Genomic DNA, 57,671 nt, shown 5'->3' with positions numbered 1-57,671 from the left:
ACGTGGCGTATTCTGCACAGCCGCCTCGAGAAGGGCCTGCGCGTCCTGCCTTTGCAGGCCACGGTCGCCGATGGGCTGACGAGCGCGGCCTGAGCCAGTGGGCTGAAAAAGTGGCTGGGAAGCGGCGTTCGGCGTCGTACCCGATGGCTTATGCCGTACCGCCTACGCCACCGCCTTCGCAGACATGTCCGAGCGCGCGCGTCATGGCGTCGGCGCGCGCGGAGTCGTAACGCGTCAATTCCTTCCAGTTGGCAACGGCGCGCGCCACGCGCGCAGGGCAGTCGTCCGCCGCGCGCGTGGGCTGCACGCGAGCGAGTGCGCCGATAAGCTGCGCCGTCAGGCGATCGAGTTGTGGGCGCGTGGCGGTCGCGAGATCCGGTGCCGGCCCGGCGGGCGGCTGGGACGATTGCCAGGTGGCGAAGAGTGCTTGCTGCAGTTGCGTGCTCGCATCGATCTGATCGCGGAAGAACATTCGAGCGAACGCCGGATCGACGCCCGCCGCCGTGGCGCGTTTCTGCACGTCGGCGAGCAGGGCGTTTTCGCGTGGCGTGTCCGTGATCGGCTTATGGTTGAGCCATTTCCAGTGAGCGACGGGCTCGGCTAGCGAGAGGCGCTGCGAAACGAGCGCGACGAGGTTGGTGAGCGCCGTGTCGTCGCCATCGGCGCGTGCCGAGGCGGCCGGCAGGATGATGAGAAGTGCGGCGGCGCAGGACGCGAGCGCGCGGAATGCGGATTTCATTGCGAAAGGGCAGGCCGGCTGGCCGAAGAGGGAAAAGCGAAGGATAGCCGGTTATGAGGCGCTTGCCGCGTTATCGGCGATCATGCGAAGGCCGAGAGCCGCGATTAGCCTTGAAGCGGAGAAAGAAGATCGGGATTGTCGGTGCAATTGCGTACGTTGTACGCACGATATGAATCGCACAAACGCATTCCTTCGAACGCGCCTGCGTCAAGCGAGCTGAGACTCCCCGGCATGGGCGTAACAATGCGATCGCACCACCGTTCCAATGGTGCGATCGAGTGCGCGCAAAAACACCCGGCCATGCCCGCGCGGGACGACCGTTCGTTTTGCACGTCTAGCGCCAGTGCGCTGCCCCGTCACTGCTGTTCGTGTGCCTTGCGCTGCTCGTCGAGAAATGCCCGCACGTGAGCGGGCAATTCATCGCCGAGAAACTCGACGGCCACCGGTTCCGGATCCGGGCTGAATACTTGGTCCGGGGTCGGAATCCTTGGCGGTTTGGCGTCCATGATCTTTCTCCTATGTAAGGCAATTATCCGGCTGCGCCCTTCAGTCGCGCTAGTGCTCGCCAACGCAAAGGAGCTTTTCCGGTGTGCGTGTTGCTTTATTTGCACATCGGGATAACTTATTAACTGCGCGGGAATATAATTTCAAAGGTGCGCTTCATAGCGCTTTCATGTTCCCCCGCAGTTGCGCACTCGCTGGCGCGTCCTTGATTGGCGCCGCTGCTGCGGCGCAGCACCCTCATCCCCACGGTTCAGGCCTTGGCCACACAAGTGCGGCGGCTTCTTGCTGCGCGCTGCGGCAAGCATCCTCGTATGCTGTGCGCTGCTCCTGGCTGGCTGCGTATCTGGTACCCGTTTATATCGGTTGATTATCGGCCGGGCTTGAACCGAGAACGTTAAACATAATTAAAACAGTGTAAGCGTTCGTTTCTGTCGAATGGGTCTCCCGCCGTATTCCCGGCATTTTGCGGCGCTTATTGTCGGCGCTTGCATAAAAGGTTGCGGACGTGAACCGCTGCCGCCCAAGCTGGATTCATTCGTCGACTTTGGCGCGAGAGGCGGGGATCCCCCGAGGGGCACGGCGTGGTTTTCAGCATCGTCTGATTCGGCTGCCTGACAATCTTCGTTATCTTCAAAAAAGCGTCGACTCAAGCCGCGTGCGGGCATCGGGCGCCGGTTGTCGTCTGCCCGCCGCCTCAGCGTTTCACGTCCCCTCGAACTTCAATCCTCCACCGGGGCATCGCGCATATCCGTTGCCTGAACACACAATGAACCATCAAGACGACGGCACCGCGCCGGCCGCTATTGCGTCCGACGACTCGCGCACGCGAGCAGCGCTTGCGCTGGCCGACCAATATTTCGACAAAGGCCAGATGGCTGAAGCGTTGCGCGCCTATCAGGAGGTGCTGGCGGCAGAGCCTCGCCATGTGCACGCATTGCACCGCACCGCGCTCGCGCATTTTCGCGCTGGAGACGGAGAGCGCGCCGTTGCGCGCGACTATCTCGAGCGTGCCATCAACGCCGCGCCCGAACGTGCCGAGTTGTGGGAGCACCGTGGCTTGTTTGCCGCGCTGGCGGGCGAGCATCTCGTGGCCGAGGCGTTCTACCATCGGGCGGTCACGCTCGGCGGTGGCACGGCCACGCTGCATCGCAATCTGGGCGACGTGCTGAAGCTCGCCGGTCGCCGGGCCGACGCGGCCGCGCAATACGAAAAGGCGCTCGGCTTCGATCCCGGGCTTCACCACGCCGTGCGCCGTCTCGCCATGCTCAGGCTCGAAGACGGACGCCACGAAGAAGCCGTGCACTATCTGCGCCGCGCATGGGAACTTGGCGCCTCGCGCGTGGCCGACGGAGTCGAATTGATCAAGGCGTTGTCGAAGCTTGGGCGCATCGCCGAAGCCGATGCCCAGATCGCGCGCATGCGCGCGGCATTCGCAACCGAGCCCCGTGCGCTCAGCGACCTCGCATTCCATTTGAATCAGCTACATCGCTACGCCGAAGCGTACGAAGTCGCCAGCCAGGGGCTCGCGGTGGATTCCGCGGATGCCGGTCTGCATCACAGCGCCGCTTACGCGTCGAACATGCTCGGCCATCACGCGCGCATGCGGCAGCACAGCTTCGAGGCCGTGCGTCTGAAGCCCGACGATCCGCACCTGGAGTTCAACGTGGCGGTATCGCTGCTCCGCGACGGCGAGTTCGAGGAAGGTTGGCGCCATTACCGCTGGCACGAACGTCTGCCGCAGAACAACACGCTGGTGCAGCCCGGTTTCCCGGAATGGCGTGGCGAGCCCGTCGCCGGACGACGCTTCCTGCTGGTCGGCGAGCAGGGGCTGGGCGATCAGATCCAGTCGCTGCGCTACGCCGACTGGCTGCGGGGCCAGGGCGCAACCGCCGACGTTTGGATCGGCGAGGCGCTGGGCGACGTGGCGGCATGCGCGAGCGGGGTGAATCGGGTCTGGACGACGCTGCCGCCGGAGCCTTACGACTACTGGTGCCGCATGTTCCGCTTTCCCGAGCACATGAAGCTGACCATGGGTATGTTGCCGCTCGCGATGCCGTATCTCAGTGCGCCTCCCGCAGCCGTCGGCCGTTGGCGCGAGCGGCTCGCGAGCCCGCTGCACGCGAACGCGCCCAAGCGTCGCGTCGGTCTGGTGTGGGCCGGCAATCCCGATTACGAGTTCGATTGCTATCGCTCCATCGCCCTGCATGTATTGCATCCGATGCTCGCGCGGCGCGACGTGGCGTGGTTCGCGCTGCAGAAGGGCGCGGCGCAGCGCGACGTAGAGGCGTTGCCGGCCGGCATCGACATGACCCCGCTCGGGACGCAGATCGAGAGCTTCATCGATACGCTCGCGATCGTGCAGTCGCTCGATCTCGTGATTACCGTCGATACGTCGGTTGCGCATCTCGCGGGCGCCGCGGGCGTGCCGGTGTGGATCCTGCTGCCGACCTGCACCGACTGGCGCTGGATGACGGGGCGCAGCGACACGCCGTGGTATCCGTCGGCGCGGCTTTTCAGGCAACGCGAGCTGGGGCGCTGGGAGGATGTGATCGACGAGGTGGGGGAGGCGCTCGATGCTTTGCCGGGGCGCGGCTAGCTGAAGGGATTGACGTGCCGCCGCGGTGTAGAAGGCGGCGGTGCAAAACAAAAAGCCCAGTCGAAGACTGGGCTTTTTGTTTGAAACTTGGTGGTGCCGGAAAGAGGAATCGAACCCCCGACCTTCGCATTACGAATGCGCTGCTCTACCGTCTGAGCTATTCCGGCGTCACATCAGAGAAGGAAGATTATAGAAAAGATCTGCAGAGTATGCAAGTCCCTCCTTCATCTTTTTATTTTTTCGCTTCCTGATGGTAGCGGGTCACGCGCTCCACCTCGTTCTTCGAGCCGAGGAACACGGCCACGCGTTCGTGCAGGCTCGTCGGCTGGATGTCGAGGATGCGCTGTTCGCCGTTGGTCGCCATACCGCCCGCCTGCTCGACGATGAACGACATCGGGTTCGCTTCGTACATCAGGCGCAGCTTGCCCGGCTTCGACGGATCGCGCTTGTCGGCCGGATACATGAAGATGCCGCCGCGGTTCAGGATACGGTGCACGTCGGCGACCATCGACGCAATCCAGCGCATGTTGAAGTTCTCGCCGCGCGCGCCGTCCTTGCCCGCATTGAGCTCGCCGACGTATTGCTGCACCGGCTCATACCAGTGGCGCGAGTTCGAGGCATTGATCGCGTACTCGCGCGTGTCTTCCGGAATGCGCATGTTGCTCTGCGTGAGCACCCACGAGCCGAGTTCGCGGTCGAGCGTGAAGCAGTTCACGCCGTGGCCGGTCGTGAGCACGAGCACGGTCTGCGGACCGTAGACGGCGTAGCCGGCCGCGACCTGCTTCGTGCCGGGCTGCAGGAACGATTCTTCGGTGGCCTGCTGGCCGTCCGGGCAACGCAGCACCGAGAAGATCGTGCCGATCGACACGTTCACGTCGATATTCGACGAGCCGTCGAGCGGATCGAACACGAGCAGATACTCGCCCTTCGGATAATTGGCCGGGATCGGGAAGAAGGTTTCCATTTCCTCGGACGCCATGGCCGCGAGGTTGCCGCCCCATTCGTTGGCGTCGAGCAGGATTTCGTTCGAGAGGATGTCGAGGTTCTTCTGCACTTCGCCCTGAACGTTCTCGCTGCCGGCGGTGCCGAGCGCATCGCCGAGCGCGCCCTTGCTGACGTTGAAGCTGATCGCCTTGCAGGCGCGCGCGACAACTTCGATCAGCAGACGCAGATCGGCAGGCAGGTTGCGGTGCTGGCGCTGCTGCTCGATCAGGTATTTCGTGAGAGTGGTACGACGTTGCAATGCCATTGCAGTACTCCGGATGCGCTTGGGGATAGCGCAATTCTACCTGCTGGACGGGGCGCGGCCCGCGTGCGGCACTGCAAAAAAGCCGCCGGTGCGCGGCCTGGCGCGCCGGGCGGGGCGTTCAGTCAAGCGGGAAAAATCCGCGCGAGCGTGCCGGAGCGCGCGGCAAACCGAAAAATAATGCAGAAAAAATACACACAAAAATGCCGGCCACGAAGGCCGGCAGGGTGCATGACGGGGCATGAGGAGAACTGCGCGGCGCAGCAACGCTGCATCTGCACCGCGCGATGTTCGGGCTTACGTCAGCGCCTTTTCCACGATTTCGCGGACGTCGCGCGACTTCGCCTGCGCGGCGACCCGCTCGAGCGCGGCGCGCATGGCGTCGCGCAGCGCCGGCGTGAAGCGGCGCCACAGTTCGAGATTGCGTGCGAGGCGCGCGGCAACCTGCGGGTTGATGGCGTCGAGCGCGATGACCTGGTCGGCCCAGAATGCGTAGCCCGAGCCGTCCGCCGCGTGGAATTGCGCGGGGTTCACCGCGCAGAAGCTGAAAATCAGCGAGCGCGCGCGGTTCGGATTCTTCAGATTGAAGGCCGGATGGCGCATGAGCGCGCGCACGGTCTCGATCGTCGGATGCTGCGCCGTGCCGCGCTGCGTGGCCTGCAGCGAGAACCACTTGTCGATGACGAGCGGCTCTTTCTCGAAGCGTGCGTAGAAGTCTTCGAGTGCCTTCTTCGCGTGGTCGCCGCCCGCTTGTGCTGACTGCGCGTTCATCAGCGCCGAAAGCGCAGCCGCGCGGTCGGTCATGTTGTTCGCGGCGTCGTATTGCGCGGTCGCGAGCCGCACGGCATCGGCGGGGTCGTCGAGCTCGGAGAGGTACGAGAGCGCGAGATTCTTCAGGCCGCGGCGGCCTGCGGCTTCGGGCGTGGGCTCGTAGGCGCCCGGCGTGAGATTGCCCTGCCAGGCGGCGAGCCATTCGGCCTTGAGCGCGGCGGCGAGACCCTTGCGCACGAACTGGCGCGCGGCGTGCACGGCGGCGGGATCGGACTGCGCCATCTGCTCAGCGAGATAGGTTTCCGAAGGCAGCATCAGCGCGAGTTCGCGGAACGACGGCGAGAGCGAGGCGTCGGTCAGCACCTGGCCAAAGGCCTCGACGAGCGCGTTGTTGAGCGTGAGCGGCTGGCCCGCGGCGGCGCGCGCGGCAAGCGCGAGCAGTTCGCGCGTGGCGAGGCGCTGGCCCGCTTCCCAGCGGTTAAACGGATCGCTGTCGTGCGCGAGCAGGAACGCGAGTTCGTCGTTGCTGTAGTCGTACTCGACGACGACCGGCGCCGAGAAGTTGCGCAGCAGCGAGGGCAGCGGCTTGTGCGCGACGTCGACGAAGGTGAAGGTCTGCTGCGCTTCGGTGAGTTCGAGCACGCGCGTCGTGGCCGCCGCGGCATGGGCGCTCGTTTCGCCTTCGAGCTTGAGCGGCAGGTCCGCGCCGTCGGGGCCGATCAGGCCGATCGCGAACGGGATCAGCAGCGGTCCCTTCTGCGTTTCGCGCGCGGCCGGCGAGCCGTTCGCGTAGCCCTGTGCGAGCGTCACGCGATAGCGTTGCGCGGCTTCGTCATAGTCGGTGGTGACGCTCACGCGCGGCGTGCCCGCCTGGCTGTACCAGCGCTCGTACTGGGCGAGGTCGCGGCCATTGGCGTCGGCCATCGCGCGGCGGAAGTCGTCGCAGGTCACGGCCTGGCCGTCGTGGCGCTGGAAGTACAGATCCATGCCTTTTCGGAAGCCGTCGCGGCCGAACAGCGTCTGATACATCCGCACGACTTCCGCGCCTTTCTCGTAGACGGTCATCGTGTAGAAGTTGTTGATCTCGACGTAGCTCTCGGGGCGCACCGGATGCGCCATCGGGCCCGCGTCCTCGGCGAACTGCATCTGGCGCAGCACGCGCACGTCCTCGATGCGCTTGGTCGCGCGCGCGGCTTCGTTTTCGTCGCCGCCCGACATCGCCGCCGAGAACTCCTGGTCGCGGAACACCGTGAGGCCTTCCTTGAGGCTCAGCTGGAACCAGTCGCGGCAGGTCACGCGGTTGCCGGTCCAGTTGTGGAAATACTCGTGGCCCACCACGGCCTCGATGTTGGCGAAGTCGATGTCGGTGGCCGTTTCGGGGTTCGCGAGCACGTACTTCGTGTTGAAGATGTTGAGCCCCTTGTTCTCCATCGCGCCCATGTTGAAGTCGCTCACGGCGACGATCATGAAGCGGTCGAGATCGAGCTCGAGGCCGAAGCGCCGCTCGTCCCAGCGGATCGAGTGGATCAGCGAATCCATCGCGTGGCGCGTCTTGTCGAGGTCGTGCGGCTCGACCCAGACCTGCAGCAGCTTCTCCTTGCCCGAGCCGGTCTTGATCCGCTCTTCGAGCGCGACGAGCTTGCCCGCCACCAGCGCGAACAGATAGCTCGGCTTGCGGAACGGGTCTTCCCACTTCGCATAGTGGCGGCCGTCGGGTAGCTCGCCTTCCGAGATCAGATTGCCGTTCGAGAGCAGCACCGGGTACGCGGTTTTATCGGCGCGCAGCGTGACGGTGAAAGTCGACATCACGTCGGGACGGTCGAGGAACCAGGTGATGCGGCGAAAGCCTTCGGCTTCGCATTGCGTGAAGAAGTTGCCGCTCGAGACGTAGAGCCCCGAGAGCGTGGTATTGGCTTCCGGGTTGCAGGCGCCGGTGAGCGTGAGCGTGAACGCGTCGGGCACGTTTTCGACGGTCAGGCCGTGCTCGTGCGCGTGCACGTTCTCGTAAGCGTGGCCGTCGATCTGCGCGCCGATGAATTCGAGCTGCTCGCCCATCAGTTCGAGGTGCGGCGCGGGCTTCGCATCGGGGTTGCGGCGCACGCGCAGCGTGCTCTTGACGACGGTGCGCTCGGGCACGAGGTCGAATTCGAGGTCGACGGTGTCGATCAGGAAGGCGGGCGGCGCGTAGTCTTCGCGGCGGATCACGGTGGGCGTGGCGGTATCGGACATGGTCTCGTGCGGGGAAGCTTCGGGTCGGATGGCGATATAGGGAGGCCGCGCGGGGCACGGCCGACCGCCCCATTGTACAAAGGCTCGCCCGGCTTGTCCGATGTGGCCCGAAGGCATGCGTTGCGACGCGCGCCCGAACTTTCCCGGCGGCGCGTGAGTCAGTATGATCGGGGCCTGCTGTCAGGAAGACAGCGAAGACGCCCGCGAAGAAGACCGCGCTTTCACCACCACTGGCAAGACTGCAACGAGAAGACCATGATGCCCGACCGATGGACCCGCCGCGCGCTGATGATGCTGGCGGCGCTCGCCGTGACGCTCTCCGGCTGCACCACCTACGTGACGAGCCAGGTGACCGCGTTCTCCGCGTGGGATGGCGGCAGCGACGCCACGCGCACCTACGCGTTCACGCGCAATCCGGAGCAGCAGCAGAGCATCGAGCAATCGACTTACGAGAATTTCGTCGCCGACGGGCTCTCGTCGTACGCGTTCCGCCAGGTGCCCGAGCGGCAGGCGCGCTATCTCGTGGGCCTCGCCTACGGCAGCCGCATGGATACGGTGACGGTCCCGCAGCCCGTGTTCTACAACCCCTGGCCTTCGCCATACTGGGGGCCGATCAATCCGTGGGGGCCTTGGGGACCTTGGGGCCCGGCCTACGTGAACCAGACTTATCCGGTCTATTCGCATGCGCTCGGCATCCGCATCACGGACAAAGCGAGCGGGAAGGAAGTCTATAACGTCACCGCGCGCACGTCGGGCGACGATCCATCGCTCGTGCGGGTGATGCCGTATCTGGTGCGCAGCGCGCTCTCGAACTTCCCGCTGCAGAACGGCTCGGTGCAGCAGGTGAAGCTGCCCGTGGACAAGAACGGCGTGGCGCCGAACGAGGCGTCCGCAGCGGCGCCCAATGGGGCCGCGCCGGGGGCCGCCCCGGCGAAGTAGTTTCTCAAACGTTTCTCAGACGCCCACGCCCATAATCGCAAACACGCCAAGCACCACGAACAGCACGGCGGCGATGCCGTGCACGAGCTTCGTCGGCAGCTTGTGGGCGAAGCGGTCGCCCAGCAGGATCGCGGGCACGTTGGCGATCATCATGCCGAGCGTCGTGCCGGCCACCACGCCGAAGAAGTCGTGAAAGCGCGCCGCGAGCGCGACGGTCGCGATCTGCGTCTTGTCGCCCATCTCGGCGAGAAAGAAGGTGACGACGGTGGCGCCGAACACGCCCAGCCGCGTGCGGTTGACGTTGGCTTCGCCTTCGTCGAGCTTGTCGGGCACGAGTATCCAGAAACCCATGGCGACGAAGGAGGCGGCGAGCGCCCAGCGCATCACCGAGGGCGTGATGAGCGAGCCCAGCCAGGCGCCGAGCGCGCCCGCGCCCGAGTGATTGACGAGCGTGGCGACCAGCACCCCGAGGATGATCGGCATGGGCTTGCGGTAGCGCGCCGCGAGCACGAGCGAGAGCAACTGCGTCTTGTCGCCGATTTCGGCGAGCGCGACCGCGCCGGTGGAGACGAGAAAGGCTTGATTCACGTTTTGGTGATCCTCGGGCCGGGATGAATGCGAGCGACGACCCACGACCCGCCGGGCCCTGTTGCGGCGGTCATGGGTCATCGGTCTCGCCAGGCCCGAGTTGCAAAGGCTGCGTCCGCCATGGCCGCGCGGGCCAAGTCTGTTGACGGACGCCCCCGCTTCGACGTGCGCGGCGCGCGGCAAACCCGGGGGCTCGCTGGGCGGCACGGAGCGGGGCGGCTACTCCCCAATGAGGGGTGGATTATAGCATCGGGGTTATCCGACGCCTGGCTTCGCCAAGGCCGTCGGGTTTGCGGCGATCAGCGCTTCGCCTGGTCACGGTCGCGGCGGCTATGCACGCGCGCACCGGCCGCGTAGGTCTCGAACACGGCGCGGTCGTCGCCGAGCAGCGCAAACGCGAACAGCAGCTCTTCGAGCGATTCGGCGCGCGCGGTGCGGCGCGCGAGCAGCGGCGTCGCCTGCGGATCGAGCACCACGAAGTCCGCCTCGCTTTGCGGCGCGAGCGTGCCGATCGTCCCGGCGAGATCGAGCGCGGCCGCTGCGCCCGCCGTGGCGAGCCAGAACATGCGCGTGGCCGTCAGGTGATGGCCGCCCATGCGCGCGACCTTGTGCGCCTCGTTCATCGTTTGCAGCATCGAGAACGAGGTGCCGCCGCCCACGTCGGTGGCGAGCGTGACGGGCATCTGCGATTCGTTGGCCTTGTCGAAGTCGAACAGGCCGCTGCCGAGGAACAGGTTCGAGGTCGGGCAGTGCGCCGCCACCGTGCCGGTTTGCGCCATGCGGCGGCGGTCCTCGTCGTCGAGCCAGATGCAGTGGCCGTACACGGCGCGCCGGCGCAGGAGTCCGTAATGATCGTAGACGTCGAGATAGCTGCGCTGGCGCGGGAACAGCTCCTTCACCCACTTTACTTCGTCGAGATTTTCGGCGACGTGGCTCTGGATGAAGATGTCGCCGTGCGCCTTCGCGAGCGCCTCGCACGCTTCGAGCTGCGCCTCGGTCGAGGTGGGCGCGAAGCGCGGCGTGAGTGCGTACATCTGGCGGCCGTTGTTGTGCCAGCGCGAGATGAGTTCGGCGCTGTCGTCGTAGCCGCTCTGGGCCGTGTCGCGCAGGAACTCGGGGCAGTTGCGGTCCATCAGCACCTTGCCCGCAATCATGCGCATGTTCTTCGCTTCGCTCGCCGTGAACAGCGCATCGGCTGACTGCTTGTGCACCGAGCAGTAGACGAGCGCCGTGGTCGTGCCGCACGAGAGCAGTTCGTCGACGAAAAAGCGCGCGGTCTCGAACGCCACGTTTTCGTTGGCAAAGCCGCGCTCGGTCGGGAACGTATAGGTCTCGAGCCACGGCAGCAGGCCCGGCGCCGGCGAGGCGATCATGTCGGTCTGCGGGTAGTGGATGTGCGTGTCGATGAAGCCGGGCACGATCAGCTTGTCGCGCAGGTCGTGCACCGTCGCGCCGTCGGCCACGCTGGCGCGCAGCGCGGACCACGCGCCCGAGGCGGCGACGCGGCCGTCCTCGACGATCACGACGCCGTCTTCGTGGAATACGGCGGCGTCGGGCGACTGCGCGGGGTCGCCGGTGAACGTCAACAGTTTTGCGCGATAAGCCGATTGAGTCATGGGAACAACGTCTCCGAAAATTTCAGGTATTCATGAGCAGGTTTCGTGCGCGCCTTGCGGTTTCGCAAATGGCGCGCGGCGTGCGCCGCTCCTGAAAACGCGGCGCGCAAAAGCCCCGGGCCCGGCGCGCGAGCGCCGGTCCTCAACCTCATCGAGGGTGAAGCCCTGAGCTACGTCCTGCGCGGGTCAGGCCACGGCGCCGCTCCAGTACCGATCGAGCTTCGCCATCAGCGCGACGCGTTCTTCGGGTGTCACGAACGACGCTTCGAAGCCGTTGCGCAGGATCGTGTACACCTCGTCGTCGTCGAGCTTCAGCGCGACGATGATCGCGCTGTAGTTCTCGTTCACGTAGCCGCCGAAGTAGGCGGGATCGTCGGAATTGACGGTCACCGCGACGCCTTCGTCGAGCAGCTGCTTGAGTGTGTGCTGCGTCATGTCGTCGAAGACGCAGAGCTTGGTATTCGAGAGCGGGCAGACGGTGAGGGCGACGCGCGTATCGGCGAGACGCGTGACGAGCGCCTTGTCTTCGATGCTGCGCACGCCGTGATCGACGCGATCGACCTTGAGCAGATCGAGCGCTTCGTAGATGTAGGCGGGCGGGCCTTCCTCGCCCGCGTGCGCGACGAGCTTGAGCCCCTGCGCGCGCGCCTTCTCGAACACGCGCTCGAATTTCGAGGGCGGATGGCCGCGCTCGGACGAGTCGAGCCCCACGCCGATCATGCGCGGATAGCGTTCGAAAAGCGGCAGCGCGGCGTCGAAGGTGGCGAGCGCGTCTTCTTCGCTCAGATGGCGCAGGAAGCAGAGGATCAGCTTGCTCGTGAGGCCGCGCTTTTCCGCGTCGGCGAGCGCGCGGTCGATGCCTGCGACCACGGTGTCGATCGGCACGCCGCGTTCGGTGTGCGTCTGCGGATCGAAGAATATTTCGGAGTGCACGACGTTATCCGCGAGCGCGCGCTCGCAGTAGGCCATCGTCATGTCGTAGAAGTCCTGCTCTTTGAGCAGCACGCTCGCGCCTGCGTAATAGATGTCGAGGAACGACTGCAGGTCGGTGAACGCGTAGGCCGCGCGCAGCGCGTCGATCGATTCGTACGCGAGCTTGACGTGATTGCGCTGCGCGAGCGCGAAGATCAGCTCCGGTTCGAGCGAGCCTTCGATATGGATGTGCAGCTCGGCCTTCGGTGCGCGCGCGGCTTTTTCTACGAGCGGGTTGACTGGGGTCGTGATGGTCATGGTTTGGTCGATCAGGTTCGTTCAGTGAATGACATCACGCGGAATGGGTTGTGCCCGGAGCCGCAACGCCTGCATGCCCTGGCGCATGCATGGCCGCCGTTGCCGCCTCGATCGCCTGCAGCAATTGCGCGGCGGCCGAGATCGCGATCACTTCGGGCGACTTGTCGACGATGCCGTCCACGCCGAGCGGGCAGTTCATGCGCGCGATTTGCAGCGGGTCGATGCCGCGCGCGGCGAGCCGGTGCTCGAACTGCTTGCGCTTCGTGTGCGAGCCGATCATGCCGAAGAACACGAAGTCGCCGCGGCGCAGGATGCGCTCGGCGAGTTCGAGGTCGAGCGAATGATCGTGCGTCATCACGATGAAGCTCGTGCCGGGCGGGGCGGCGTCGATGGCTTCGTCGGGTGCGTCGTTGGCGTCGATCGCGACGTTGGGCGCGTTAAGCGCCGCGAACGCTTCCGGCGAGGGAAACGCGGCGTCGCGCGCGTCCACCCAGCGCACGCGGCACGGCAGCGTGCCGAGCACGCGCACGAGCGCCGCGCCCACGTGGCCCGCGCCGAACAGCACGACGGGCCAGTCGTTCGGCGCGACGGTTTCGGTGAGCAGCAGCGTGCCGTCGCCTTGACTGGCGGCGCCTGTGTCCCAGAGCAGGCAATCGGGCGTTTCCACGCCGGGCTCGGGCTCCGAGAGCATGACGGCCACCGCCGCGCCATCGGCTTCGGGCTGATTGACGCCGGTGGGTGCACCGGCGGGCGTCCCATTCCGCGAGGAGCGGAATGATACGCTACGAACGGTCGATGCGCCCGCCGCGAGCCGGCGCGCGAGCGTGGCGAGCCAGCCGAGGTCGGACACGTCGAGGCGCTCGAACGCGAGCACGACCGCGCCGCCGCAGCACTGGCCGAGGCTGGGCCCAAGCGCAAAGCGCTTGAGGCGCCGTGCATGCGGCATGCGCATGCCGTCGCGCAGCACCTGGCGCGCGGTCTCGATGGCCTTCCATTCGAGGTGGCCGCCGCCGATCGTATGACGTGCGGCCTCGCGCGTGACGATCATCTTCGTGCCGGCCTCGCGCGGCGCCGAGCCTTCGACGCGCGCGACGGTCACGAGCACGGCGGCGTCGCCATGCGCGAGCAGGTGTTGAAGATCGGTGACCCAGGCTTGCATCCGGCAGTTCTCCTACTTGACGACGACTTCTGTTGGGGCGGCGGCCGGCGCGCCTGCCGTGCGCGTGCGCAGCGTCTCGAGCGCTTCGATCGCGTCGAGGATCGCTTCGGGCGTGGCGGGCGCGAGGAGCGGCGCGGCTTCGCGGGCCTCGGGCACGGCCGCGCCGATCGCCTCGCGGATCGCGAGCAGCACCGAGAACGGCAGCAGCAAGGGCGGCTCGCCCACGGCCTTCGAGCGGAACACGGTGGGCTCGGCGTTTTCGTTGCGGTAGAGCTGCACGTGGAACGCCGCGGGCGTGTCGCTGATCGCCGGAATCTTGTAGGTGGACGGCGCGTGCGTCATCAGCTTGCCGTCGCGGTTCCACCAGAGCTCTTCGCTCGTGAGCCAGCCCATGCCCTGGATGAAGCCGCCCTCCACCTGGCCGATGTCGATGGCCGGGTTGATCGACTGGCCCGCGTCGTGCAACAGGTCGGCGCGCACGAGCTTCCATTCGCCCGTGAGCGTGTCGACGACCACCTCGGACACCGCCGCGCCATAGGCGAAGTAATAGAACGGATGGCCCGTGAGCGTCTTTGCGTCCCAATGGACCTTGGGTGTCGCGTAGAAACCGTCGGACCACAGTTGCACGCGCTTCAGATACGCGAATTCGATGAACCCGGCGAACGCGAGGGTCTTGCCGTTCACCTGCACGAGGCCGTCTTCGAACGCGACATCTTCGGGCGCGCCGCCGTGCTCCGCGGCGGCGAGCGCGGAGAGCCGCGCGCGGATCGCTAGCGCCGCGTCCTCGGCGGCCTTGCCGTTCAGATCGCTGCCGGTCGAGGCGGCGGTGGCCGATGTGTTGGCCACTTTCGACGTATCGGTCGCGCTCACGCGCACCTGCGCGAGCGGCAGCCCGAGCACGCCCGCGACCACCTGCGCGACCTTGGTGTTGAGCCCCTGGCCCATTTCGGTGCCGCCGTGATTCACGAGCACGGAGCCGTCGCGATAGACGTGCACGAGCGCGCCCGCCTGGTTCAGGTGCGGGACGTTGAACGAGATGCCGAATTTGACCGGCGTGAACGCGATACCGCGCTTGAGCACGGGGCTCATGCGGTTGAACGCGGCCAGCGCGGCGCGGCGCTCGGCGTATCGGCTCGACGCGACCAGTTGATCGGTGAGCGGCGCGAGCACGTTGTCCTCGACGCGCTGTCCATAAGGCGTGACGTCGCGCTCGCCGATGCCGTAGTAGTTCGCGCGGCGCACCGCGAGCGGATCGCGCCCGAGCGCTTTGGCGATGCCGTTGAGCATCACCTCCATCACGAGCGCGCCCTGCGGTCCGCCGAAGCCGCGGAACGCCGTGTTCGACTGCGTGTTGGTCTTGCAGCAGAGCGCAACGATTTCGACGTCAGAAAGAAAGTAGGCGTTGTCGAAATGGCAGACCGCGCGCGTGGCGACCGCGCCCGAGAGATCGGCGGAATAGCCCGCGCGCAGCGCGATTTCCACGCGCGCGCCGAGAAGGCGTCCGTCGTCGTCGTAGCCGGCTTCGTATTCGTAGAGCGCGTCGTGGCGCTTGCCGGTGATGAGGAAATCGTCGTCGCGGTCGGCGCGCAGCTTCACGGGGCGCCGCAACCTGTGTGCGGCGAGCGCCGCCACGCAGGCGAACAGCGCCGACTGCGATTCCTTGCCGCCGAAGCCGCCGCCCATGCGCCGGCATTCGCACATCACGCGATGCACGGGCCAGCCGAGCAGATGCGCGACCAGTTGCTGCATTTCGCTCGGGTGCTGCGTCGAGCTGTAGACGAGCATGCCGTCCTGTTCCTCGGGCAGCGCATAGGCGACCTGGCCTTCGAGATAGAACTGCTCCTGGCCGCCCACGGCGAAGGTTCCGGCGATGCGGTGGGGCGCCGCCGCGATGCGCTCTGCCGGCTCGCCGCGCGTGAGGCGCAGCGGGGGCAGCACGTATTGCTGGCGCGCCTTCGCGTCGGCGATGGTGAGCACCGCTTCGAGCGGCTCGTAGCGCACGACGTCGTCGCTCGCGGCGAGCGCGGCGGCGCGGCGCGCCAGTGCGTGGCTCGTCGCGATCACGGCGAATACGGGCTGGCCGAGATACTGGACTTCGTCGCGCGCGAGCACCGGGTCGTCGTGCAGGACTGGGCCGCAATTGTTCTCGCCGGGAATGTCGGCGGCGGTGAGGACCGCGACCACGCCCGGCATGGCGCGCACGCGCGCGAGATCGAGCGTCGCGATGCGTGCGTGCGCGTGGCGCGAGAGGCCGAGCGCCGCGTGGAGCGTGCCGTGCAGCTCGGGGATGTCGTCGGTGTAGCGCGCCTCGCCGCTCACGTGCAGATCGGCGGATTCGTGCGGCAGCGGCGCGCCGAGCGCGGCCTGGGCGGCCTGCTCCGCGTGTGCTGCATGGGCGGTCTGCACGACGAACGGATCGGACTGGCGGTTCATGATGCGTCTCCCGCAAGCGCTGCGTCGCAGCCTGCACCGGTTTCGTCGACGACTTCCGCCTCGGACGCAAACACGAACGCGTTCACGTCGCAGAGCGCGAGCGGCGCCTCGTCGCGCGTTTCGAGCCAGCAGCGCCAGAGCAGATTGCGCGCGACCTTCAGGCGATACGTGGCGCTCGCGCGCATGTCGGAGAGCGGCTGGTAGTCGGCGTCGAGCGCGGCCATGGCGCGCTGCGCGGCGGCTTCGTCCCAGCGCGCGCCCGCGAGCGCCGCTTCGGCGTGCGCGGCGCGCTGCGGCGTCGCGGCCATGCCGCCGTACGCGATGCGCGCGTTCGCGATCGTGCCGTCCTCGCCGATCTCGAGCGCGAATGCCGCGCACACGGCCGAGATGTCCTGGTCGTAGCGCTTCGACACCTTGTAGGTGCGAAAGCGCAATGTGGGCGCGGGGCGGGGCACGCGGATCGCCGCAACGAACTCGCCCGCTTCGAGTACGCTCTTCTGATAGCCGGTGTAGAACGCCGCGAGCGGCAGCGTGCGCACGCGCGCGGCGCGGCGCAGCACGACCGCGGCGTCGAGCGCGAGCAGCGCCGGCATCGAGTCGCCGATGGGCGAGCCGTTCGCCACATTGCCGCCCAGGGTGCCCGCGTTGCGGATCGGCAGCGAGGCGAAGCGCGCCCACAGCTCGGCGAGTTCGGGATAGTCGGCGGCGAGCGCCGCGTAGGCCTCTTCGAGCGGCACGGCGGCGCCGATCATGAGCGTCTGCGCGTCGCTGGTGATGGTCCTCAATTCGGCGACCTGGCCCGTATAGACGATGTCGCCGAGGTCTCGCAACTGCTTGGTGACCCAGAGGCCGACGTCGGTGCCGCCCGCGAGCACGCGCGCCTGCGGATGCGCGGCGCGCAGCGTCGCGAAGGCTTCGAGCGTGCGCGGCGCGTAGAACGTGGCGCTGTCGTGCGCGGCGCCGCGCGCGCCGGGGCCGCCATACTCGAAGGTGTCGCGGCGCGCGATCGAGCGCAGCATCGCTTCGAGCGGCTCGCGCGCGAGCGCGACGCGCGGATAGCTCGACGTGTCGAACATCCGCTGGGCCGCTTCGATGATCGGCCGGTAGCCGGTGCAGCGGCACAGATTGCCCGAGAGCGCCTGGTCGATTTCGTCGCGCGTGGGCAGGCCGGCGTCGGCGCCCTGGCGCTCGTAGAGCGCCCACATCGACATGACGAAGCCCGGCGTGCAGAAGCCGCATTGCGAGCCGTGGCAGTCGATCATCGCCTGCTGGACCGGGTGCAGCGCGCCGTCGGGCGCGCGCAGGTCTTCGACGGTGAAGAGCGCGCGGCCGTCGAGCGTGGGGAGAAACTGGATGCAGGCGTTCACCGCCTTGAGCGCGAGACGCCCGTTTTCGTCGAGCTCGCCGATGACGACTGTACAGGCGCCGCAGTCGCCTTCGGCGCAGCCTTCCTTGGTGCCGCAGACGTGCAAATCCTCGCGCAGGTGCTGGAGCACGGTGCGCGTAATGGGCGCGTCATGCACCTCGTGCACGGCGCCACGACGGACGAAGCGGATGGTTTGCGTTGTCATGTGAAACCTGGGAGACATTGCGGATCAGGCGCGCGTTACGCAGGGAGCCGGGGCGAGCCTTGACTGTCAGTCCGGCCTCGCGCACGTAGATCGCCATCCAGTTCCGAATTTAGCACTGACAGCGCCCGGAAAGTATTCCCCGTGGGAGATGGGGGTTATGCGAGGGCGCCCATGACAGAACGCCGCATGATCGGGCCCTTTCCCTTGCGGGTGGCGGCGAGCCGCGAGGGCGGTGGGGTGCGGGGAGAGAGGGGCGAGTGCCGTGAGAGGCGTACCGCGAGGAAATCGGGGATGTCCGGCGCCGCCACCGCCCGCGATCGCTCACGGGCAGGCGTGCGGCGCGGCGGCGTTCAGCGCCGGATGCCGGGCCACGCCACCTGGCGGCGACGGTTGCGCCACAGGCTCGCGAGCACCGCGACGAACACGACCGCGAACGCGAGCACCGACCAGAGCGGCAGCGTGAGCCCGAGGATCGGCGGATAGGTGGTTTCGCAGAGGCCCTGGACCTTGAAGACGCCGGGCAGCCAGTGCGCGGGCGGCAGGGCGTCGACGATGGGCTGCAGCGTGTCGAAGCCGCAGCTGAAGTTCGGCACCGCCTGCACCCAGGCGAGCTTGGCGGAAGCGATGATGCCGCCCGCGGCCGAAATCGCCACGAGCGCTTCGAGCGTGCGCACGGCGCGCCAACTGGCGAAACGCGCGCCGAGGAACGCAAACACCGCGATCAGGATGAAGAAGTAGCGCGTGAGGATGCACAGCGGGCAGGGGTCCTGGTGCTCGGCGTACTGGAAGTAGAGCGCGCCGCACAGCAGCGCGAGGCAGATCAGGCCGAGGAGGACCAGCAGGCGGCGCTCGCGGCGTAGCCGCGCGTTATCGTCGTTCATGTGACTCGTTTGTTCGGGTTGGATAGCGCAGCCGGCCTCGGGCAAGTCCTGATTCCTGTTGGAGGCGGTTGCAACGGCGTCCCGGGATTCTAGCGCGAAGGGTGGGCGGCGCGAGCGAGTGCCCTTGAGCGCGCGCAGGCGGGGCCTGCGCGTGCCGTCGCGCCCTTTTTGCGCGCTTGCCGTTATCGCAGCGGCGCGAGCACGGCTTCCACGCCGCGGCCGATGGCGAGGAGCGCGTCGTCGGCGTGGGGCGCGCCGGCCAGCATCAGCCCTACCGGCGCCTCGCCCGGATGGTGGATCGGCAGCGAGAGCGCGCAGGCGTCGAGGAAGTTGAAGGCGCTCGGGTTGCGCAGCACGAGCGCATTGGTGCGCGCGAACGCATCGTCGTCGGCGACGAGCGGGGCGAGCGCGGGCGGTGCGATCGGCACGGTGGGGGCGATCACGGCGTCGAAGCGCGACCAGAGCGTCGCCTGCGCCTCGTCCATCACGGCGGCGCGCGCGGCGATCAGATCGAGATAGTCGGCGGCGCTCGCGGGCTCGCCCTTGAGGATGCGCACGAGCACGCGCGGATCGTACCGGTCGCGATGCTGGGCGAGCAGCGGACGATGCCACGCGTAGGCCTCGATCGGCGAGAAGCCGAAGCGGTTGATTTCGGCGAGGCGCTCGAACGCCGAAAAGCGCACTTCGCTGACGATCGCGCCGGCTGCGTCGAGATGCTTGAGCGCCGTGTCGAGCGCTTCAGCCACGTGCGGCTCGATGCCATCCGTCACGTAGTTCGTGAGGACGCCGATGCGCACGCCCTCCAGGTGCCGCGCCGCGGGCGCGTGCGGCGCCAGCCCGGCGAGGAGGCGGTCCACGAGTGCGCAGCACGCCACCGTGTTGCCGATCGGGCCGAACGAGTCGAGCGTGGGCGAGAGCGGCACGCCGCCCGCCTTCGGGATGCGCGCGGCCGTGGGCTTGAAGCCGGTGAGGCCGCAGAACGCCGCCGGGATACGGATCGAGCCGCCCGTATCGGTACCGAGCGCGACGGCGGCCATGCCGTCGGCGACCGAGGCCGCGGCTCCGGAGGACGAGCCGCCCGCGACGCGTTCGTCGCCGGCCACGTCACGCCGGTAGGGCGAGAGCGGCGTGCCGAAGTGCGGGTTCAGACCGAGTCCCGAGAACGCGAATTCGCTCATGTTGGTGCGGCCGATGAGCACGGCGCCCGCGTGGCGCAGGCGCGCGACCGCGGGGGAGTCGGCACTCGCGGGCGCCGCGCTCGCGAGCACCGTGGAGCCCGCGCGCGTGATCTCGCCCTGCACGTCGAACAGGTCTTTCACCGAGACAGGAATGCCCGCGAGCGGCGAAAGCACCGTGCCCGACGCGCGCAGCCGGTCGTGCGCATCGGCGGCGGCGCGCACGCGCTCGGGGTCGACGTGCGTGAGCACGGTGGCGCCCTGGCCCGACGGCGCGGCGATGCGCTCGAGCGCGGCCTCGGCGAGCGCGCGGCTCGTGGTGCGGCCCGCGGCGAGGTCGGCGGCCAGCTGGGCGAGCGGCGGGAAAGGAACGGAAGACGTTGAAGGCGTGGCGGTCATGGCAGGGGGCATCGATGGCAACATGGTGGGCGAGGCTGCCGCGGGCGGATGGCGCCGTGCAATGCGGCCGTGCGCCGCGGCAAGGGACACATCATTGTAGAACGTGGATTTTTTCTCGATGAGCGATTTGGCGCGTCGCGTGCATCGGGTAACATTGTCCTTTTGATAGCATTTTGTAAGGATGTTCCGCGCATGCATCAGGGAATCGGCTTCATTCAGGATCTGGCAGTCGTGATGGTGATCGCGGGGATCGTCACGGTGCTGTTTCATCGCCTGAAGCAGCCGGTGGTGCTCGGCTATATCGCGGCCGGCGTGATCATCGGGCCGTACACGCCGCCGTTCCAGCTTATCCACGACGAGCAGACCATCCAGACGATGGGCGAGCTGGGTGTGGTGTTCCTGATGTTCTCGCTCGGCCTCGAATTCAGCCTGCGTAAGCTGTTCCAGGTGGGCGCGACCGCCATCGTCGCGGCGCTCTCCGAAATCGTGGTGATGCTGTGGATCGGCTATGAGATTGGCCGCGCGTTCGGCTGGGCCGCCATGGATTCGCTGTTTCTCGGCGCGATCCTCGCCATTTCGTCGACCACCATCATCGTCAAGGCGCTCTCCGATCTCGGCGTGAAGCGCGAGCCGTTCGCGCAGCTCGTGTTCGGCATCCTGATCGTCGAGGACATTCTCGGCATCGCCATGCTCGTGCTGCTCGGCGGCATCGCGCAGACGGGCGAGCTCTCGCCCGGCATCGCGTTCGTCACGCTCGGCAAGCTGCTGCTGTTCATGACGGTGTCGCTGCTCGCCGGCATCCTGGTCGTGCCGCGCGTGCTCGGCTACGTTGCGCGCGTGGGCAGCGACGAGATGCTGCTCGTCTCGGTGCTCGGCTTTTGCTTCGGCTTTTGCCTGCTGGTCGTGAAGCTCGATTACTCGATTGCGCTCGGCGCGTTTCTGATCGGCGCGATCATGGCCGAGTCGCGCCATCTGCAACGCATCGAGCATCTGGTCGCGCCGCTGCGCGACGCGTTCTCGGCGATCTTCTTCGTGACCATCGGCCTGATGCTCAATCCGCTCGTGCTGGTCGACTACGCGTGGCCGATCGCCGTGATCTCGCTCGCGGTGGTATTCGGCAAGCTCGTCTCGTGCGGGCTCGGCACCTTCCTCGCGGGCCGCGACGGCCGCACGGCGATGCGCGTGGGCATGACGGTCTCGCAGATCGGCGAGTTCTCGTTCATCATCGCCTCGCTCGGCCTCACGCTTAAGGTCACGAGCGGCTTTCTCTATCCGATCGCCGTGACCGTCTCGGCGATCACGACGCTCACCACGCCGTATCTGATCCGTTTCGCCGATCCGCTCTCGCAGCGGCTCGCGCACGCGATGCCGCCCGCGGTGTCGAATGTGTTCGGCCTGTACAGCCAGTGGCTGCGCTGCCTGATGCCGCGCTCGGATGGCGCGCAAGGGCCGACGCTGTTTTTGCTCACGAGGCGCATCGTCGTGCAGGTCGCCGTGAACCTCGCGCTCGTCTCGGCGATCTTCATTGGCGCCTCGTATGGCGCGCGCTACGCCTTGCCGCTGCTCGCGGGCTGGGTGCCCGACGAGCGCATCCAGCGCGTGGTGCTCTGGAGCGCCGCGCTGCTGCTGGCGATTCCGTTTCTGGTGGCCGTGTGGCGCAAGACGAAGTCGCTCGCGCTCTTGCTCGCCGAGGTGAGCGTGCAGCCCGAGAAGGCGGGGCGCTTCACGCGCGCGCTGCGCCATGCGATCGCCGAGCTCGTGCCGGCCGTCTCGATGATCGGCGTGTTCGTGCTGGTGGCCGCGCTCTCGGGGACGATCCTGCCGCCCACGGGCTTTCTGATCGGCGTGCTCGTGTGCGCGGCGGTGCTCACGATGCTGCTGTGGCGCTGGTGCGTGAAGATCCACGCGAGCATGCAGATCGCGCTGCGCGAGACCTTCGACGAGCGGCAGGACCCGTAAGGCCGACTCGCAGGTGCGTTTGCGGTCGGGCGCGGGAGATGCCCGTGCCTGACCGGCCGTACCCAACTGCAACAGAGTGTGAGCGATTGTGCATTGGGGTGGCGGCGATATGCGGTGCGACGCATAATCGGAACCCTGTTCATCGTTCGCGCGCGCGGCGCGCCCGTCCCCACGTCATGAGCGAAAACAAATCCGACCACCCTGAAGTTCCTGGCGGCGCTGACCGTCCTGCCCAAGCCGATGCGCCAGGCTCTCCCGCTTCTCCCGCTTTTGCCCCCCCACCGCCCGCCAGCACGACCGGCTCCGCGGGCGCGACGCCTGCGGGCGAGGCCGCGCAGCGCGCGTCGACCGATGCGCCCGCGAGCGCATCGGCGGTGACGCCGGGCACCGCCGGTGCGGACAGTTCGGGCAGCGGCAGCGACGAGGGGCCGGTTTCGGCGCAGGTCGGGGCCGCTTCGAGCGCGGAGGAAGCCGCCGAGGCCCGTGAAGAGGCGGCGCGCGCCGTGGCGCGTCAGCAGGCCGAAGCGACCCGGGCGGCCCAGGCCGCCGCTGCGCCGCGCATTCCGATCGAGGTGGTGGGCGATGCGGGCAAAGAGGCGCCGGCGCCCCCCGCGGCGGGCGCGAATGACGCCACGAATGACGCCGCCACGCAAGCGGGCGTGCCGCCCGCGCCGCAGCCAGCGGCCAGCCCGCGTCCGGGCGCCGCGCCCGCGGGTTTCGGGCAGGCGCCCGACTTCACCGCACAGAATCCGCCGCCGCCGGGCGCCATTCCGACCGAACCGCCGCGCTATCTGCGGCCCAGCGATTCGGCCTGGTCGGTGCTCGGGCGCATCCTCGCGGCGCGCGCCCGGCAACTGTTCGACCGCGCCGGCCAGCGCATCACCCAGCGGACGCTGCGCATTGGCGTCTCGGCCCGCATCTTTCACCCGGAACCGGGCGCACAGGGCCTGCGCGGCAAGACGCTGCAATATCTCGAAGAGTCGATCGCGCATTGGGTCATGTCGCGCGACGTGATCGTCTTCATGATTCCGACGGTCGGCCATCAGGGCATGCTCCACCCGAGCAACATCCGCCTGCGCGACTATGCGAAGCACCTCGACGGCCTCCTGCTGCAAGGCGGCGCCGACGTTTCGCCGCAAACCTACGCGGAAACCGCGCCGCGCCCCGAGTGGCCCGGCGACCGCGTGCGGGACATGTACGAGCTCGAACTGCTGCACGAGTTCATCGAGTCGGGCAAGCCGGTGCTGGGCGTGTGCCGCGGCTGTCAGCTCATCAATGTCGCGTTCGGCGGCTCGCTCTATCAGGACATCGCCATGGACGTTCCCACGGCGGGCGTGCACGTGAGCGAGCACTACGATCAGCACCGCCATGCGATCACCTTTCCGGAGGGCTCGTCGCTGGCCAGCATGTTCCCGGGCAGGCGCGAGGCCATCGTCAATTCGATCCACCATCAGGCGGTGAAAAGCCTTGGCCGCGATCTGACGGTCGAGGCCGTTTCGTCCGGCGATGGCCTGATCGAAGCGGTGCGCTACCGGCGCTCGCCGTTCGTCGTGGGCGTGCAGTGGCACCCGGAATTCCACCGCGCGGGCGGCCCCGAACTGCTCGACTGCACGCCGCTGCTCGATACGTTTTTGCGTGCGGCGCGCGAGACGCGCTTCTGACCAAAAGCGGGCGGCAGGGACAATCAGGGGGCTGACGATGGCCCCCTGATGATTTTTACCCCCAGGGCTTCAGATTCTTCTCCCATTCCTGACGGGAAGTAGGTGATTTCGGACAAGTAATAGACTGTTCTGTCGGTTATCCGAAATTATTGGGCGTTTATGAGATTTTCAGGCGGCGATAATAAGCGGTTACTCGGAATCCTGAACGGAACAGGCAGTCATGAAGCAATCAACCCCGCTGCGTCGCGCCTTGCTGAGCGCGGCGGTCTTTACGCTCTTGCAGCACGGCGCTGTCGCATGGGCCGGCGCACCCGCCAGCGACGTGGCTCCAGTAGCGGGCAACCGGCCGTCGCTCGGCAGCCTGACGCCGCAGCCCGCGAACACGCCGCCGCCCGCGGGCATGGTGGACGATCAGGCGACGGCGGGGGTTTCGCAGGGCGATGTCGCCACGCTCATGCAGCTCATCCACGACGCACAGCTTGTCGAGTTGCGCACGACGTACAACGCAAGCTACGGCGCGAGCCTGTTCTTCTATCCGCCCGAGATGACGTATTACGTGGTGCTGTTCCAGGACAAGCACTTCTGGCGCGTGATTCGCTCGCAGGACGACACGCGCGCGGAAGCCATCTATGCGAATTTCGTGCAGCAGACCCAGCGTCTTGCCGAGGTCGAGATTCGCCGTACCCAGATCGAAGCGCAGAAGGCGTTCATCGACCGCGTCATCGCGCTCAATGAGGACCGTGCCCGCCGGCTGCAGGCGGACATCGACGTGGCGCGCACGCAGCAGGCCCGTGTCGATGACTATCAACGCCAGATGCAGGGCAATACGCGCGCGCTCAATGCCGAGAAGATCCAGGCGCAGGCGCAGTTGCGCGATCTCCAGAATCAGGTGGATCAATTGCAGCGCGAAACCGAGCTGGGCTTGCCAGGGTCCCGGCGCTAGGGAGCGATTCGGTTCCTGTCGTGTCGCGCGGTGCCGTTGGATGGCGGCGGTGCGGTGCGACAGGCCAGGAACAGAGGCAGCAGCAAAAAGCCCCGCGAACGTTTTGTTCGCGGGGCTTTTTGCTGTGTGCTGGGCGTGAATCGAAGCGGTCGTAGGCCAGCGGCGTGCCCGGGAGCTTACTTCGCGAAGCTGTCAGGCACTTCGGTCACGCGGCGCTGCGAGACGTGATTCACCCATTCCGTATTGTCGACGTTCACCGTTGCGCGGCTTGCCGGACGCGGCGCCGTTTGCGTGCCTGCATAGGTTGTGAGTGACGCGTAGTCGTCGCTTGAGGTCGCGCTCGGTTTCTGCGGCGAATAATCGCCGGCCTCCGAATACATGCCGTGGGTGCGCTGGGTCGTCACGAGTGGCGCGCTGCGGTGCGGCGCGAAGTCGTGGGCCGGATGGCGACCGGCGTCCTTGTACGAGGTGCGCCCATCGGCGTTGGCAACTGGGCGGCCCTTCGTGGCCTTGGCCGTCAGCGTGGCGCGCTGGGGCGTGCTTGCGCGCGTACGCCCGGCGAAGTCGGGGCGCGTCGCCGTTGCCAGCTTCGAGCCCGGGGCTGTCGCCGAAGGACTCGCAAGGGCGGGTGCAGGCAGTGCAGCCGGCGTGACGATGATCGACGCGGATGCCGGACCTTGATGCGGCGTGGCAGGGGCGGCTGCGGTTTCCGCGGCCGCGCGTTGTGTGACCGTGACCGCAGCCGATGCACTGGCCGCGCGGGCGGCAGTGGTTGCGGGCGTGTTTTGATTGCCCTGCACGGCGCCGGACAGCGCGAGATCGTGCTGCTGACGTTCGTCGGAAAGACGCGTCGACATGCTGGTGCCGGTCGAAGCAGGGCTCGCCGGCGCGCGCAGAACCGTTTTGTCCTTGCCTTCGCCAAATTGCGTATGGCTTGCCACGAGCCAGGCGAGCAGCACGGCGCCGCCAATGGCAACGGCGCTGGCCGTCAGCTTGTGCGACGGCGGCGGCGTGCGCTCGACGCGAGCGCCGGTGCGCGCGGGCTGTGCGCCGGCTGCCGGGCGCTGCAAGGTATCGGCGGCGGCGCGCTGGGCCTGCGCGGCGTTGAATGTGCCGCCAACCGGTGCCGCCGTGGGGCGCGGCGGCTCGGGAACGCGGCGGCGATGCAAGTCCCAGCGGTAGACCTGGCGGAACGCTTCCGCGCTCAGGCACATCGTGCGCAGGAAGGCGGCATAAAGTGCCTGGAGCTCGGTGCGCAGACTGAAGTGCGGAGGCATGAGCGCCCACTCGCGCCCGAACGGCGGCGGGACGCGATTGAGTGGACGCATGCGCGGCATCGCGAGTGCGCCTTCCACCTGAACTAACGGATAAGTTGACATGGATCTCTCGCTGCCTTGGCGTAGTGGGGCACCGGAACACGGTGGGAGCCCGAAAGACGCGCGGCTTGCCAGCGCGGTAGTGCCTTGCACGGGTCAATCGTTTGGATTCGAATGATGCTGGCTGGACTGGCGACAATCCATCAGAAACATCTGAAAATCAGACGAAAAGGGGAGTGGATGGCACGCGCGCGAGGGTGCGCGCCCGTCGCGCGGCAGCGGGCGATCGGGCTGCGAGGTCGCATGCGGCAATGCGGGTCCGCTGTCTCGTTATTTCGCGTCGTCGAGCCGGAAGACGTAGCGCAGTGCGGTGATGTCGATGCCGCCCATGTGGTCGGGCTCCGCGCCCGAGTATTGCCAGCCTTGCCGCTCATAGAACGCAATGGCGGCCGCATTGCCGTCGAGCACGTAGAGATAGAGCTGTGCTTCGCCTTGCGCGCGTGCCCATGTCTGGGCAGCCTCCATGAGCCGCTTGCCCACGCCGATGCCCTGGTGCGCCGGGAGCGCGTGCAGGTTGTCGAGCAGCGCGCCCCAGCGGGATCCGGGCTGACGCTCGGCGCAGACGAACCCGACCGGCGTGCGGCTTTCCGGTTGCGTCCCTAGCTCGGCGATCAGCACGAGGCGGCGCTCACCGCCCGGCGCTTCCATACGCGCGCGCCAGTAGGCAGCGCGTTCCGCGTCGACTTCCCGCTCGAGGAAGGCGGCCGGCAGCAGGTCGCGATACGTCGCCTGCCAGCTGGCGGCGTGCATGGCGGCGAGCAGGGGGGCGTCGGCGGTCGTGGCCGGGCGCAGCGTCAGGGAGGCGGCGGTGGGCATGCGGGGCATCGGGCATTGGGGCGAGCGACGCGAAACGAACGAAGCCGGCCGCGTCATCGCATTATTGTGCCCGATAGACGGGCGGGTGCGGCTCGGCGTCAGTTTTCGCGCCGGCGAAAAGCGAGCAAAAAAACAATCGACAATCGCACCGCGATGGTCATGTCGCAGTGCGCTCGGGAGTAGAGTGTCAGGTGGCTGTCCAGCCGCAAGGGCGCATCGTACGAGGTACGCGGGGCGCCCGCCAGGCGCGCCCCGCGCGTGGCACCGATTGCGGTGGGCTCTTGCTCCACTGCCAGAGCGGGCGTTTGCAGGCATCGTCAGCACGTCATCTGGCGACGATCATCAGGGAATGTCATGTCTACCGCGTCCCATGCTTCCTCCAGCGCATCCAGCGAATCGAAAGTCCGGACCGTTTTCCGCGTCGTCAGCGGCAACTTTCTGGAAATGTACGATTTCATGGTCTACGGCTATTACGCCTCGGCGATCGCCCGGACCTATTTCCCGAGCAACAACGCGTTTGCTTCGCTGATGCTGTCGCTGTCTGTGTTCGGCGCCGGCTTTCTCGTGCGGCCACTGGGCGCGATCATCCTCGGCGCGTATATCGATCACCACGGCCGGCGCAAGGGGCTGATCCTCACGCTCGGCCTGATGGCACTCGGCACGCTGTCCGTCGCGCTCGTGCCCGGCTACGCGACGATCGGCGTGCTCGCGCCGGCGATCGTGCTATGTGGGCGCCTGTTGCAGGGCTTTTCGGCCGGCGCGGAGCTCGGCGGCGTCTCGGTCTATCTCTCGGAGATCGCGACCAAGGGCAACAAGGGCTTCTACGTGTCGTGGCAGTCGGGCAGCCAGCAGGTGGCCGTGGTGTTCGCGGCGCTGCTCGGCGTGCTGCTGCATCGCATCTTGCCGGTCGAGGACATGACTTCCTGGGGCTGGCGCGTGCCCTTCATCATCGGCTGCTGCATCGTGCCGTTCCTGTTCCTCATCCGCCGCTCGCTGCAGGAAACCGAGGAGTTCGCGCACAAGAAGCATCGTCCGTCGGTGAGCGAAATCCTGGTCTCGATGGTGCAGAACTGGGGCATCGTGCTCGGCGGCATGGGCATGGTGATCATGACGACCGTGTCGTTCTACATGATCACGGCCTACACGCCGACCTTCGGCAAGGAAGTGCTCAAGCTCAGCGAAATCGACACGTTCGTCGTGACGGTCTGCATCGGCTTGTCGAATCTGCTCTGGCTGCCCGTGTCCGGCGCGGTCTCCGACCGTATCGGCCGCCGCCCGGTGCTGCTCGTCTTCACGATCCTCACGATTCTGACCGCGTATCCGGCCGTGCAGTGGCTCGTTGCCGAGCCGTCGTTCGGCCGCCTGCTCATGGTCGAGCTCTGGCTTTCGTTCCTGTACGGCTGCTACAACGGTGCAATGGTCGTGGCCTTGACCGAAGTCATGCCCGTCGAGGTGCGGACGGCCGGCTTCTCGCTCGCCTATAGCCTCGCGACGACGATCGGCGGCTTCACGCCAGCCATCTCGACCTGGCTGATTCACATGAGCGGCAACAAGGCGGCGCCGGGCGCGTGGATGGGCATCGCGGGCATCTGCGGGCTGATCGCGACGATCGTGCTCTATCGTTCGGCCGAAGCGCGCAATCAGTACAAGACGGTCTGACGCGGGCGCCGCCAGGCCAGGAAAAGAAAAAACCCGCGCAAGCGGGTTTTTTCATGGCGCCGACGCTTTTTGCGAAAGCGCGCCGAGGTGCGTGAATCAATGCAAACGGGCGCACTGTGCACCCGCCATCAGTCATCTGCGATCAGCCTTCGCGCAGCGCGGCGGCGACGCGCGCGACCACCTCGTCCCACGCGCCGGGCCGTGCCTGGCGCACGAGGCGCGCGCGCGGATACCAGGGGCTCGTGTCGGTGTCGGCGAACCAGCGCCAGTCGGCGGCGAACGGCAGCATCAGCCAGAGCTTCGCGCCCAGCGCGCCCGCGAGGTGGGCGATGGAGGTGTCGATGGAAACCACGGCGTCGAGACGCTCGATGACGGCGGCGGTATCCGCGAAATCCTCGAGCTTGCCGTCCAGCCGATGAATCGTGCGCGCGCGCGGATGCGCATCGAGCGCCGCGTGCTCCGCTTCGCTCAGGTGCGGCTGAAGCACGATCCAGTCGATGCCTTCGAGCGCGAACAGCGGCTCGAGCGCGGCGAGCGGCAGCGAGCGGTTTTCGTGCTTCTGGATACGGCCCGACCAGGCGAGGCCGATCTTACGCTTTGCCTGGCCGCCCAGCGAGCCGCGCCACTTGCGCAGATAGGCGGCCGGCGCCGCGAGATAGGGCATGGGCGCGGGCACGGTGTCGAAGGTCGTACCGAGCGCCAGCGGCAGCGACAGCAGCGGGCAGTGCAGGTCGACGGCGGGGCGCGGCGCGCCCTGCTCGATCAGCGTGATACGCGCGACATGGGCGGCCGGAGCGATGAGCGGCACGAGCGGCGCCTGCACTTCGAGCACGATGCGTGCGCCGCTGTGGGCGAGCGCCACGACGTTCGGCACGAAACGCACGAACTGGAGCGTGTCGCCGAAACCCTGCTCGGCATGGATCAGCAGCGTGCGGCCGGCGAGCGGCTCGCCGCGCCAGCGCGGCACGGCGGCGAGGTTGGCCGGGATTTGCGCGGACGGCGCGGCGGCCATCGTGACATCGGCGGCACGGAGGGCATGGGCGATGCCCGCGGCGCCGCAGGCGTTTTCGCGCGCGGCCGGGTCGAGCCGCCACTCGTAGGCGGGCAGGCCGCGCCGGAAGTCGCCCAGCGTGAGCAGGACGAGCGCGCGGTTCAGGTGCGCGGCGGCGAGGTCGGGCCGCACGCGCACGGCTTCGTCGAAGGCGCGCAGCGCGGCGGCGTGGCGGCCGAGCGCGTGCTGCGCCGTGCCGAGCGCGAGCCACGCGAGCGCGAATTTCGGGTCGAGGCCGATGGCGCGTTCGTAATGGCCGAGCGCCTCTTCGTGCCGCCCGAGCGCCGCGAGCGCATTGCCGAGCCCGAACAGCGCGGGCGGGAATTGCGGCTGCAGCGCGAGCGCGGCTTCGAAGCCCGCGACGGCGTGGGCGTGATAGCCGGTGGCGTCGAGCGTGTTCGCGAGGTTGAAATGCGCGGCGACGAAGCGCGGCTGAAAGCGCAGCGCCTTCTGGAAATGCTCGACGGCGCCCGCGCTGTCGCCGAGCGCGTTCAGCGCCATGCCGAGGTTGTTGTGCGCGCCCGCGTGGCCCGGGCGGATCTTGAGCGCGCGGCGAAAGGCCTCGGCGGCTTCGGCGTGGCGGCCGAGCGCGTGCAGGGCGTTGCCGAGGTTGTTGTGCGACGAGGCGTCGCCGGGCTGCAGGCGCACCGCGTGGCCGAACGCGTACATCGCGTCCTCGTGGCGGCCGATCGCCGCGTAGGCGTTGCCGAGGTTGTAGTGCGCGAGCGGGAACGTGGGCGCGAGCGTGAGCGCATTGCGAAAGCGCTCGATCGCGCCCTCGAGATGGCCGAGCGCCTTGAGCGCGTTGCCGAGGTTCAACTGGAGCGCGGCGTCGTCGGGGCGCAGATCGACCGCCCGGCGCACCAGGTCCGCGGCTTCGGCATGCTGGCCCCGCTGATGCCGCAGCACGCCGAGCATGTGCAGCGCATCGACGTGCACGGGATCGGCGGCGAGCGTCGCGCAATAGTCGCGCTCGGCGTCGTCCAGCCGGCCGTCGCGATGTGCGGCGTACGCGCGGACAAAAACCTGTTCCATAACCAGAGGGGGCAAATACTTGGGAGAAGCGAAGGCGGCATTTTCCCACACTCGGATGTGTCCCCCCCGAACCTCTCGTGTGTGTCCTGCTGGCGCGGCTTGACCTGTTGCGATGGTGCAACTAACATATGAACAACTGTTCATATGTTTTGGGTATCCACATGCTGTCCTATGCCGAGGACGAGCGCATCGTGCCGCTCGCCGATCTGTTCCGCCTGCTGGGCGACCCCACGCGCCTGCGCATCGTGCTGGCCTGCGTGCAGAGCCGCCGCGCCGTAGGCGCGATTGCCGATGCGCTCGGGCTGTCACCCTCGCTCGTGAGCCATCATCTGCGACTGTTGCGCGCCGCGCGTGTCGTACGCGCGGAACGGGAGGGCAAGCAGGTGTTTTATGCGGCCGCCGATGCGCATATCAGCGCGATGCTCGCGGGCATGCTGGAGCACGTGGCCGAGCCGGTGTCCACGTGGCAGGAGCTCGCGTGATGCGCGCCGATCCCGAGCGCGCAGGCGAGGGGGCCGCGCCGCATCATGGGGATGGTGCTCATGGTCACGATCATTCCGGTGCGCATGACCCTGCTCACGATCACCCGCATGGGCACGAGCAGGAACATGAGCACGACCATGGGCACGCCCATGGCGCCCACGGCCACCACCATCACCACCATGCCCCGTCGGCGGGCCACGGCCGCGCGTTCGCGCTGGCCGTCGCGCTGAACATCGTCATCGTGATCGCGCAGACCGTGTACGGCGTGATCGCGCATTCGACCGCGCTGCTCGCCGACGCCGGCCACAACCTCTCCGATGTCCTCGGCCTGCTGCTCGCCTGGGGCGCCGCGTGGCTCGCCACGCGCCGGCCCTCGGCGCGCTACACGTTCGGTTTCGGCAGCTCGTCGATTCTTGCGTCGCTCGCGAACGCGGCGCTGCTGCTCGTCGCCTGCGGCGCTATCCTCGCCGAGTCGATCGGACGTCTGATCTATCCCGCGCCTGTGGCGGGCCTCGACGTGTTCGTCGTCGCCACGCTCGGCATGCTGATCAACGGCTTCTCCGCGTGGCTCTTCGTGCGCGGCCAGAAGGACGATCTCAACATCCGCGGCGCCTTCCTGCACATGGCCGCCGACGCCGGCGTTTCGGCCGCGGTCGCCGTGAGCGGCCTCGTGATTCTCGCGACGGGCTGGAGCTGGGTCGATCCGGCCATGAGCATCGTGGTCGTGCTCGTGATCGTGCGCGGCACATGGGGGCTGTTGCGCGAGTCGGTGCGGCTCGCGCTCGCGGCGGTGCCCGAAGGCGTCGACATCGAGCGCATCCGCGTTTTTCTTGCGCAGCAGCAAGGCGTGATCGACGTGCACGACCTCCATATCTGGGCGCTCTCGACCACGGGCAACGCGCTGTCCGCGCATCTCGTGATGCCCGCGGGCCATCCCGGCGACGCCGCGCTCGACGCCATCGTGGGCGCGCTCGGCGTGCGCTTTCGCATCACGCACGTGACGCTGCAGGTCGATATGGGCACGAGCGCGCATCGTTGCGCGCTCGATGGCGCGCGACACATTCACCCTTGAGCGCCCGCGCGCAAGCGTCCCCATAAGCGCTATCGGGGCGTTCGGCGAGGCCTGGAGCGGGCGTACACTACGAGGCATGTCGATCGCATGGAGGTCTGCATGACCGTGGCTTCTTCCCAGCCGTCCGTGCTCATCGTCGGCGCGGGACCGACCGGTCTCGCTGCCGCCCTGAGTCTTGCCCGTGCGCGCATTCCGGTCCGCCTGATCGATCGCGCGCGAGAGCCCGGGCGTCATTCGCGCGCCATCGGCATTCAGGCGCGCACGCTCGAACTGTTCGAGCAGCATCGCATCGTCGAGCCCTTTCTCGAGCGCGGTCATCGCGCGCACGTCGCCAATCTCTATTCGAACGGCCAGCGCCGCGCGCGCCTCGATTTCGATCCGCTATTCACGCGCTATCCGTACCTGCTGTTCATCGATCAGACCGAGACCGAGCGCATTCTCGCCACGCAGCTCGCGACGCTCGGCGTGGAAGTCGAGCGCGGCGTCGAGCTGGTCGAATTCAATCAGGGCTCCGCGGGCGTGAGCGCCGATTTGCGGCTGGCGAGCGGACGCACCGAGGCACTGCGCTGCGACTGGCTGATCGCCGCCGACGGTGCGCACAGCACGGTGCGCCATCATCTGGGCATGAAGTTCGAGGGCGAGACGCTGCAGCAGTCGTTTCTGCTCGCCGACGTCGCCGCGACCACGCCCTGGCCCGAGGACGAGTTCCACGTGTTCGCCTCGGGCGACGGGTTGGCCGCGATCTTTCCATACGGACGTGGCCGTTTTCGCCTGATCGCCGATCACAAGGCGATGCTGGCCGCCGCGCCCGAGGGCGCGCTGCCGGTGCCGACGCTCGAAGAATGCCGCTCGATCGTCGAGCGCCGCGTGCATCATCCGGTCTCGGTCGCCGACATGAGCTGGGCCTCGTACTTCCACGTGAACAGCCGCATCGTGCGCTTCTTGCGCCAGGACCGCGTCTTTCTCGCCGGGGATGCCGCGCACGTGCACAGCCCCGCGGGCGCGCAGGGCATGAATACGGGCATCCAGGAGGCCTTCAATCTGGGCTGGAAGCTGGCCCGCGCGCTGGGCGGCGCACCCGACCGGCTGCTCGATACCTACCACGCCGAGCGCTATCCGATCGAGCGCATCGTGCTGCGGCAGACGAGCTTCATGACGCAGCTCGTCGAGGCCGATCACGGACCGCTCAAGCTATTGCGCGAGCGCGTGATGCCGGTGCTCGTCGCGCTCGGCCCGTTGCGCGACGCGGCGCGCGAGGCGCTGAGCGAGCTCTCGATCCAGTACCGACGCAGCCCGCTCACGCTCGAGCGGGTGCTCGACGGCGGCCCGCGCGCCGGCGAACGGGCGCCCGACGCGCTCGTGCGCGTGGTCGACGGGCCGCTCGGCAAGGCGCCGGGAAAAGGCCGCATCTTCGATCTGCACGATCCGGCGAGCTTCTCGCTGTTCCTGCTGGTGGATGGCGAAGCGGCGCGCGCCGCGGATGCCGCGGAGCATGGGCAGCCGGGAAGCGCGGCAAATGGCGCGAGCACGCGAGGCGTGGCCGATACGGCGGGCGCGCCTGGCGAGGCCACCGTTGCGCCGAACACCACATCGAATGCTGCGCCGAACGGCGCCGCAGGCCGGCTCGAAGCGCTCAAGCCCTTTGTCGAAGCCGTCGAACGGGTATTGCCGCAGTCGGTGCGTGTCTGGTGGGTGGCGGACTTGCCGGACGGCGAGGCGCCATTGGCGGGCGAGGGCGCGCCGTCGCTCGGCGACGCCTACGGGCGCACGCGGCCCGCGTTCTATCTCGTGCGGCCCGACGGCTACATCTGCGCGCGTGGCCGCACAGGATCGGACCTGCACGGCCTCGTGCGCCATTGCGAGACGTGGTTTGCGCCGGCGCCCGCGCCGCGGCCCGCGGCACAGTAGAACAGCCTCGGGCCGCAGGCAACGCAGCAAGCGCGAGAGGCCGGGCGAGAGCGCGCAGCACGCGCCACGCCTGCCTCCCGCAACGCCCGCCTCAAGCCGTCGCCGCGGGCGCGAGCGAGTCGCGATACTTCGTGAGCGCGGCGAGCACGATCTCCGTGAAGCCCGCTTCCTCGGCGTCACCGTCGAGCGCGCTCAGCAGCGTGCGGCGCATGCGCGGCTCCCAGAACTTGCGGATGTGCTCGGCAATGCCCGTGAGCGCTTCGTCTCGATCGGGCAACGAGTCGAAGAACATGCCGATCTGGTTCGCCATCTCGATCAGGTTGTCTGCTTTCATCGCGTTGTTTCCCCGCTCATTTCCCTGAAGTCGTCAGCGATTCGCGCTGGCGCAGCAACTCGAGCTGCGTCGCATTGAAACGCGAGTACTCGCGCTGCCAGTCCGACGGTTGCTGCACATGGTTCACCTGCACGGCGGTCACCTTGTACTCGGGGCAGTTCGTGGCCCAGTCCGAGGCGTCGGTGGTGATCACGTTCGCGCCCGATTCGGGGAAGTGGAACGTCGTGTAGACCACGCCCGGCTGCATGCGCGTGCTGACCTTCGCGCGCAGCACCGTGTGTCCCGCACGCGATTCGATGCCCACCCAGTCGCCGTCGCGAATGCCGCGGTCCTCGGCATCGACCGGATGAATCTCCAGCCGGTCCTCTTCGTGCCAGCGCGAGTTCTCGGTGCGGCGCGTCTGCGCGCCCACGTTGTACTGCGAGAGAATGCGGCCCGTCGTGAGCAGCAGCGGGAAGCGCCGCGTGACCTTTTCCGGCGAGGCGATGAACTTCGTGATCACGAACTTGCCCTTGCCGCGCACGAACTCGTCGATGTGCATGATCGGCGTGCCTTCGGGCGCCTCGTCGTTGCACGGCCACTGGATGCTGCCCATCTCGTCGAGCTTCTTGTACGAGACGCCGTGGAAGGTCGGCGTGAGGCGCGCGATCTCGTCCATGATCTGCGACGGATGCGTGTAGTCCATCTCGTAGCCGAGCGCGCGAGAGAGCAGGATCGTCACTTCCCAGTCCGAGTAGCCGGCGATCGGCGGCATCACCTTGCGCACGCGCGAGATGCGGCGCTCCGCGTTGGTGAAGGTGCCGTCCTTTTCGAGGAACGACGAGCCCGGCAGCAGCACGTGCGCGTACTTCGCGGTCTCGTTCAGGAAGATGTCCTGCACGACGATGCATTCCATCGACGAGAGCGCCGCCGCCACGTGCTGGGTGTTCGGGTCCGACTGGACGATGTCCTCGCCCTGGCAGTAGAGGCCCATGAAGGTGCCGTCCATGGCCGCGTCGAACATGTTCGGAATGCGCAGGCCCGGCTCGCTTTGCAGCGCGACGTTCCAGGCGCTCTCGAACTCGCTGCGCACGACGGCGTCGCTCACGTGACGGTAGCCCGGCAGCTCGTGCGGGAACGAGCCCATGTCGCACGAACCCTGCACGTTGTTCTGGCCGCGCAGCGGATTCACGCCCACGCCTTCGCGGCCGATGTTGCCCGTGGCCATCGCGAGATTGGCGATGCCCATCACCATGGTCGAGCCTTGCGCATGTTCCGTCACGCCAAGGCCGTAATAGATCGCCGAGTTGCCTTGCTGCGCGTAGAGGCGCGCGGCGGCGCGCACCTGCTCGGCGGGCACGCCGGTCAGTTCGGCCATGGCTTCGGGCGAATTCTCCGGCAGCGCGACGAAATCGCGCCACTGCTCGAACGCACGCGTTTCGCAGCGCTCGGCCACGAACGCCTCGTTCACGAGCCCTTCGGTGACGATCACGTGCGCGAGCGAGTTGATCATCGCGACGTTGGTGCCCGGGCGCAGTTGCAGGTGATGCTCGGCCTTCACGTGGGCCGTGTCGACGATATCGATGCGGCGCGGGTCCACGACGATCAGCTTCGCGCCCTCGCGCACGCGGCGCTTCAGGCGCGAGCCGAACACCGGGTGGCCGTCGGTGGGGTTCGCGCCGATCACCATGATCACATCGGAGTGATCGACCGAGGCGAAGGTCTGCGTGCCCGCCGATTCGCCGAGCGTGGTCTTCAGGCCATAGCCCGTGGGCGAGTGGCACACGCGCGCGCAGGTGTCGACGTTGTTGTTGCCGAACGCGGCGCGCACGAGCTTCTGCACGAGATAGGTTTCTTCGTTCGTGCAGCGCGACGACGTGATGCCGCCGATCGAATCGCGCCCGTACTTGTCCTGGATGCGGCGGAATTCACTGGCCGCGTACTTGATCGCTTCGTCCCAGCTTACTTCGCGCCACGGATCGGTGATCTTCGCGCGAATCATCGGCTTCTTGATGCGGTCCTTGTGCGTGGCGTAGCCCCATGCGAAGCGGCCCTTCACGCAGGCGTGGCCTTCATTGGCCTGGCCGTTCTTGTGCGGCACCATGCGCACGACCTCGTTGCCCTTCATCTCGGCCTTGAACGAGCAGCCCACGCCGCAATACGCGCAGGTCGTCACGACCGAGTGCTCGGCCTGGCCCAGCATCACGACGCTCTTTTCCTGCAGCGTCGCGGTCGGGCACGCGGCCACGCAGGCGCCGCACGAGACGCACTCCGAGTCCATGAACGGCTCGCTCGCACCGGCCGCCACGCGCGATTCGAAGCCGCGTCCGGCGATGGTCAGCGCGAAGGTGCCCTGGGTTTCCTCGCAGGCGCGCACGCAGCGATTGCAGACGATGCACTTCGACGCGTCGTAGGTGAAGTACGGATTCGATTCGTCCTTCTTGTCCTTGAGGTGGTTCGCGCCGTCGAAGCCGTAGCGCACTTCGCGCAGGCCCGTCACGCCCGCCATGTCCTGCAGCTCGCAGTCGCCGTTGGCGGGGCAGGTGAGGCAGTCGAGCGGGTGATCGGAGATGTAGAGCTCCATCACGTTGCGGCGCAGCTTCTGCAACTGATTGCTTTGCGTGCGCACCTTCATGCCGGCCTCGACGGGCGTCGTGCACGAAGCGGGATAGCCGCGCCGGCCTTCGATCTCGACGAGACACAGGCGGCACGACCCGAACGGTTCGAGCGAATCGGTCGCGCAGAGCTTGGGCACGTTGACGCCCGCTTCCACGGCCGCGCGCATCACGGAAGTGCCCGCGGGCACCGTGACGGACTGACCGTCGATTTCGAGCGTGACGTCGACGTCGGCGTGGACGAGCGGCGTGCCGAAATCGGTGTCGTCGAAGGGCGAGCGCTGCTTCATCGCCGCCGATTTGCAGGCGCAGTTGCCGGAGCCGCAACCGCCGGCTTGAGGCATGAGCGTGTCGGACATGGTGGGGGCTCCTCGTTCAGGCGGCCGCCGCGCTGGCGGCTGGCTGGACAGGTTCAAGACCGAAATCTTCGGGGAAAAAGTTCAGTGCGGAGATCACCGGATAAGGCGTCATGCCGCCCATCGCGCAGAGCGATCCGGACACCATCGTCTCGCACAGATCGCGCAGCAGCGTGACCTGCTTTTCGGAGGTGTCGCCCTTGCGGATCTTCGCGATCACCTCGACGCCGCGCGTCGAGCCGATGCGGCATGGCGTGCACTTGCCGCACGATTCGAGCGTGCAGAATTCCATCGCGTACTGGGCGAGATCGGCGAGGTTCGCGGTGTCGTCGTGGACGACGAGCCCGCCGTGACCCACCACGGCGCCCACGGCTGCATACGCTTCGTAGTCCATGGGAATGTCCCACTGGCTCTCGGGCAGATAGGTGCCGAGCGGGCCGCCCACCTGCACGGCGCGCGCCGGACGGCCGCTCGCGGTGCCGCCGCCGTAGTCGACCATCAGCTCGCGCAGCGTCACGCCGAACGCAAGCTCGACGAGCCCGCCGCGCGCGATGTTGCCCGCGAGCTGGAACGGCAGGGTGCCGCGCGAGCGGCCCATGCCGAAGTCCTTGTAGTACGCCGCGCCCTTCGCGAAGATGATCGGCACCGTCGCGAGCGTGATGACGTTGTTGATGACCGTGGGCTTGCCGTAGAGACCGGCGAGCGCGGGCAGCGGCGGCTTCGCGCGCACGATGCCGCGCTTGCCTTCGAGCGATTCGAGCAGCGCGGTTTCCTCGCCGCAGACATAGGCGCCAGCGCCCTTGGCCACGAACAGATCGAAGCGCTTGCCGCTGCCGAGCACGTCGTCGCCGAGCCAGCCCTGGACGCGCGCGCGGCGGATGGCTTCTTCGAGCGCGGCAATCGAATGCGGATACTCGCTGCGCACGTAGATGTGGCCGACCGTGGCGCCCACCGTGATCCCGGCGATCGTCATGCCTTCGATCAGCACGTAGGGGTCGCTTTCCATCACGAGGCGGTCGGAGAAGGTGCCCGAGTCGCCTTCGTCGGCATTGCAGACGATGTACTTCTGATCCGCGTGGGCCTGGGCGACGGTGCGCCACTTGATGCCGGCGGGGAAGGCCGCGCCGCCGCGTCCGCGCAGACCCGATTCGATCAGCGATTCGCAGGCCGCGGCGCTCGTCATCGTCAGCGCGCGGCGCAGGCCTTCGAGCCCGCCATGCGCAACGTAATCGTCGGTCGAGAGCGGGTCCGTGATGCCGATGCGCGCGAACGTGAGACGCTGCTGCTTGCGCAGATATGGAATCTGCTCGACGAGGCCGACCGAGCGCGCGTGCTGCGCGCCTTGCAGGAAGCCCGCGTCGAAGAGACTCGTCACGTCGGCTTCTTCGACGTTCGCATAGCCGACGCGCCCATCGGGCGTTTCGACCTCGACGAGCGGTTCGAGATAGAGCAGCCCGCGCGAGCCGTTGCGCACGAGTTCGATGGACGCGCCGCGCGCGGCGGCTTCGCGCTCGATGGCGGCGGTGATCTCATCGGCGCCTAGCGCGAGCGCCGACGAATCGCGAGGAACATAAATGCGCGTCATACGGCCTCCTCGGTGCGGGCGACGGCGGCCACGGCTTTGGCGAGCAACGCGTCGAACTTTTGCGGGGTCACGCGGGCGTGCAGCGTGCCGTTGATCATCATGGCCGGCGACAGCGCGCACTGGCCGAGGCAATAGACCGATTCGAGCTCGACTTCGCCCGCATGCTCGTGTCCATGTTCGCTGGCGTGGCCGTGCTGCTTGAAGCGGCAGCCGGTGTGCGCCTCGGCGTGCTGCGCGAGCGCCTCGCTGCCCATGCTGCGGCACGCCTCGGCGCGGCATAGCTGCACGACGACGGGCGCGGGCGGCGCGGTACGGAAATGATGGTAGTAAGTGACGACGCCGTGCACCTCGGCGCGCGAGAGATTCAGCGCCTTCGCGAGCGGGGCGACCGCGGCGGGCGGCACGAAGCCGGTTTCGTCCTGGATCGCGTGCAGGATCGCGAGCAGCGTGCGGCCCGGCTGGGCGTGGCGCCTTACGAGGTCTTCCGGCGCGCTGGTGGTTGTCTCATCCACGGTAGAGCTCCTGCGGAGGCATATATGCGCTTGCTATTCATAAAGTGCGCACCTATGCTGGGGTTGTTTTCTTGTATGCCCGAACAATAGGCCCCTGGAAAGGCGGATGCAATAGGAAGCGAGACTTCATAATGATCAAAGTCGAATGCCAGGCGCAACTGGTCGTGCGCGACGCGCAAGGCCGCGAGGCAAGCCTGACGGACGTCGTGCCGCTGCTCGCGCTCGTCGCGGAGGAAGGCAGCATTGCGCAGGCCGCGCAGCGTAAGGGTTTGTCCTATCGCCACGCGTGGGGCCTGTTGCGGGATCTGGAGGAGCGTCTGGGCGGCGCGCTGATCGCCAAGGCGCGTGGGCGTGGCTCGGTGCTCTCGGAACTGGGCGAAGCGGTGCTGCGCTCGCAGCGCCTGAGCGTGGAGCGCCTCTCGGGCAACCTCCAGGCGCTCGCGAGCGAAGTGGCGAGCGACCTCAACCGCTGGCTCGCGCCCGACCGGCAGGATCTGCGCATCCATGCCTCGCACGGCTATGCAGTGGCGGCGCTGGTCACTGCGCTCGTGGCCGACCAGGTGCCCGTGGAGATCAAGTACCGCGACAGCGTCGACGCGATCACGGCGCTCGCGCGCGGCGAATGCGACCTCGCGGGCTTCCATCTGCCGCGCAGCGACTTTCGCGAAGCGTGCGCCGACGCCTACCGCAACTGGCTCGATCCGCAGCGCCACGTGCTGATCCACCTCACGCGCCGCAAACAGGGCCTGTTCGTCGGGCGCGGCAACCCGCGCGCGATCGCGGGCCTCGCCGACCTGTCGCGCGGCGACATCCGCTTCGTGAACCGGCAGCCGGGATCGGGCACGCGTCTCCTGATCGACTTGCTGCTCACGCGCGTGGGCGTCGACCCGGAGCGGGTGAACGGCTATGCCTCCTCGGAGCTTACGCATTCGGCGATCGCGGCATTCGTCGCGAGCGGCATGGCCGACGTGGGCTTCGGCGTAGAGCCGGCGGCGCATCACTTCGGCCTCGATTTCATCCCGATCGCCGACGAGGACTACTATTTCGCCTGCGAACGCGCGCAACTGGAGCGCGAGCCGCTGGCGAGCGTGCTCCAGTTGCTGCGCGGCGCGCCGTTCCGTGAGTCCGTGGCGCAACTGGAGGGCTACGACCCGGGCGAATGTGGCGCCGTTGTGCCGCTGGGCGCCGGCTGGACGGGGAGGACGCCGGCGCCGGCAGGTTGAGAGGGGCCGGATCTTGTAATACGGAGCAATATGGCCGCCGGTTGGCGCTGCAGAGTGCGCCACTTTTTGTGATACTTTGGGCCGGTACTGGCTTCCCTGTTTCAGATGCGCGTCACCCGCGCCGATCGACCATGAAATTCTTGCTTAATGTTTGTATCGCTGCCGCGACCGCGGGAGCGCTGTTTGCAACCGTCAACATTGCTTTCGCGCAGAACTCGCCGGGCGTGCCAGGCGGCATTCTCTCCGACGAATTCAAGATCAACGAGCATCCGCAAATGCCGTTCGCGGCATCGGCGCCTTCGAACAAGTATCAGCACGGCAAGCCGTCGGCGATGCGCAAGAAGGGCGATCTCGGCGACCCGAATGGCTGTAACCTGCAGTGCCCCCAGGATAATTGACCGGCGGGCTGGCAGCGCGAGGGCGCCATGGGTGCGCCTGTCGCTGCCATTGTCGTGCGGTTAATTCAGGCATTAAAAAACAAAAACTCGCGAAGCTTTTCGGGCTGTCGCGAGTTTTTGCTTTATTTCAAGAAAATCTGGTGGGCCGGCGTCTGCCAAATTCGATTCCGTTGTAGTCCATCGCAGTCCACTAAACCCTTTATCATCAAGGCATTGCGTCGCTTGGTTGTGCATTCCAGTCTAAATCAGCGGGAAATTCCAGAATCGGCCCCTGATGCGGGATGGGCTCCGGTCCCTGATAAGTCAACTGACCATACATAAAATCGACGCCGACAGAATCAATCAGCCCCTCTGTCTGCCCGTAGTTCAAGATGATGATGGGCGCAGAACCTAGCGCAAGTTGCAGAAACATGTTCCTAGCAAACGGAATTCCAACGCTTGCAATGAGCGCCTCCATCATGGTCAGCCGGATACCGGCAAAGATAACCGAACCGCTCCATCCGGCAATGTATCCGCCGGAACCATCAAAAGAAATGGTACCGCCTTCGAAATCTTCGATGTGTAGCTCCGCCCCATGAAATGCCTCAGTCATGTAGACCGCGCCACCGCTTGTAAATCCTTTGCCGGATACGCTCCCAGAGAAATTCCTGTCGAGAATGGTCAACTTCGGCAATTCCAGTTTGCTCAACTTGACGTGCCCCAGACCCAGAAGTGAAGCAGCGAGTCCCGAGCCAGTATATTTGAACTGCTGCGCGCGCCCGGACGGCTCGTCGAGGACCAGGACGCTATCGGTTACGGTCAGAAAGTCAAACCCGAGATTGACGCCCGCGTCTGTGTCATAGGACCAATTGCTTTTCCTTTTCAGAATCATGAGTGATCCACTGAACTTCTCTTTAGCCCCCCGACCATGCACAGGGCGGAAAACGCTCCCAGCAGAAGCGAAACCACCCAGCGGTCCAAGAACGTATCAATCTGGGCCGATGCCCTCGGCATGGCTGGGTCGTAGCGAATATCAACCCGGTCGCCAATATCAAGTGCAGTAACGCTTCCTGGTTGGGCTGAAACAAGTTCGCCGGCGTTGGTTACAAAGGTGATCTCAGGATGGTGGCCGCCATGCGGCAGACTGGTCACCCCACCTCTCGCCGTGAGCGATAAATCAAGAAAATTCCGCTCATGGTTGACTGCCAGAACCGTCCCACAGGCAGTAACGATGCCAACCACAAAGGCAAGATATCTTCCGGGAAATAGCGGCTTAGTTGGCAGGATTTTCCTTGATATCAAAGGTGGCCGTTACCATTCCTCCGCTTCCGCCCATGCTGTTTTGCACGACGTACTCTTGCGTAACCTTGGCGAATGAAAGAGCGACGTGCTCAAGATATGAATTTCCAACCACAACCGGCCTGACGCGTGTTAACACGACGTTGTTCATCGTGATCTTCAGAAAGTCAAGCGGTAGACCACCCGCTTTACGTACCGAGAGGACGACCTTTGGAATGTGGCGGCCCGTCAGGCAATAGCGCATTAAGTTGGGACTGGCCCGGTCGATGTTATGTACGACTACAAGATCGTCGATGGTTGCTTTCGCGGCTCCGCCGCCAGAACCGTTCATCATGCTCGATTGCTGCGACATATCCCAATGCCAGCTAACAATATCAATCTCGCCACGGTGGATTTCGTCTTGTGACTCTCCGGCGATACCATCAATCTTGAGAAAACTGTCAGCCATTGCGATGCCCTTTAAGATTTCGGGACCCTTCAGACTACTCCGCGTTCGCAACCAGCTTGGTAAAGAAACGTCAAATACTGATCTATGCCACGGCAGCATCAGCCAGATAAATCGTTGGCGGCGTTGCTACCCTCCGCCGTTCTCGCGGCTGGCCTGTCCCTGTTCAATGATTTCCATCAATTCTTCGTCGGTCAGTTCGCGATAGTTGCGCGGCACGGGTTCGCCGTCGCACTTCACGTTAGCGTACAGGGTAGGCCGCTCAAAACCTCGGTCCAGCAGTTCGCGGATCGCCGCCAGCCGCCTCGTCTCGTTCTCGGCGTGGCGTATCAGGTCCACCAGCCGCTCGACAGCCTCACCGGCATAGACGCCCGCCAGCGCCTTGATTTCCCGCGTCGCGTGGTTCGCGTGCCTGCCTTTCGGCCGCCCGTCTTGCGCCCGATTGCCATGCTGCACTCCGTCTATTCGCCTCTACTTTTGACGTGCCGCGCGTTGGCGGTCCAGTCGTCCACCTGTGCGCCTGCCTTCAGCCGGTCGAGATAGTCGGCCCACTTCTGCGTCAGGTCGCACCGCGCATCGAGCCACTGCGTGCGGTTGTAGGCACGTCCAAGGCTGTTGCGCACTTCGTGGGATAGTTGGAGTTCGACCACTTCGACTGCCACGCCAAGAGTCTCAACTGCGAGCGCGCGCGTCGTCGCCCTCCAGCCGTGCGGCAGTGCCTCGTCGGGCGTGTAGCCCAGGGACATGGGCACTCTGCGTCGTATGGAGTGTTGGTATCGCGGCTGTTGGTATCGACCTGCTGGCGGTCTGAAATACCAACGGATGTACCAACACGTACCAACAGAAATACGCAGACTATCCCAACGTGTTCCAGAAAGCAAAAACCCGCGAAGCCTTGCGGCCACGCGGGTTTGGAGCGATTCGGCAGTCACTGCCAGTTTATGTCTTGGTGGAGCCGGCGGGAATCGAACCCGCGTCCAGAAGCAGTCCATAACCAGTTCTACATGCGTAGTTCTGTCATTTGATTTAACCGCAGCGACGCGGACGAACACGCTGCGCTACGGCGATTCACTAGATTTTCGACTCTGGCGTCGTGACGCCGACAGAGCTTAACTGACGTAAATGACCTCTGGCGGTATTGCTACCGGTCTTGCGACGCTAACCCGTCAGTGAGCCAGGCAGAGGACGGCGGCCCTTAGGCTGCCAGTGCGAACGTATCGTCGTTTGCAGTTACGTTTTTCCCATTGATTAACGAGGTGACGGGTCCTCGGCATGCCCTGATTACTTCATAACCCCTGTCGAAACCAGGTCGGCCCCGGGGTGAACCTCAATTATCCCATAGTTCGGCAGATGAGGCTAACCGCGCCCGAATCAAGGGTGCGTGCGCGTCAATGCTCTCGCTGGCCGTGGCCAAGGTCGCTGTGTCAGGTGCGCTGGCCCACGTGCTGGAGCAGGGAAAACAGCGTCGCGGCCGTATCGGCCACGTAGTCGGCATTCCATTGCGACGGCGGCTCGACGTTGCCGCAGTAGCCGTAGGCCGCGGCGATGGTCGCCATGCCGGCCGCCTGGCCAGCCTGCACATCGCGCAGGTCGTCGCCCACGTAGATCGCGCACTCCGCCGCGACACCGAGCGCCTGCGCCGCATGCAGCAGCGGGGCGGGGTGGGGCTTCGAGTAGGGCGTCGTGTCGCCGCTCACGACGCAGGCCGCGCGCGTATCGAGATGCATCAGCTTGACGAGCGGATCGGTCAGCCGCGCGACCTTGTTCGTGACGATGCCCCAGCGCACGCCACGCGCGTCGAGATCGTCGAGCACCGCGTCGATGCCCGGGAAGAGCACCGTCTCCACGCGCAGGTTGGCGGCGTAGTTGGCGAGGAACTCTTCGCGCATCGCGGCGAACTCGCGGTCGTCGGGGCCGATGCCGAATGCGCCGCCGATCAGGCCCCGCGCGCCCGCCGAGGCGAGCGGGCGCAACTTCTCGTAGGGCGCCGGCATGAGGCCGCGCGCGTGGCGCATCTGGTTGACCGCGGCGGCGAGGTCGGGCGCCGTGTCGGCGAGCGTGCCGTCGAAGTCGAACAGCACGGCGTCGAATGCGCCGAGCGCCGCGCCGTGGTGCGGCGCCGGCGTGCTTTCAAGCGGGGTCTGGGTCATGTCGGAAAGTGATGCGCGTGGGGCGTCAGGCGTCGCGGCGGCAGGCAACCATATAGTTGACGCTGGAGTCGTTCGACAGCGCGAAGCGCCGCGTGAGCGGGTTATAGGTGATGCCTTTGATCTCGGCCGGGCGCAGGCCGGCTTCGCGCACGAAACCCGCGAGCTCCGAAGGGCGAATGAAGCGCGCGTAATCGTGCGTGCCCTTGGGCAGCATCTGTGCGATGTACTCCGCACCGATCACGGCGAGCAGGTACGACTTCACATTGCGGTTGAGCGTGGAGAAGAACACCCAGCCGCCCGGCTTCACGAGCGTTGCGCAGGCCTTGACCACGCTCAGGGGCTCCGGCACGTGCTCGAGCATTTCCATGCAGGTGACTACGTCGAACGAAGCGGGCTCGCGCGCGGCGATTGCTTCGGCCGCGATCTCCTCGTATTCGACGGTGATGCCGCTTTCGAGGCTGTGCAGGTCGGCCACCCCCAGCGCTTCGCTGGAGAGGTCGATGCCCTTCACATTGGCGCCGAGGCCCGCCATCGATTCGGACAGGATGCCGCCGCCGCAGCCGATATCGAGCACACGCTTTGCAGGCAGATGCGCATGACTGTCGATCCAGCCAAGGCGAATGGGATTCAGTTCGTGCAGCGGCTTGAATTCCGCGTTCGGGTCCCACCAGCGATGAGCAAGATCACTGAACTTCTGCAACTCGTGGGGATCGGCGTTGGTCATGTTGGAGCGGCCTCTGGCGGGACCAGGGCGGGTGAAAATAAGTAAGCCCTGAGTATATAGGCGGGGGCGCGCAGCGGCAAAATGGGCTGCGATGCCTGGGCCTTCAATGCTGGGCGGATAGACGCAGGTTCGGCGGCAGATACGGGCAATTGTCTGCCGGATGCTAAACAGCCGAATGAAGACGAATAGAGGCGAATAAAAAAAGCCCCGCCGAAGCGGGGCTTTGAGACTTGCTGCGGCAACGCGCGGATTACTGCTGCGGTTGCACTTCTTGTTGCTTTTGCGTACCGACAACTTCGACTTCCACGCGGCGATCCGGTGCGAGGCAGGCGATGAGTTGCTTGCGGTTCTTCTGGTTGCAGCCAGTCGTAACCGGGTTGCGCTTGCCCTTGCCTTCCGTGTAGATACGCTCTGCCGGAACGCCCTTGCTGACCAGGTACGACTTGACGGCTTGCGCACGGCGCAGCGACAGACGGTCGTTGTAGGCAGCCGAGCCGATGCGGTCGGTGTAACCCGTTGCAACGACGACTTCGAGGTTCAGTGCTTCGATCTTGCTTGCCAGATCGTCCAGCTTTTCCTTGCCAGCCGGCTTCAGGATAGCCTTGTCGAAGTCGAACAGGGCGTCAGCTTGATACGTGATCTTCTGGCTCGTGATGGCCGGCGGTGCAACCGGAGCCGGCGGCGTGGGTGCCTGGGCGACCAGGGCGCCATCGCACTTTGCGTTGGCGGTGGCCGGCGTCCAGAATGCATCGCGCCAGCAAAGCTCGTTCGTGCCGTTCATCCACACGTATTCGCCGGTACCATTCACCCAGTTGTCATTGACGGCTTGTCGCGACGCCGGCACGGATTGTGCCTGAGCGGATGCAGCCACAACTGCGGTAGCTGCAATGAACGCGAGCTTTGAAAGTTTATTCATATTTCTCCTCTCGAAATTGAGATTACCGCAGGTTTACTGCGAGCCATATGACGAAGACTAGTCATACATTGCTCGAAGTATAACATTGGCGAGTTCAGGGTCACGTCTTGTGTAGACTTCGAGCGGTGTCTAACTTTGTGCGTTGGCATTTTGCCATATCGTTCCCGTCCGACGATAAAAAAAATCCGCCCCTTTCATTGGGGCTTGCCGAATGTGGTACACCCGCAACAAAAAGTTCCCGCTCGATCTCCTGGTAGTGTGCCTGGTTGATGGGGGAGTGCAAGAAGTCTTGCAACGGGGGCTGCGCTTTGTCACGCGAATGACGCCTCCATGTCGTATGCGCATGATATCGGCCGCTTCGATGCGATGCGCTCGAACCGCTTTGCGCCGTTTTGAGCCGCTCGGGCTCGTCCCGCTAATAGGTATACGCACATGGCGCGCACGCGGCCCCCAGGCGGCGGGCAGGGGTCTCGCGCATGATAGAATCATAAGATTGCGCTGCGTCTGCGGCGTCCATGCGACAGCAGGGCGTGCTACGTGGCTCTGGCTAGCCGGCAGGCTTTGCCGGACCGTCCCGTGCGCCCGACAACGACATCGATAATGGATCAATTCGCCAAAGAGACTCTGCCTATCTCCCTCGAGGAGGAAATGCGCCGCTCGTATCTCGATTACGCGATGAGCGTGATCGTCGGGCGGGCGCTTCCGGATGTGCGTGACGGCCTGAAGCCCGTGCACCGGCGCGTGCTGTACGCGATGCACGAGTTGAACAACGACTGGAACCGCGCTTACAAGAAGTCGGCGCGTATCGTCGGCGACGTGATCGGTAAATACCACCCGCACGGCGACACGGCTGTCTACGACACCATCGTCCGGATGGCGCAGGACTTCTCGCTGCGCTACATGCTGGTCGACGGCCAGGGCAACTTCGGCTCGATCGACGGCGACAACGCCGCGGCCATGCGTTACACCGAAATCCGCATGGCGAAGATCGGCCACGAGCTGCTCGCCGACATCGACAAGGAAACCGTCGACTTCGGGCCGAACTACGACGGCAGCGAGAGCGAGCCGCAGATCCTGCCCGCACGCATCCCGAACCTGCTCATCAACGGTTCGTCGGGCATCGCGGTCGGCATGGCCACGAACATTCCGCCGCACAATCTCAACGAAGTGGTCGACGCTTGCCAGCACCTGCTGAAAAATCCGCAGGCCACGATCGATGAGTTGATCGAGATCATCCCGGCGCCGGATTTCCCGACCGCCGGCATCATCTATGGCGTCGCCGGCGTGCGCGACGGCTATCGCACCGGGCGCGGGCGCGTCGTGATGCGTGCGGCCACGCACTTCGAGGAGATCGATCGCGGCCAGCGCATGGCGATCATCGTCGACGAGCTGCCGTATCAGGTAAACAAGCGTTCGCTGCTGGAGCGCATCGCCGAGCTCGTCAACGAGAAGAAGCTCGAAGGCATTTCTGACATTCGTGACGAGTCCGACAAGAGCGGCATGCGTGTCGTGATCGAGCTCAAGCGCGGCGAAGTGCCCGAGGTCATCCTCAACAATCTGTACAAGGCGACGCAGCTGCAGGACACGTTCGGCATGAACATGGTCGCGCTGGTGGACAACCAGCCGAAGCTGCTGAACCTGAAGGAAATGCTCGACCATTTCCTGTCGCACCGCCGCGAAGTGCTCACGCGGCGCACGGTCTACGAACTGCGCAAGGCCCGCGAACGCGGCCACGTGCTCGAAGGTCTCGCGGTCGCGCTCGCGAACATCGACGATTTCATCGCCATCATCAAGGCCGCGCCCACGCCGCCGATCGCGAAGCAGGAGTTGATGAACCGTCCGTGGGATTCCTCGCTCGTGCGCGAGATGCTCACGCGCGCGGAGCAGGAGAACGCCACCGCGGGCGGCCGCGAAGCCTATCGTCCGGAAGGGCTGAACCCGCAATACGGCATGCAGGCGGACGGCCTCTATCGTCTGTCCGACACGCAGGCGCAGGAAATCCTGCAAATGCGTCTGCAACGCCTGACGGGTCTGGAGCAGGACAAGATCATCGGCGAGTACCGCGAAGTGATGGCGCAGATCGCCGACCTGCTCGACATCCTTGCGCGCCCCGAGCGCGTAACGACCATGATCTCCGACGAACTCATCGCGATCAAGAGCGAATTCGGCGATGCCCGCCGCTCGAAGATCGAGATGAACGCGACCGAGCTCAACACCGAAGACCTGATCACGCCGCAGGACATGGTGGTGACCATGTCGCACGCGGGTTACGTGAAATCGCAGCCGTTGTCCGAATATCGCGCCCAGAAGCGCGGCGGTCGCGGCAAGCAGGCGACTTCGATGAAGGAAGACGACTGGATCGACACGCTCTTCATCGCCAACACCCACGACCACATCCTCTGCTTCTCGAACCGGGGCCGTGTGTACTGGGTGAAGGTCTATGAGGTGCCGCAGGGTTCGCGCAATTCGCGCGGCCGTCCGATCGTCAACATGTTCCCGCTCCAGGACGGCGAGAAGATTACCGTCGTGCTGCCGGTGAAGGAATTCTCGGCGGACAAGTTCGTGTTTATGGCGACTGCCCTCGGTACGGTCAAGAAGACGCCGCTCGAAGCGTTCAGCCGCCCGCTGCGCAAGGGTATTATTGCGGTCGGCCTCGACGACGGCGACTATCTGATCGGCGCGGCCATCACGGACGGCGAGCACGACGTGATGCTGTTCTCGGACGCGGGCAAGGCAGTGCGCTTCGACGAGAACGACGTGCGTCCGATGGGCCGCGAAGCGCGTGGCGTGCGCGGCATGCAGCTCGAAGACGGCCAGCAGGTGATCGCGCTCCTCGTGGCCGGCGACGAACAGCAGTCGGTGCTCACCGCAACGGAGAACGGCTACGGCAAGCGCACGCCGATAACCGAGTACACGCGACATGGCCGCGGCACGAAGGGCATGATCGCGATCCAGACGTCCGAGCGTAACGGCAAGGTGGTGGCCGCCACGCTCGTCGACTCCGAAGCCCAGATCATGCTGATCACGACCACGGGCGTGCTGATCCGCACGCGCGTCTCGGAGATCCGCGAAATGGGCCGTGCAACGCAAGGTGTTACACTCATCAGCCTTGACGAAGGCACGAAGCTTTCCGGCCTGCAGCAGATCGCGGAGGCCGATGCCGAAGGCGACATCGCTGAAGGCGAGGGTGAAAGCGAGGAGTAATCCTCGCGTGCAGGTATGTGCAGGTTGATGTGGCCCGGCGGCCCGCGTGAGCGGGCCGCTTCGTGTCAGGATGCCGTGGGCGATTGATTGAGTGGCCAACGGTGCTGAAGGTGCAGAATGGCGCCGGGCGAATCGTTGGATCGGGCGGCGGGCGCGCAGCGCGCCCCGGAGCGCCCCACGGTTCGCGCGGCAGGCGGTTCGATTATTTTCTCAGAGGGAGTAATGATGCAAAAACGATTCAAGCAGGTGATGTTGCTGGCCGCTCTCGTGCCGACGTTCGCCATGGCGCAGGCGCTTCAGAATCAGGCGCCCGCACAGGCGCCGGCTGCTGCCGCAGCACCGATCGATCCGGCCAAGCAGGCCGCGATCAAGGACCTGCTGGACGCGATCGACGCACAGAAGCTCGTCGGCGCAATCGGCAACAGCGCGCAAATGCAGGCGAAGCAGCTCGTCCCGGCGATCCTGTCGGACGCGCTGTCGGAAAACAAGACGATGACGGACAAGCAGAAGCAGGCTTCCGTCCCGACGCTGCAGAAAAACGCCGTGCCGAAGCTGGTTGACTCGGCAGGCCAGGTCTTCACGACCCCGGCATTCCAGCAAGACGCGATGCAAGCTCAGTACGACGCTTATGCGAAGTACTACAGCACGTCGGAAATCAAGGATCTGACCACGTTCTACCGCAGCCCGACCGGCCGCAAGTTCATCCAGGTTCAGGACCAGGTTGGCCGCGACGTCGTCAACGGCCTGATGCAGAAGTACATGCCGCAGTCGATCAAGGCTACGCGCGACCAGGCCGACAAGGAAGTCGCTTCGGTCAAGCTGGGCAAGTAAGCATCGTCCGCAGCGCCTCGTCCGGCCCGGTTGCTGGTGCGCCTCGCGGCGCATAAAGACGGGCCAGATCGGCGCGCGTCGCCCGGGCGGCCTGCGTTGGCGGGTTCCCGGCGACAATGCGATAATGGCCGTTTGTGCGTCAGGCACAAACGGCCATTATCTTTTTCCGGCGCATCCGGCCTGCTTGCCGTAGCGCCTGCCTCGGGGATCTCCTTACGATGCGCGTCTTCAACTTTTCCGCCGGACCGGCAGCATTGCCCGAAGAGGTGCTCCGTCAGGCCGCCGACGAAATGCTCGACTGGCATGGCAGCGGCATGGGCGTGATGGAAATGAGCCATCGCGGCCCGGAGTTCATGCAGATCCACAGCGAGGCGCTGCTCGATCTGCGCGAGCTGATGCAGGTGCCGGCGAGCCACCAGATCCTGTTCCTGCAGGGCGGCGGCATCGGCGAAAACGCTATCGTTCCGCTCAACCTGTTCGGCACCAGGCCGCGCGCCGACTTCGTGATCACGGGGTCGTGGTCGCAGAAGTCGCAGAAGGAAGCGCTCAAGTACGGCGCGGCGCACATCGTCGCGACGGGCCGCACCGAAGCGGGCTTCACGCATTCGCCGCCGAAAAGCGAGTGGCAGCTTTCCAACGACCCCGCCTACGTGCATCTGTGCACGAACGAGACGATCGACGGCGTCGAGACCTTCGAGATTCCCGATCTGGGCGACATTCCGCTCGTGGCCGACGCCTCGTCGCACATCCTCTCGCGTCCGATGGACATCGCCAAATACGGCGTGCTCTACGGCGGCGCGCAGAAGAACATCGGCATGGCGGGTGTGACGGTGGTGATCGTGCGCGAAGACCTGCTCGACCGCGCGATGCCCCTTTGTCCGTCGGCGTTCGAGTGGAAGACGGTTGCCGCGAACAATTCCATGTACAACACGCCGCCCACTTACGCGATCTATATCGCGGGCCTCGTGTTCAAGTGGCTCAAGCGTCAAGGTGGCCTCACGGCCATCGAGGCGCGCAATATCGAAAAAGCGCAGCTGCTCTACGACACGATCGACGCGAGCAGCTTCTACATCAACAAGGTGGAGCGCCGCGCGCGCTCGCGGATGAACGTACCGTTCTTCCTCGCCGATGAGACACGTAACGATGATTTCCTGGCCGGCGCGAAGGCGCGCGGGCTTCTGCAGCTGAAGGGCCACAAGTCCGTCGGCGGCATGCGGGCGTCGATTTACAACGCGGTGCCGCTCGAAGCAGTGCAGGCACTGGTCGAGTACATGAAGGAATTCGAGGCGAAGCACGCCTGACGAGGCCTCGCGCCTTTAGCCGGGCGCGCGGCGCGCGTGCCGGCCCGGATCTATCTGGCTCCGGGCCGTGCGCATCTCCTTTCAGATTGCCGGTTTCACGCATGGACGACGAACTCAACACACAACTCAAGCCGCTGCGCGAGCGCATCGATGCCATCGATGCCCAGCTTATTGCGCTCCTGAACCAGCGCGCGGCGGTCGCGCTCGAAGTGGGCGAGGTCAAGAAGCACTTCAACGCGCCCGTGTTTCGCCCGGAGCGCGAGCTTCAGGTGATCGAGCGCCTGCAGAACATGAGCGATGGCCCGCTCGGCAACGATCACATCAGCGCGATCTGGCGCGAGATCATGGCCGCGAGCCGCTCGCTCGAAAAGACGATTTCGGCCGCGTTCCTCGGGCCGGTGGGCACTTATAGCGAGCAGGCGATGTACGCGTACTTCGGTCAGTCGATCGAAGGTCTGCCGTGTCCGTCGATCGACGAAGTGTTCCGCTCGGTCGAGGCGGGCGCCGCCGAATTCGGCGTCGTGCCGGTCGAGAATTCGACCGAGGGCGCGGTGTCGCGCACGCTCGATCTGTTCCTGCAGACGCAGCTCGTGATCGGCGGCGAAATCGCGCTGCCGATCCAGCACAACCTGATGACGCAAAGCGGCACGCTCGAAGGCGTGACGCGCGTGTACGCGCATCCGCAGGCGCTCGCGCAGTGTCAGCACTGGCTCACGGCGAACGCGCCGCAACTGCAACGTCAGGCGGTTTCGAGCAACGCCGAGGCCGCGCGCCTCGCGGCCGAGGATCCCACGATTGCGGCCATCGCCGGCGAGCGCGCGGCCACGCACTATGGCCTCCTGATCGCCAATGCGCTGATTCAGGACGATCCGCATAACCGCACGCGCTTCGTGATGATCGGCAAGCAGCCGGCGGGCGTGTCGGGCCACGACCAGACTTCGATGATCGTCTCGGTGAAGAACGAGCCGGGCGCCGTCTACAAGCTGCTCGAACCGCTCGCGCGCCACGGCGTCTCGATGACGCGCTTCGAGTCGCGTCCGGCGCGCGTCGGCACGTGGGAGTACTACTTCTACATCGACTTCGAAGGCCATCGCGACGAGCCGGCCGTGGCCGCCGCGCTCGAAGAGCTGGGCAAGAAGGCCGCGTTCCTGAAGATTCTCGGCTCGTATCCGCGCTCGCGCTGAGTTCTTGCTGATTTAGCGCGAATCCGGCGCGGATCGGGCCTCGGGCACGGCGCGTTTCATCGCGCCGCTGCCGCTTTGCTTTTGCTTCCCGCTTTTGCCTGGCGCTTTCGCCTCGCCGACACTGGAGAAACACGCATGACCACGCAATTCGGCCCAACGTACGTGCGCGCGATCGCGCCGTATGTCGCCGGCAAGCCGATTTCCGAAGTCGCCCGCGAGTTCGGCCTCGACGAGGCGCGCATCGTGAAGCTCGCGTCGAACGAGAATCCGCTCGGCATGCCCGAGTCGGCGCAGCGCGCGATTTTGCAGGCTGCGACGCAGGCGGCGGGCGAGCTGGGCCGCTATCCGGATTCGAACGCATTCGAGCTCAAGGCCGCGCTCGCGACGCGCTACGGCGTGCCGCCCGAGTGGATCACGCTCGGCAACGGCAGCAATGACATCCTCGAAATGGCCGCGCATGCGTTCGTCGAGCGCGGCCAGTCGATCGTCTACTCGCAGTATTCGTTCGCGGTCTACGCGCTTGCGACCCAGGGGCTCGGCGCGCGCCATCTCGTGACGCCGGCCGTAAAGTACGGCCACGATCTGGACGCGATGCTCGCGGCCATCGCCGACGACACGCGCCTGATCTTCGTTGCGAATCCTAACAATCCTACGGGCACGTTCATCGACGGCGCCGCGCTCGAAGCGTTCATCGCGAAGGTGCCGCGCCACGTGGCCGTGGTGCTCGACGAGGCCTACACCGAGTATCTCGCGGCGGACAAGCGCTACGACTCAATCGCATGGGTGCGCCGCTATCCGAACCTGCTCGTCTCGCGCACGTTCTCGAAGGCGTATGGGCTCGCGGGTTTGCGCATCGGCTTTGCGATCGCACAGCCCGAGCTGACCGATCTGCTCAATCGCCTGCGTCAGCCGTTCAACGTGAACACGCTCGCGCAGGCCGCGGCGATTGCCGCGCTCGGCGACACGGCCTTCCTCGCAAAGAGCGCGGCGCTCAATGCCGAGGGCTATCGCACGCTCACCGCCGCGTTCGAGCGCATGGGTCTCGAATATGTGCCGTCGGACGGCAATTTCGTGCTCGTGCGCATGGGCACGGACGACCAGGCGGGCGAACGCGTCAATCTCGAACTGCTCAAGCAAGGCGTGATCGTGCGCCCGGTGGGCGGCTACGGCCTGCCGCAGTGGCTGCGCGTGACCATCGGCCTGCCCGAGGAGAACGCGGCGTTCCTCGCGGCGCTCGAACGCGTGCTCGCGCCTGCATGAGTACGCAATTTTTCTTTATTCCGGTGATGGCGTGAGCGCGTTTTCCTTCAACAAGCTGGTGATTTTCGGCGTCGGTCTGATCGGCGGCTCGCTCGCGCGCGCCCTGCGCGAACGCGACGGCGCCACGGGCCGGGTGATCGGCGTGGGCCGCCATGCGCGCTCGGTCGCGCGTGCGCTGGAGTTGGGCGTGATCGACGCGGCCGCGACGCTCGACGACGAAGCGGCGCTGGCCGCGGCGCTCGAAGGCGCGGACCTCGTGCTGATCGCGGCGCCCGTCGCGCAGACGCAGGCGCTGCTCGAGCGCATCGCGCCGCATCTGCAGTCGCACACCGTCGTCACGGACGCGGGCAGCACCAAGAGCGACGTGATCGCCGCCGCGCGTGCGGCGCTCGGCGAGCGCATCGGCCAGTTCGTGCCGGGCCATCCGATCGCGGGCCGCGAATCGAGCGGTGTCGAAGCGGCGTTGCCGGACCTCTACGTGGGCCGCAACGTCGTGCTGTGTCCGCTCGAAGAAAACGCGCCCGAGGCGGTCGAGCGCATCGCCGCGATGTGGCGCGCCACGGGCGCCGTGATCGGCCAGATGCCGGCCGCGCAGCACGACCGAGTCTTCGCCTCGGTGAGCCATCTGCCGCATGTGCTCTCGTTCGCGCTCGTCGACCAGATTCTGGCCACGCCCGACGCCGAATTGAAGTTTTCGTTTGCCGCGGGCGGTTTCCGCGACTTCACGCGCATCGCCGCGTCGAGCCCCGAAATGTGGCGCGACGTTTGCCTCGCGAACCGCCCGGCGCTGCTCGCCGAGCTCGACGCCTACACTGGTGTGCTGGCGAAGCTGCGCGCGGCCATCGACGCGGGCGACGGCGCCGCGCTCGAAACCGTGTTCGCGCGCTCGCGCGCGGCGCGCGAAGCCTGGCAGGAACGCGGCGGCGCCGGGAAAACCGGCGGTGCAGGTAGCGCAGGCGGCGCAGCGGGGGGCGCCCACGCCGCCCCCGATGCCGCCGACGCACCCCCCGGCAAGTAGGCAACAGTCATGCGGCGCGGCGCATCATCGTGAAGCCCGCCGCAGCACTATCAGGACACGCTCATGGAATACCTCGATCTCGGACCGTTCACCCGTGCGTCCGGCACGGTCCGCCTGCCTGGCTCGAAGAGCATCTCGAACCGCGTGCTGCTGCTCGCGGCGCTCGCCGAGGGCGAAACGACGATCACGAACCTGCTCGACTCCGACGACACGCGCGTGATGCTCGACGCGCTCACGAAGCTCGGCGTGAAGCTCGTGCGCGAGGGCGACACCTGCGTCGTGCAGGGCACGCGCGGCGCGTTCACGGCGAAGCAGGCGGACCTGTTCCTCGGCAACGCGGGCACGGCGGTGCGCCCGCTCACGGCCGCGCTCGCGGTCAACGGCGGCGACTACCGCATCCACGGCGTGCCGCGCATGCACGAGCGGCCCATCGGCGATCTCGTCGACGGCCTGCGCCAGATCGGCACGAAGATCGATTACGAGGAAAACGAAGGCTATCCGCCGCTGCGCATCCGCCCCGCGCAGATTTCCGTCGATGCGCCGATCCGCGTGCGCGGCGACGTGTCGAGCCAGTTCCTCACCGCGCTCCTGATGACGCTGCCGCTCGTGCGCGCGCAGGGCGGCGTGAGTGTCGTCGAGGTGGATGGCGAGCTGATCTCGAAGCCCTACATCGACATCACGATCAAGCTGATGGAGCGCTTCGGCGTGAAGGTCGAGCGCCACGACTGGCATCGCTTCGAGATCCCGGCCGGCGTGCGTTATCAGGCGCCGGGCAAGATCATGGTCGAGGGCGATGCGTCCTCGGCCTCGTACTTTCTCGCGGCGGGCGCCATTGGCGGCGGGCCGCTGCGCATCGAGGGCGTGGGCCGCGCGAGCATCCAGGGCGACATCGGCTTTGCGGCCGCGCTCGGGCGCATGGGCGCGAACGTGACGATGGCCGACGACTGGATCGAGGTGCGCGGCATCGGCACCGACCACGGCAAGCTCGACCCCATCGACATGGACTTCAACCTGATCCCCGACGCGGCGATGACCATCGCCGTGGCGGCGCTGTTCGCCGATGGCGCGAGCACGTTGCGCAACATCGCGAGCTGGCGCGTGAAGGAGACCGACCGCATCGCGGCGATGGCGACCGAATTGCGCAAGGTGGGCGCCGAGGTGGAAGAGGGCCCCGATTATCTGGTCGTGCGCCCGCCCGCGAAACTCACGCCGAACGCCGCGATCGACACTTATGACGACCACCGCATGGCCATGTGCTTCTCGCTCGTGAGCCTCGGCGGCGTGCCGGTGCGCATCAACGACCCGAAGTGCGTCGGCAAGACGTTCCCCGATTATTTCGAGCGCTTCCTGGCGCTCGCGCAATCTTGATCCTTTTGCAGCCGAGTCCCTTTGCCGCATGAAATCGACCCGTCCCTTTTATCCGACGCCCGTTATCGCGATCGACGGCCCGACTGCCTCCGGCAAGGGCACGGTAGCCGCGCTGGTTGCCGCGCATCTCGGCTTTCACCTGCTCGACAGCGGCGCGCTGTACCGGCTCGCGGCGCTCGCGAGCGTGCGCTACGCGATTGCGGCCGATGACGCCGACGGCCTTGCCAAGCTGATCGACGATCTCCACATCACGTTCCGCGAAGGCCTCGCGCAGCTCGACGGCGTTGACGTTTCGAATGAAATTCGCGCCGAGGAAGTGGGCAACCGGGCCTCCATGATTGCCGCGCATTCCTCGGTGCGCGCCGCGCTGGTGGCCCGTCAGCGGGCGTTTCGCAAGCTGCCGGGTCTCGTCGCCGATGGCCGCGACATGGGCACCGTGATCTTCCCGGACGCCGACCTGAAGGTGTTCCTGACGGCCAGCGTGGAGGCCCGCGCGGCCCGTCGGCATAAGCAATTGATCCAAAAAGGTTTTTCTGCTAATATGGATGACTTGCTCCGGGATTTGCGTGAACGCGACGCGCGCGACAGTAACCGCGCGGCCGCGCCGCTCAAGCCCGCAGCGGATGCGAAGCTGCTGGATACCTCGGCGCTGTCCATCGACCAGGCGGTCGAACAGGTCGTGCAGTGGTACCAGGAGTCGAGCCAGTTGCGCTCCGTGCGCCAGCCCGATTCACGCGACGGCCACGGTAAATCGCAGTGAGCAGTAAAAAGTAGTTGTCGTGAGCGTTGGTGCCCTGCTGGGAAGCGGGGCGTTTGTTAAACCCTTTAACCCCGTATGGCTTTTGCATCCGTGCCGCGAACGTAAGCGCTCCGGCCTCAACGCCGACAGTCAAAACTGACTGGCGTGCAGCAAAAACCATGCAAATCCAGATTTTTATGTCCGACCTGCAA

At 66.3% G+C, this 57,671-nt stretch carries 48 protein-coding genes, 1 tRNA gene, 1 other RNA gene and 1 riboswitch (2 of these 51 only partly in view); of the genes, 21 read left to right on the top strand and 29 right to left on the bottom strand.

The window, feature by feature from the left end:
* Positions 1-93: the final stretch of an exonuclease domain-containing protein gene (locus U5775_RS03325; protein WP_322056693.1), read on the top strand. It extends 1,071 nt beyond the left edge of the window; 93 of the gene's 1,164 nt are visible here — the last part of the coding sequence; the start codon falls outside the window, past its left edge; it ends in the stop codon at positions 91-93.
* A gap of 55 nt (positions 94-148) precedes the next feature.
* On the opposite strand, the gene U5775_RS03320 is transcribed toward U5775_RS03325, so the two are convergent.
* Positions 149-739: a chorismate mutase gene (locus tag U5775_RS03320; protein ID WP_322056692.1), complete on the bottom strand. Its 591-nt coding sequence runs from the start codon at positions 737-739 to the stop codon at positions 149-151.
* 356 nt (positions 740-1,095) lie between these two features.
* Positions 1,096-1,245 (bottom strand): hypothetical protein, encoded by a 150-nt coding sequence (locus tag U5775_RS03315; protein WP_167066521.1) that lies wholly within the window; start codon positions 1,243-1,245, stop codon positions 1,096-1,098.
* A 764-nt stretch (positions 1,246-2,009) separates the two neighbouring features.
* On the opposite strand from U5775_RS03315, the gene U5775_RS03310 reads away from it, so the two are divergent.
* Entirely contained in the window at positions 2,010-3,839 is a 1,830-nt protein-coding gene (locus tag U5775_RS03310; protein ID WP_322056691.1) for a tetratricopeptide repeat protein, read from the top strand.
* A gap of 91 nt (positions 3,840-3,930) precedes the next feature.
* Here the strand turns inward: U5775_RS03310 and U5775_RS03305 are convergent.
* From U5775_RS03305 to pepN, 3 genes are all read right to left on the bottom strand, one after another.
* Positions 3,931-4,006 (bottom strand) — tRNA-Thr (locus U5775_RS03305).
* 65 nt (positions 4,007-4,071) lie between these two features.
* Complete coding sequence (locus tag U5775_RS03300; protein ID WP_322056690.1) at positions 4,072-5,088, bottom strand: class 1 fructose-bisphosphatase; 1,017 nt, start codon at positions 5,086-5,088, stop codon at positions 4,072-4,074.
* A gap of 294 nt (positions 5,089-5,382) precedes the next feature.
* Complete coding sequence (gene pepN / locus U5775_RS03295) at positions 5,383-8,085, bottom strand: aminopeptidase N (RefSeq protein ID WP_322056689.1); 2,703 nt, start codon at positions 8,083-8,085, stop codon at positions 5,383-5,385.
* A 255-nt stretch (positions 8,086-8,340) separates the two neighbouring features.
* On the opposite strand from pepN, the gene U5775_RS03290 reads away from it, so the two are divergent.
* Positions 8,341-9,024 carry a DUF4136 domain-containing protein gene (locus tag U5775_RS03290; protein ID WP_322056688.1) on the top strand — a complete coding sequence of 228 codons (684 nt, stop codon included), beginning with the start codon at positions 8,341-8,343 and terminating at the stop codon, positions 9,022-9,024.
* Positions 9,025-9,039: 15 nt separating this feature from the next.
* Here U5775_RS03290 and U5775_RS03285 read toward each other — a convergent pair whose 3' ends face one another.
* The 8 genes from U5775_RS03285 to U5775_RS03250 all read right to left on the bottom strand — a co-directional run bounded on the left by U5775_RS03285 (position 9,040) and on the right by U5775_RS03250 (position 20,076).
* On the bottom strand, positions 9,040-9,612 hold the full coding sequence (locus tag U5775_RS03285; RefSeq protein WP_322056687.1) for a TMEM165/GDT1 family protein: 573 nt from the start codon (positions 9,610-9,612) through the stop codon (positions 9,040-9,042).
* Positions 9,613-9,703: 91 nt separating this feature from the next.
* Positions 9,704-9,852: riboswitch (yybP-ykoY riboswitch) on the bottom strand.
* A gap of 59 nt (positions 9,853-9,911) precedes the next feature.
* Entirely contained in the window at positions 9,912-11,228 is a 1,317-nt protein-coding gene (gene guaD, locus U5775_RS03280) for a guanine deaminase (RefSeq protein WP_322056686.1), read from the bottom strand.
* A gap of 186 nt (positions 11,229-11,414) precedes the next feature.
* Complete coding sequence (locus tag U5775_RS03275; RefSeq protein WP_322056685.1) at positions 11,415-12,458, bottom strand: adenosine deaminase; 1,044 nt, start codon at positions 12,456-12,458, stop codon at positions 11,415-11,417.
* A 34-nt stretch (positions 12,459-12,492) separates the two neighbouring features.
* Positions 12,493-13,617: a xanthine dehydrogenase accessory protein XdhC gene (xdhC, locus tag U5775_RS03270; RefSeq protein ID WP_322056684.1), complete on the bottom strand. Its 1,125-nt coding sequence runs from the start codon at positions 13,615-13,617 to the stop codon at positions 12,493-12,495.
* A 12-nt stretch (positions 13,618-13,629) separates the two neighbouring features.
* Positions 13,630-16,050 (bottom strand): xanthine dehydrogenase molybdopterin binding subunit, encoded by a 2,421-nt coding sequence (gene xdhB / locus U5775_RS03265; RefSeq protein WP_322056683.1) that lies wholly within the window; start codon positions 16,048-16,050, stop codon positions 13,630-13,632.
* On the bottom strand, positions 16,047-17,621 hold the full coding sequence (xdhA, locus tag U5775_RS03260; protein WP_322056682.1) for a xanthine dehydrogenase small subunit: 1,575 nt from the start codon (positions 17,619-17,621) through the stop codon (positions 16,047-16,049). Before xdhA ends, xdhB begins: the two co-directional genes overlap by 4 nt.
* A 350-nt stretch (positions 17,622-17,971) precedes the next feature.
* Entirely contained in the window at positions 17,972-18,502 is a 531-nt protein-coding gene (locus U5775_RS03255) for a disulfide bond formation protein B (RefSeq protein ID WP_322056681.1), read from the bottom strand.
* A gap of 182 nt (positions 18,503-18,684) precedes the next feature.
* Entirely contained in the window at positions 18,685-20,076 is a 1,392-nt protein-coding gene (locus U5775_RS03250) for an amidase (RefSeq protein ID WP_322056680.1), read from the bottom strand.
* A gap of 192 nt (positions 20,077-20,268) precedes the next feature.
* Here U5775_RS03250 and U5775_RS03245 point away from each other — a divergent pair, with 192 nt between their 5' ends.
* The 3 genes from U5775_RS03245 to U5775_RS03235 all read left to right on the top strand — a co-directional run bounded on the left by U5775_RS03245 (position 20,269) and on the right by U5775_RS03235 (position 24,639).
* A complete protein-coding gene (locus tag U5775_RS03245; protein ID WP_322056679.1) occupies positions 20,269-22,035 on the top strand; it encodes a cation:proton antiporter in 1,767 nt (588 codons plus the stop codon).
* 176 nt (positions 22,036-22,211) lie between these two features.
* Positions 22,212-23,696, top strand: coding sequence for a gamma-glutamyl-gamma-aminobutyrate hydrolase family protein (locus U5775_RS03240; RefSeq protein ID WP_322056678.1), 1,485 nt, complete (start codon positions 22,212-22,214; stop codon positions 23,694-23,696).
* A gap of 220 nt (positions 23,697-23,916) precedes the next feature.
* Positions 23,917-24,639: a DUF2968 domain-containing protein gene (locus U5775_RS03235; protein ID WP_322056677.1), complete on the top strand. Its 723-nt coding sequence runs from the start codon at positions 23,917-23,919 to the stop codon at positions 24,637-24,639.
* A 176-nt stretch (positions 24,640-24,815) separates the two neighbouring features.
* Here U5775_RS03235 and U5775_RS03230 read toward each other — a convergent pair whose 3' ends face one another.
* The gene (locus U5775_RS03230; protein ID WP_322056676.1) at positions 24,816-26,018 is read right to left on the bottom strand and encodes a hypothetical protein; all 1,203 of its coding nucleotides are present in this window, start codon (positions 26,016-26,018) and stop codon (positions 24,816-24,818) included.
* A gap of 267 nt (positions 26,019-26,285) precedes the next feature.
* Positions 26,286-26,831, bottom strand: coding sequence for a GNAT family N-acetyltransferase (locus U5775_RS03225; protein WP_322056879.1), 546 nt, complete (start codon positions 26,829-26,831; stop codon positions 26,286-26,288).
* A 354-nt stretch (positions 26,832-27,185) separates the two neighbouring features.
* Here U5775_RS03225 and U5775_RS03220 point away from each other — a divergent pair, with 354 nt between their 5' ends.
* On the top strand, positions 27,186-28,490 hold the full coding sequence (locus U5775_RS03220) for an MFS transporter (protein WP_322056675.1): 1,305 nt from the start codon (positions 27,186-27,188) through the stop codon (positions 28,488-28,490).
* A gap of 142 nt (positions 28,491-28,632) precedes the next feature.
* Here the strand turns inward: U5775_RS03220 and U5775_RS03215 are convergent, their stop codons facing one another.
* Positions 28,633-30,576 (bottom strand): tetratricopeptide repeat protein, encoded by a 1,944-nt coding sequence (locus U5775_RS03215; protein WP_322056674.1) that lies wholly within the window; start codon positions 30,574-30,576, stop codon positions 28,633-28,635.
* 128 nt (positions 30,577-30,704) lie between these two features.
* On the opposite strand from U5775_RS03215, the gene U5775_RS03210 reads away from it, so the two are divergent.
* From U5775_RS03210 to U5775_RS03200, 3 genes are all read left to right on the top strand, one after another.
* Positions 30,705-31,058: a metalloregulator ArsR/SmtB family transcription factor gene (locus U5775_RS03210; RefSeq protein WP_322056673.1), complete on the top strand. Its 354-nt coding sequence runs from the start codon at positions 30,705-30,707 to the stop codon at positions 31,056-31,058.
* On the top strand, positions 31,058-32,131 hold the full coding sequence (locus tag U5775_RS03205; RefSeq protein ID WP_322056672.1) for a cation diffusion facilitator family transporter: 1,074 nt from the start codon (positions 31,058-31,060) through the stop codon (positions 32,129-32,131). Before U5775_RS03210 ends, U5775_RS03205 begins: the two co-directional genes overlap by 1 nt.
* A gap of 99 nt (positions 32,132-32,230) precedes the next feature.
* Positions 32,231-34,039 carry an FAD-dependent monooxygenase gene (locus U5775_RS03200; RefSeq protein WP_322056671.1) on the top strand — a complete coding sequence of 603 codons (1,809 nt, stop codon included), beginning with the start codon at positions 32,231-32,233 and terminating at the stop codon, positions 34,037-34,039.
* A gap of 91 nt (positions 34,040-34,130) precedes the next feature.
* On the opposite strand, the gene U5775_RS03195 is transcribed toward U5775_RS03200, so the two are convergent.
* Genes U5775_RS03195 through U5775_RS03180 form a run of 4 tightly spaced genes read right to left on the bottom strand, consistent with a single transcriptional unit; the run spans position 34,131 to position 39,420 of the window.
* Positions 34,131-34,373: a formate dehydrogenase subunit delta gene (locus U5775_RS03195; RefSeq protein WP_322056670.1), complete on the bottom strand. Its 243-nt coding sequence runs from the start codon at positions 34,371-34,373 to the stop codon at positions 34,131-34,133.
* A gap of 16 nt (positions 34,374-34,389) precedes the next feature.
* On the bottom strand, positions 34,390-37,326 hold the full coding sequence (gene fdhF / locus U5775_RS03190) for a formate dehydrogenase subunit alpha (RefSeq protein ID WP_322056669.1): 2,937 nt from the start codon (positions 37,324-37,326) through the stop codon (positions 34,390-34,392).
* A 16-nt stretch (positions 37,327-37,342) separates the two neighbouring features.
* On the bottom strand, positions 37,343-38,908 hold the full coding sequence (locus U5775_RS03185) for a formate dehydrogenase beta subunit (RefSeq protein ID WP_322056668.1): 1,566 nt from the start codon (positions 38,906-38,908) through the stop codon (positions 37,343-37,345).
* Complete coding sequence (locus tag U5775_RS03180; RefSeq protein ID WP_322056667.1) at positions 38,905-39,420, bottom strand: NAD(P)H-dependent oxidoreductase subunit E; 516 nt, start codon at positions 39,418-39,420, stop codon at positions 38,905-38,907. Before U5775_RS03180 ends, U5775_RS03185 begins: the two co-directional genes overlap by 4 nt.
* A gap of 131 nt (positions 39,421-39,551) precedes the next feature.
* Between U5775_RS03180 and U5775_RS03175 the strand changes: the two genes are divergently transcribed.
* Positions 39,552-40,643: a substrate-binding domain-containing protein gene (locus U5775_RS03175; protein WP_322056666.1), complete on the top strand. Its 1,092-nt coding sequence runs from the start codon at positions 39,552-39,554 to the stop codon at positions 40,641-40,643.
* A 131-nt stretch (positions 40,644-40,774) separates the two neighbouring features.
* Complete coding sequence (locus U5775_RS03170) at positions 40,775-41,041, top strand: hypothetical protein (RefSeq protein ID WP_322056665.1); 267 nt, start codon at positions 40,775-40,777, stop codon at positions 41,039-41,041.
* A gap of 205 nt (positions 41,042-41,246) precedes the next feature.
* Here U5775_RS03170 and U5775_RS03165 read toward each other — a convergent pair whose 3' ends face one another.
* From U5775_RS03165 to ompA, 9 genes are all read right to left on the bottom strand, one after another.
* On the bottom strand, positions 41,247-41,912 hold the full coding sequence (locus tag U5775_RS03165; protein WP_322056664.1) for a hypothetical protein: 666 nt from the start codon (positions 41,910-41,912) through the stop codon (positions 41,247-41,249).
* A complete protein-coding gene (locus tag U5775_RS03160) occupies positions 41,909-42,262 on the bottom strand; it encodes a DUF3592 domain-containing protein (RefSeq protein WP_415913504.1) in 354 nt (117 codons plus the stop codon). The genes U5775_RS03165 and U5775_RS03160 overlap by 4 nt, the downstream gene beginning before the upstream one ends.
* A gap of 31 nt (positions 42,263-42,293) precedes the next feature.
* Positions 42,294-42,767, bottom strand: a complete 474-nt coding sequence (locus U5775_RS03155; RefSeq protein WP_322056662.1) for a type VI secretion system tube protein Hcp — start codon at positions 42,765-42,767, stop codon at positions 42,294-42,296.
* 126 nt (positions 42,768-42,893) lie between these two features.
* On the bottom strand, positions 42,894-43,220 hold the full coding sequence (locus U5775_RS03150; RefSeq protein WP_322056661.1) for a hypothetical protein: 327 nt from the start codon (positions 43,218-43,220) through the stop codon (positions 42,894-42,896).
* Between the two features lie 5 nt (positions 43,221-43,225).
* Entirely contained in the window at positions 43,226-43,510 is a 285-nt protein-coding gene (locus U5775_RS03145) for a hypothetical protein (RefSeq protein WP_322056660.1), read from the bottom strand.
* A 201-nt stretch (positions 43,511-43,711) separates the two neighbouring features.
* Positions 43,712-44,081, bottom strand: a transfer-messenger RNA (tmRNA) gene (gene ssrA, locus U5775_RS03140).
* Positions 44,082-44,188: 107 nt separating this feature from the next.
* On the bottom strand, positions 44,189-44,914 hold the full coding sequence (locus U5775_RS03135; protein WP_322056659.1) for an HAD-IA family hydrolase: 726 nt from the start codon (positions 44,912-44,914) through the stop codon (positions 44,189-44,191).
* Between the two features lie 25 nt (positions 44,915-44,939).
* Positions 44,940-45,638, bottom strand: coding sequence for a bifunctional 2-polyprenyl-6-hydroxyphenol methylase/3-demethylubiquinol 3-O-methyltransferase UbiG (ubiG, locus tag U5775_RS03130; protein WP_322056658.1), 699 nt, complete (start codon positions 45,636-45,638; stop codon positions 44,940-44,942).
* A gap of 250 nt (positions 45,639-45,888) precedes the next feature.
* Entirely contained in the window at positions 45,889-46,554 is a 666-nt protein-coding gene (gene ompA, locus U5775_RS03125; protein WP_322056657.1) for an outer membrane protein OmpA, read from the bottom strand.
* A gap of 600 nt (positions 46,555-47,154) precedes the next feature.
* Here ompA and gyrA point away from each other — a divergent pair.
* The 9 genes from gyrA to rpsA form a co-directional block, all read left to right on the top strand.
* Positions 47,155-49,758 (top strand): DNA gyrase subunit A, encoded by a 2,604-nt coding sequence (gene gyrA / locus U5775_RS03120; RefSeq protein ID WP_322056656.1) that lies wholly within the window; start codon positions 47,155-47,157, stop codon positions 49,756-49,758.
* A 225-nt stretch (positions 49,759-49,983) separates the two neighbouring features.
* Entirely contained in the window at positions 49,984-50,589 is a 606-nt protein-coding gene (locus tag U5775_RS03115) for a DUF2059 domain-containing protein (RefSeq protein WP_322056878.1), read from the top strand.
* 218 nt (positions 50,590-50,807) lie between these two features.
* On the top strand, positions 50,808-51,890 hold the full coding sequence (gene serC, locus U5775_RS03110; RefSeq protein ID WP_322056655.1) for a 3-phosphoserine/phosphohydroxythreonine transaminase: 1,083 nt from the start codon (positions 50,808-50,810) through the stop codon (positions 51,888-51,890).
* A gap of 101 nt (positions 51,891-51,991) precedes the next feature.
* Positions 51,992-53,074, top strand: coding sequence for a prephenate dehydratase (pheA, locus tag U5775_RS03105; protein WP_322056654.1), 1,083 nt, complete (start codon positions 51,992-51,994; stop codon positions 53,072-53,074).
* A 135-nt stretch (positions 53,075-53,209) separates the two neighbouring features.
* Positions 53,210-54,334, top strand: coding sequence for a histidinol-phosphate transaminase (gene hisC / locus U5775_RS03100; protein WP_322056653.1), 1,125 nt, complete (start codon positions 53,210-53,212; stop codon positions 54,332-54,334).
* Positions 54,335-54,365: 31 nt separating this feature from the next.
* Positions 54,366-55,352 carry a prephenate dehydrogenase gene (locus U5775_RS03095; protein WP_322056652.1) on the top strand — a complete coding sequence of 329 codons (987 nt, stop codon included), beginning with the start codon at positions 54,366-54,368 and terminating at the stop codon, positions 55,350-55,352.
* A 63-nt stretch (positions 55,353-55,415) separates the two neighbouring features.
* A complete protein-coding gene (gene aroA / locus U5775_RS03090; RefSeq protein ID WP_322056651.1) occupies positions 55,416-56,720 on the top strand; it encodes a 3-phosphoshikimate 1-carboxyvinyltransferase in 1,305 nt (434 codons plus the stop codon).
* 28 nt (positions 56,721-56,748) lie between these two features.
* The gene (cmk, locus tag U5775_RS03085) at positions 56,749-57,480 is read left to right on the top strand and encodes a (d)CMP kinase (protein ID WP_322056650.1); all 732 of its coding nucleotides are present in this window, start codon (positions 56,749-56,751) and stop codon (positions 57,478-57,480) included.
* A 158-nt stretch (positions 57,481-57,638) separates the two neighbouring features.
* On the top strand, positions 57,639-57,671 hold the 5' end (the start) of the coding sequence (rpsA, locus tag U5775_RS03080; RefSeq protein ID WP_322056649.1) for a 30S ribosomal protein S1. The gene runs 1,698 nt beyond the window's last position; 33 of the gene's 1,731 nt are visible here — the first part of the coding sequence; its start codon is at positions 57,639-57,641; its stop codon lies beyond the right edge, outside the window.

The organism is Paraburkholderia sp. J63 (assembly GCF_905220245.1).
Lineage (GTDB): Bacteria > Pseudomonadota > Gammaproteobacteria > Burkholderiales > Burkholderiaceae > Paraburkholderia.
This window is presented reverse-complemented; position numbering and strand designations above follow the sequence as displayed.

Bases quoted from the DNA above. Each gene is read 5' to 3' on its own strand.
- U5775_RS03320 (WP_322056692.1), bottom strand. From the start codon at position 739: ATGAAATCCGCATTCCGCGCGCTCGCGTCCTGCGCCGCCGCACTTCTC.
- U5775_RS03315 (WP_167066521.1), bottom strand. From the start codon at position 1,245: ATGGACGCCAAACCGCCAAGGATTCCGACCCCGGACCAAGTATTCAGC.
- U5775_RS03310 (WP_322056691.1), top strand. From the start codon at position 2,010: ATGAACCATCAAGACGACGGCACCGCGCCGGCCGCTATTGCGTCCGAC.
- U5775_RS03300 (WP_322056690.1), bottom strand. From the start codon at position 5,088: ATGGCATTGCAACGTCGTACCACTCTCACGAAATACCTGATCGAGCAG.
- pepN (WP_322056689.1), bottom strand. From the start codon at position 8,085: ATGTCCGATACCGCCACGCCCACCGTGATCCGCCGCGAAGACTACGCG.
- U5775_RS03290 (WP_322056688.1), top strand. From the start codon at position 8,341: ATGATGCCCGACCGATGGACCCGCCGCGCGCTGATGATGCTGGCGGCG.
- guaD (WP_322056686.1), bottom strand. From the start codon at position 11,228: ATGACTCAATCGGCTTATCGCGCAAAACTGTTGACGTTCACCGGCGAC.
- U5775_RS03275 (WP_322056685.1), bottom strand. From the start codon at position 12,458: ATGACCATCACGACCCCAGTCAACCCGCTCGTAGAAAAAGCCGCGCGC.
- xdhC (WP_322056684.1), bottom strand. From the start codon at position 13,617: ATGCAAGCCTGGGTCACCGATCTTCAACACCTGCTCGCGCATGGCGAC.
- xdhB (WP_322056683.1), bottom strand. From the start codon at position 16,050: ATGAACCGCCAGTCCGATCCGTTCGTCGTGCAGACCGCCCATGCAGCA.
- xdhA (WP_322056682.1), bottom strand. From the start codon at position 17,621: ATGACAACGCAAACCATCCGCTTCGTCCGTCGTGGCGCCGTGCACGAG.
- U5775_RS03255 (WP_322056681.1), bottom strand. From the start codon at position 18,502: ATGAACGACGATAACGCGCGGCTACGCCGCGAGCGCCGCCTGCTGGTC.
- U5775_RS03250 (WP_322056680.1), bottom strand. From the start codon at position 20,076: ATGACCGCCACGCCTTCAACGTCTTCCGTTCCTTTCCCGCCGCTCGCC.
- U5775_RS03245 (WP_322056679.1), top strand. From the start codon at position 20,269: ATGCATCAGGGAATCGGCTTCATTCAGGATCTGGCAGTCGTGATGGTG.
- U5775_RS03240 (WP_322056678.1), top strand. From the start codon at position 22,212: ATGAGCGAAAACAAATCCGACCACCCTGAAGTTCCTGGCGGCGCTGAC.
- U5775_RS03235 (WP_322056677.1), top strand. From the start codon at position 23,917: ATGAAGCAATCAACCCCGCTGCGTCGCGCCTTGCTGAGCGCGGCGGTC.
- U5775_RS03230 (WP_322056676.1), bottom strand. From the start codon at position 26,018: ATGTCAACTTATCCGTTAGTTCAGGTGGAAGGCGCACTCGCGATGCCG.
- U5775_RS03225 (WP_322056879.1), bottom strand. From the start codon at position 26,831: ATGCCCACCGCCGCCTCCCTGACGCTGCGCCCGGCCACGACCGCCGAC.
- U5775_RS03220 (WP_322056675.1), top strand. From the start codon at position 27,186: ATGTCTACCGCGTCCCATGCTTCCTCCAGCGCATCCAGCGAATCGAAA.
- U5775_RS03215 (WP_322056674.1), bottom strand. From the start codon at position 30,576: ATGGAACAGGTTTTTGTCCGCGCGTACGCCGCACATCGCGACGGCCGG.
- U5775_RS03210 (WP_322056673.1), top strand. From the start codon at position 30,705: ATGAACAACTGTTCATATGTTTTGGGTATCCACATGCTGTCCTATGCC.
- U5775_RS03205 (WP_322056672.1), top strand. From the start codon at position 31,058: ATGCGCGCCGATCCCGAGCGCGCAGGCGAGGGGGCCGCGCCGCATCAT.
- U5775_RS03200 (WP_322056671.1), top strand. From the start codon at position 32,231: ATGACCGTGGCTTCTTCCCAGCCGTCCGTGCTCATCGTCGGCGCGGGA.
- U5775_RS03195 (WP_322056670.1), bottom strand. From the start codon at position 34,373: ATGAAAGCAGACAACCTGATCGAGATGGCGAACCAGATCGGCATGTTC.
- fdhF (WP_322056669.1), bottom strand. From the start codon at position 37,326: ATGTCCGACACGCTCATGCCTCAAGCCGGCGGTTGCGGCTCCGGCAAC.
- U5775_RS03185 (WP_322056668.1), bottom strand. From the start codon at position 38,908: ATGACGCGCATTTATGTTCCTCGCGATTCGTCGGCGCTCGCGCTAGGC.
- U5775_RS03175 (WP_322056666.1), top strand. From the start codon at position 39,552: ATGATCAAAGTCGAATGCCAGGCGCAACTGGTCGTGCGCGACGCGCAA.
- U5775_RS03170 (WP_322056665.1), top strand. From the start codon at position 40,775: ATGAAATTCTTGCTTAATGTTTGTATCGCTGCCGCGACCGCGGGAGCG.
- U5775_RS03165 (WP_322056664.1), bottom strand. From the start codon at position 41,912: ATGATTCTGAAAAGGAAAAGCAATTGGTCCTATGACACAGACGCGGGC.
- U5775_RS03155 (WP_322056662.1), bottom strand. From the start codon at position 42,767: ATGGCTGACAGTTTTCTCAAGATTGATGGTATCGCCGGAGAGTCACAA.
- U5775_RS03145 (WP_322056660.1), bottom strand. From the start codon at position 43,510: ATGTCCCTGGGCTACACGCCCGACGAGGCACTGCCGCACGGCTGGAGG.
- U5775_RS03135 (WP_322056659.1), bottom strand. From the start codon at position 44,914: ATGACCCAGACCCCGCTTGAAAGCACGCCGGCGCCGCACCACGGCGCG.
- ubiG (WP_322056658.1), bottom strand. From the start codon at position 45,638: ATGACCAACGCCGATCCCCACGAGTTGCAGAAGTTCAGTGATCTTGCT.
- ompA (WP_322056657.1), bottom strand. From the start codon at position 46,554: ATGAATAAACTTTCAAAGCTCGCGTTCATTGCAGCTACCGCAGTTGTG.
- gyrA (WP_322056656.1), top strand. From the start codon at position 47,155: ATGGATCAATTCGCCAAAGAGACTCTGCCTATCTCCCTCGAGGAGGAA.
- U5775_RS03115 (WP_322056878.1), top strand. From the start codon at position 49,984: ATGCAAAAACGATTCAAGCAGGTGATGTTGCTGGCCGCTCTCGTGCCG.
- serC (WP_322056655.1), top strand. From the start codon at position 50,808: ATGCGCGTCTTCAACTTTTCCGCCGGACCGGCAGCATTGCCCGAAGAG.
- pheA (WP_322056654.1), top strand. From the start codon at position 51,992: ATGGACGACGAACTCAACACACAACTCAAGCCGCTGCGCGAGCGCATC.
- hisC (WP_322056653.1), top strand. From the start codon at position 53,210: ATGACCACGCAATTCGGCCCAACGTACGTGCGCGCGATCGCGCCGTAT.
- aroA (WP_322056651.1), top strand. From the start codon at position 55,416: ATGGAATACCTCGATCTCGGACCGTTCACCCGTGCGTCCGGCACGGTC.
- cmk (WP_322056650.1), top strand. From the start codon at position 56,749: ATGAAATCGACCCGTCCCTTTTATCCGACGCCCGTTATCGCGATCGAC.